This window comes from Cupriavidus campinensis (assembly GCF_905397395.1).
GTDB lineage: Bacteria > Pseudomonadota > Gammaproteobacteria > Burkholderiales > Burkholderiaceae > Cupriavidus > Cupriavidus campinensis.
Window position 1 is genome coordinate 57,672 of record NZ_CAJPVH010000017.1, and the last position, 42,269, is coordinate 99,940.

Sequence of the window (42,269 nt, forward strand, 5' to 3'; positions counted from 1 at the left end):
TTCTTCATCCACTTGCGCAGGACCAGGCTGACGCCACGGGCGTCGGACAGGATCGGGATCAGGGCCACCTTCGGGTGATTGGCGGTCAGTTCGGGGAGGTCGAGCGGCAGGCCGGCGCCCATGACGATGGCATCCGCGCCACTGTCGCACGCCTGCCGGACCAGCGCCGCGTGGGCGCCGACGGCCTTCATCACGTTGACGGCGATCATCCCTTGCCCGCCCGCCAACGTCTTCGCCGCGCGCACCTCGCGGTCAAGCGCGATGAGGTTGGCGTGTTCGATCGCGGCCTTGTCGCGTCTGGCGGTGCCGGCCATCAGGTCGGGGTGATGGTGGCGCAGGTCGATGCTGGCGATGGTGCCCATGGCGTTGTGGCGGGCCACGGTGCCGGCGAGCCGGTGCGCGGATATGCCCACGCCCATGCCGCCCTGCACGATAGGAAGCAGCTTGCGGCCGGCCAGGTTGAGCCATCGATGTGTCATGAGGAAATCCGGAGTCAGGAGGGGCAAAAAACGGCCCAGCGTCTCACGCGCATCGGGGTGGCAGTTTGCGCCAGATCAATTTGAGGGGGATCGGCGGCCTGTTCCGAGGGCCTAGTTCGATGGAACCAGAAGAATGTAACCCCGCCGGGGTTTGCTCGGGGTCAAAGGTTCCCCCTATGGGCATGACTAGCATCCTTGGTCGATCCCCACCCCATGCGCCGCAACGCGCATTTCTCGCCATGGATGCTTCCCCGCCCGCTGCACCCGATGTGCATGATGCGCATCATGTACCAACGTCCCCATCCGACTCGCCATCCCGCCAGCCCCGCCAGCCGCGCCGGCCGCAACTGGTGGCCCCGGCCGGTTCACTGGCGGCCCTGCGCATGGCCCTGCAGCACGGCGCGGATGCCATCTACCTGGGGTTGCGCGACGCCACCAACGCGCGCAACTTCGGCGGCCTGAATTTTTCGGAGGACGACATCCGCACGGGCGTGGCGGAGGCCCGCGCGCGCGGCGCGGAAGTGCTCTTCGCCATCAACACCTTTGCGCAGATGGGGCAGGTGGACCGCTGGCACCGCGCCGTGGACGCCGCCGCCGTGCTGGGTGCCGACGCAGTGATCATGGCCGACCCCGGCCTGATGGCCTACGCAGCGGAGAAGCATCCGGACCTGCGCCTGCACTTGTCCGTGCAGGGCTCGGCCACGCATGCCGATGCCATCGCGCTGATGCGCGAGCGCTTCGGCATCCGGCGCGTAGTGCTGCCGCGCGTGCTGACGCTGGCGCAGATCGCCAAGCTGGCCAGGCAGACCGATGTGGAACTTGAGGTCTTCGGCTTTGGCAGCCTGTGCGTGATGGCCGAGGGCCGCTGCCTGCTGTCCTCGTACGCAACCGCCGATTCGCCCAATAACCGTGGCGTCTGCTCGCCGGCCCACGCCGTGCGCTGGGATGAGACGGACGGCACGATGCACGCGCGGCTCTCCGGCATCCTGATCGACAGCTACGCGCCCGGCGAGCCGGCCGGCTATCCCACGCTGTGCAAGGGCCGTTTCACCGTGGAGGGCGAGCACGGCTACGTGCTGGAGGAGCCCACCAGCCTCAACGCGCTGTCGCTGCTGCCGGCACTGATCGACATCGGCATCGCCGCCATCAAGATCGAAGGGCGCCAGCGCAGCCCGCGCTATGTGGCCGATGTGGTAGGCGTGCTGCGCGCCGCTATCGACGATGCCTGGCGCGACCCCCGGCGCTTCGTGCCGCGCCAGGAATGGCAGGCCACGCTGGGGCGCCACGCCGAGGGCGACCAGGTGACCCAGGGCGCCTACGACCGTCCGTGGCGCTGAAACCGTCCGCAACCCACCCACCATGATCACTTCCTCTTCCCCCTATCCAATCGCCATCGCGCTCGGCCCGCTGCTCTACTACTGGCCCCGCGCGGACGTGCTGCGTTTCTATGCCGACGTCGCGGACGCTCCCGTGGACCGCATCTATCTTGGCGAGGCAGTCTGCACGCGCCGCCACGAACTGCGTCCTGCTGACTGGCTGGACGTGGCGCGGATGCTGCGCGATGCCGGCAAGGAGGTGGTGCTGTCCACCCCGGTGCTGGTCGAGTCCGACAGCGACATCGCGGCCATGCGCCGCGTCTGCGAGCAGGACGAATTCCTCGTGGAGGCCAATGATCTCGGCGCGGTGCGCGCGCGGCACGGGCGGCCGTTCGTCGCCGGACCGCATCTGAACGTCTATCACGCCGATACGGCGGCCTGGCTGGCTACGCTGGGCGCGCGCGGGGCCGTGGCGCCGGTCGAGATGGACCACACGGCGCTGGCGGCGCTGGCGGCGGCGCGCCCCGCCGGCATGCAGATCGAGGCGATGGTCTGGGGCCGCATGCCGCTGGCGATCTCCGCGCGTTGCTTCACAGCCCGGCACCACCGGCTGCGCAAGGACGCCTGCGAGTTCCGTTGCCTGGACTACCCGGACGGGCTGGTCGCCCGCACGGGCGAAGGGCAGCCGTTCTTCGCGCTGAACGGCATCCAGACCCAGTCCGCAAGCTGCCTGGACCTCTGCGCACACCTGCCGGAGATCCAGGCGATGGGCGTGGATCTGGTCCGCGTCAGCCCGCACGCCGCCGGCACGCTGGACGTGGTGTCGCTGCTCGACGCCGTGCGCCATGGCCGTACCGGCGCCGCGCCCAGCGGCATCGTGCCCGCCGGCGCCCCGGCGAGCAACGGCTACTGGACCGGCCAGCCCGGCATCGCCTGGATAGCCGGCGCGCCCGCATGACTGCCACGGAACCATCGATGACTTTCTCCTCCCTGATTGCCCGCATCCACCGCCGCCTGCCCGCGCCCGCGCAGGCCCTGCCGTTCGTGATGGCGCTGGAGTCCGCGCGCCGCGCCGGCTGGCTCCAGCCGCCGGCCGCGCTGGACGGCCATGCCTTCCTGCTGGGCGTGGAAGACCTCGGGCTGGACCTGCGTTTGCGCTGTGTGGGGGGCGCGTTCCGGATGGGGCCGTTCGATCCCGGATCAGCCCCGGCGCTGACACTACGCGCCCGCGCCGCCGACTACCTGCAACTGCTCGCCGGCCATGCCGATACCGACACGCTGTTCTTCCAGCGCCGGCTCTCGATTTGCGGTGACACCGCCCTTGGGCTGGAGGTCAAGTACTGGCTCGATGCCACGCCGCGGCCGGCCTGGGTGGAGCCCTTCGTGGCGCGGCTGGCGGTGCTGTTTCCGGAAGTCCGCGCCGCTTGAACGGGGCGGGCGTGCCCGTCAGGCCTCGGACGCCAGATCGCCGTAGCGCACGCCGCGCGGCTTGAAGCAGCAACGGGCGCGGAGTACGGCGCCGGGGAGTTTGGCGAGCGCGGGCATGGCCGCGAAGCCGTCGAGCGTCGCCTGAAGGTCGGCCGGGCTGCGCGCCCGCACCACCGCGAACAGGTTGAAGGGCCATGCTGCACCCCGGCGAGCGCGCCGGTAGCAGAGCGCCACGGCGGGCAGGCGGGCGAGCCGCTTGCCCAGGGCATCCACACGCTCGTCGGGCGCATTCCATACGCACATCGCGTTGTGCACGTAGCCGAGCTGACCGGGCTGGAGAATGGCGCCGAAGCGGCGGATCACACCGGCATCGCGCCAATGTGCCAGCCGGCGCCAGAGTTCGTGCTGCCCGATGCCCGTGCCGCGCGCCATGGCGCGGTAAGGCTCGGGTGTCAGTGGCAGGCCGTCTTCCAGCGCGGCCACCAGCCGCCAGTCGGCATCGGTCATCAGGGGCCGTAGCGGCACCCCGGCATCGACGTGGTACTCACATTCCAGTGGCAGCGCCAGGGGCGTCTGGCGGACGTCCTCCCCGATGCCGTCGAGTGCCGCCGCCAGGCTGCCGACATTGCGCGCACCGGCCACGAACCAGAGGTTGTAGCGGTGGCCGGTCCGGCAGTAATGATGACCAATGGACGGGTCGGCATTGAGGCGCCGCGCCACGCTCTCCAGCCGCCCTGGCGGCACGGACAGCGCCGCCAGCGTGGTGGCACCGATGGTGTTTGGCGCGAAGCGGGCGCCGATATGGCTGATGCGGCCGCTGCCGACGTCGCGCGCCAGCAGCGACAGCAAGCCATGCTCGGACAGGCCGAGCGCCCGGGCCAGGCACCGGTAGGGCCGTGGCTCCAGCGGGAAATCTTGCCGAAGGCGTTGATAGAGTGCAGTCTCGTCGATCATGGCGATATCCGGGGCGGCGGGCAGGATTGCGTGCCCGCCATGATGAGCCGGATGCCCGGCCGCCCCGTTGACGCCCATCAAGCGCGCGGATCAGCGCCCCCGCACAAGCTGCCAGGCCCGCCCCAGGTAGGTGACCGAGGCGAAGCCGCTCCAGACATGCACCAGCCGCGTGAACGGGAAGATCGCGAACAGCGAGATGCCCAGGAACAGATGCACGCGGAACAGCAGCGGGGCATCGGCGATGAAGTCGGGCGCGTCAGCGCGCAGCGTGACGATGTGCTGGGCCCAGGTCATCAGCTGCACCATCATGTGGCCGTCCATGTGGCCGGCGGACACGTAGATGGTCGAGAGCCCGGCCAGCAGCGTCGCCAGCAGCCAGAGCAGCAGCACCTTGTCGCCAGTACGCGTGACGGCGGCAACCCGGGCGTTGGTGAAGCGCCGGTGCAGCAGGATCAGCAGGCCGATCAGGCAGATCGTGCCCATGACCCCGCCGGCGCCCATCGCCACGGCCTGCTTGAGGGTGTGGGAGACGCCGAGCGCGTCCCACACCGCCACGGGCGTGAGCAGGCCCGCCAGATGGCCGAAGAACAGCCCGAGGATGCCAATGTGGAACAGGATGCTGCCCAGCCGCAGGTTGCCGCGATAGAGCAGCTGGGAGCTGTCGGCCTTCCAGCCGTACTGCTCGCGCTCGAAGCGCGCCAGGCTGCCGAACAGGAACAGCGCGGCGGCGATATACGGGTAGATGCCGAAGAGGAACTGGTGGGCGAATGACATGGTGGTCGCCTGCGTCGTCATGGAGGTCATGGAGGTCATTGGGGGGAGGGCGCGCGCCGGTCGTGGAAGCGCACCACTTGTTCAGCCGGCATGGCGGCCGCCAGCAGCGGCTCCACGCCATCCGCGCCGGGGCCGAACCGTTCCAGCGCTTCGTCCATGTCCCGCACGGGCGGATCGGTGCGGGCCTCGGGCTGCACGGGCGTGAGCGAGCGCAGCACCGTGAACACGGCGGCGTACGGGCTGTCGTGGCGCGCCAGCCGGTCGCCGATGGCCGCCAGCACGTGGATGGCCTCGCCCAGCAACTGCCCGGCGCGCGCCGCCTGCCCGTCATCGGCCAGCGCGCCGAGGAACTCCAGGAACAGCGGCACGTAGTCCGGCAGCTCGTTCGCCACCGGCTCGAAGCCGGCGCGCCGGTATTCGTCGATCAGATCGACCATGGCCTGGCCCCGGTCGCGGGACTCGCCATGAACGTGCTCGAACAGGTGCAGCGAATGCGCGGGATTGCGGTCGAAGGTGGCCACGTACTGCTCCTGCAGCGCGATTAGCGGGCTGTCGCGCAGCGGGCCGGTCAGCGGGGCCAGCACCGCGCGGGCGGCCGGCCAGGCGTCGAGCGCCTGTTCGATCTCGGGCATGGCCGCCTGCAGCGGCGCTTCGGGGTAGCCCAGCAGGGCGCTGAGCACGGGGTACAAGGTCATGATGGCTCCAATGTCAGCAGGTATCAGCAGGTTTCGGTCGGCTTCTTGCGCGACTTGGGCATGTCCGCGAACACCACGCTGCCCTCGGGCTTCCTGCCGAACAGCGAGCCCTCGGACGTGCCGCCCGAGCAGCCGTTGCCGAACGTGAAGCCGCAGCTGCCTTTCTCGTTGAAGCTGTCCTCGACCCGTTCCTTGTGTGACGATGGAATCACAAATCGATCCTCGTAATTGGCGATGGCCAGCAGGCGATACATGTCCTCGACCTGCGCCGGGGTCAGCCCCACCTGCCGCAGCACGGCGAGGTCTGCCTCGCCATCTACCACTTCCGAGCGCTTGAACGCCCGCATGGCCAGCATGCGCTGCAAGGCGGTCAGCACGGGCGCCACGTCGCCGGCGGTCAGCAGGTTGGCGAGGTACTTGAGCGGAATGCGCAGGCTCTGCACGTCCGGGATCATCCCGTTCATGCCCATGAAACCGCCTTCCGCCGCCGACTGGATCGGCGAGAGCGGCGGCACGTACCAGACCATCGGCAGCGTCCGGTACTCGGGATGCAGCGGGAAGGCGATCTTCCACTCGCAGGCCATGCGGTAGACCGGCGACTTGCGCGCGGCGTCGAGCCAGCCCTGCGGAATGCCCTGCCGCAGCGCCTCGGCCTGCACGGTGGGGTCGTTCGGGTCGAGGAAGACGTCGAGCTGCGCCTGGTACAGGTCGCGCTCGTCCTCCACGCCGGCGGCGCTGGCGATGCGGTCCGCGTCGTACAGCATCACGCCGAGGTAGCGGATGCGCCCGACGCAGGTCTCGGAGCAGACCGTCGGCTGGCCGCCCTCGATGCGCGGGAAGCAGAACGTGCACTTCTCCGCCTTGCCGCTCTGCCAGTTGAAGTAGATCTTCTTGTACGGACAACCGGAGATGCACATGCGCCAGCCACGGCATTTGTCCTGGTCGACCAGCACGATGCCGTCGTCCTCGCGCTTGTAGACCGAGCCGCTCGGGCAAGACGCCACGCAGGCCGGGTTCAGGCAGTGCTCGCACAGGCGGGGCAGGTACATCATGAAGGTGTTCTCGAAGGTCGAGTACATCTCCTTCTGCACGTTCTCGAACAGCTGGTCACGGCTGCGCGAGGCGAACTCGCCGCCGAGGTCATCCTCCCAGTTCGGCCCCCATTCGATCTTCTCCATCTTCTTGCCCGTCAGCACGGACACCGGCCGGGCGGTGGGCGGCGTCGGCATCAGCGGCGCCTTCTGGAGGTGCTCGTAGTCGTAGGTGAACGGCTCGTAGTAGTCGTCGATCTGCGGCAGGTTCGGGTTGGCGAACAGGTTCGAGAGGATGCGGGCGCGGCCGCCCTGGCGCGGCGTGAGCGAGCCGTCGGGCTGGCGCTGCCAGCCGCCGTTCCACTTGCGCTGGTTCTCCCATTCCTTGGGGTAGCCGATGCCAGGCTTGGTCTCGACGTTGTTGAACCAGGCGTACTCCACGCCGTCGCGGCTGGTCCAGACGTTCTTGCAGGTCACTGAGCAGGTATGGCAGCCGATGCACTTGTCGAGGTTCAGCACCATGGCCACCTGGGCGCGGATCTTCATCGCGGGGCTCCTTCTTCTTGCGCGGACTGGGGCAGGGGGGTATCCATCCAGTCCACCTTGTTCATCTTGCGCAGGATCACGAATTCATCGCGATTGCTGCCGACCGTGCCGTAGTAGTTGAAGCCGTAGGCCAGTTGCGCGTAGCCGCCGATCATGTGGGTCGGCTTGGTGACCGCCCGCGTGACCGAGTTGTGGATGCCGCCGCGCATGCCGCTCATCTCGGCGCCGGGCACGTTCACGATCTTTTCCTGCGCGTGATACATCAGGCACATGCCTTGCGGCACGCGCTGGGACACCACCACCCGGGCGGTCAGCGTGCCGTTCACGTTGAAAACTTCCACCCAGTCGTTGTCCCGGATGCCGTTGGCACTGGCCTCGGCCTCCGAGATCCACACGTGCGGGCCGCCGCGCGAGAGCGTGAGCATGCGCAGGTTGTCCGAGTAGGTGGAGTGGATGCCCCACTTCTGGTGCGGGGTGATCCAGTTCAGCACCAGCTCCGGGTTGCCGTTGGGCTTCCGGCCCAGCATCGGCGCCACCGTGCGGGTGTCGATGGCCGGCTTGTAGACGCAGGCGCCCTCGCCAAAGTCGAGCATCCAGCGGTGGTCCTGGTAGAACTGCTGGCGCCCGGTCAGCGTGCGCCAGGGAATCAGCTCGTGGACATTGGTGTAGCCGGCGTTGTAGCTGACTTCCTCGGACTCCAGCCCGGACCACGTCGGCGCCGAGATGATCTTGCGCGGCTGGGCCTGTACGTCCCGGAAGCGGATCTTGTCGTGCTCGCGGCCCAGCGCCAGGTGGGCGTGCGGGCGGCCGGTGATCTTGGATAGCGCTTCCCACGCCTTCACGGCCACGTGGCCGTTGGTCTCCGGCGCCAAGGTCAGGATCATCTCGGCGGCGTCGATGGCGGTCTCCAGCCGAGGCCGGCCGTAGCTGACGCCGGGCGTGGTCACGGTCTGGGTCAGGTGACCCAGTTCGGCCACCTCGTGCCTGGTATCCCAGCCGATGCCCTTGCCGCCGTTCCCGAGCTTGTCCAGCAGCGGGCCCACGGAGGTGAACTTCTTATAGAGGTCCGCGTAGTTGCGCTCCACCACGGTCATCGACGGCGCGGTCTTGCCGGGGATCAAATCGCACTCGCCGCGCTTCCAGTCGCGCGGCTCGAAGGGCTGGCCCAGCTCGCCCGGCGTGTCGTGCAGCAGCGGGGTGCAGACCAGGTCCTTGCGCGTGCCCAGGTAGGGGCCGCCAATCTCGCTGAACTTCGCGGCGATGGCCTTGTAGATCTCCCAGTCGGTCTTGCTCTCCCACAGCGGCTGCACGGCTTCGGAGAGCGGGTGGATGAACGGGTGCATGTCCGACGTGTTCAGGTCGTCTTTCTCGTACCAGGTGGCCGTGGGGAGCACGATGTCGCCGTAGAGGCAGGTCGTGCTCATGCGGAAGTCGAGCACCGTCAGCAGGTCCAGCTTGCCCTCGGCGGCCGGGCGCACGTTGACCTCGCTCGGGCGGATGGCGTCGCGCTCGTCGCTGAAGACGGCGTTCTGCGTGCCGAGCAGGTACTTGAGGAAGTATTCGTGGCCCTTGCCGGAACTCCCCAGGATGTTGGAGCGCCACACGAACATATTGCGCGGGAAGTTTGCGGGGTTGTCGGGGTCGTCGCAGGCGAATTGCAGGGCGCCGGACTTGAGCTGGTCGACGGTATAGGCCACCGGGTCCTGCCCGGCGCGCTCGGCGGCGTCCACCACATCGAGCGGATTGGCGCCCAGTTGCGGCGCGGACGGCAGCCAGCCCATGCGCTCCGACTTGGCGTTGAGGTCCAGCAGCGACAGGCCGGCGTAGCGCGCCTTGTCCGCCGTGGGCGCGAGGATCTCGTCCACGGCCAGCTTCTCGTGGCGCCACTGGCTGGTGTGGTTGTAGAAGAACGAGGTGCCGTTCATCTGGCGCGGCGGGCGCGACCAGTCCAGCCCGAAGGCCAGCGGCGCCCAGCCGAACTGGGGCCGCAGCTTCTCCTGCCCCACGTAGTGCGCCCAGCCGCCGCCGCTCTTGCCAATGCAGCCGCACATCATCAACAGGTTGATGATGCCGCGGTAGATCATGTCGTTGTGGTACCAGTGGTTCAGCGCGGCGCCCACGATGACCATGCTCTTGCCCTGCGTGCGGTGGGCGTTCTCGGCGAATTCGCGCGCCACCTGCGTCACCAGCCGGGCCGGCACCGTGGTGTGCTTCTCCTGCCAGGCCGGGGTGTAGGGCACGTCGTCATCGAACGAAGCCGCCACGTTCGGCCCGCCCAGGCCCTGGTCTACGCCATAGTTGGCCAGTTGCAGGTCGTAGACCGTGGCGACCAGCGTCGTGCTGCCATCGGCCAGCGTCAGGCGGCGCACCGGCACGCGGCGGCGCAGCAGCGCGTCGTGCTCGCCGCCGAAGTAGGGGAAGCCGACCTCCACCACAACGTCTTCATGGCCGAGCAGCGACAGGCGCGGATCGATAGCGCGGCCGTCCTGGCTGTCGCGCAGCTCCAGGTTCCAGCGGCCGGCCGTGTCGTCACCGGGCGTCCAGCGGAAGCCGATCGAGCCGTTCGGGGCAGTCACCTCCCCGCTGGCATGGTCGATCAACAGCGTCTTCCACTCCGCATGCCGGGATTGCCCGAGGTTGCCGTCCAGGTGGGAGGCGCGCAGGAAGTGGTCGGGCACCAGCGTGCCATCCTGCTCGCGCAGCCGCACCAGCATCGGCATGTCGGTGTACTGCCTCAGGTAGTCGCGGAAGTAGGCGGATTTGCCGCCCACGTGGAATTCCTTGAGCACGACGTGGCCCATGGCCATGGCCAGCGCGGCATCGGTGCCCTGCTTGGGGGCGAGCCAGATGTCGCCGAACTTGACCATCTCGCCGTAGTCGGACGAGACCGCCACGGTCTTGGTGCCCTTGTAGCGCACCTCGGTGTAGAAGTGGGCGTCTGGCGTGCGTGTCTGCGGCACGTTGGAGCCCCAGACCATCAGGTAGGTGGCGTTGTACCAGTCGGCGGACTCGGGCACGTCGGTCTGCTCGCCCCAGGTCTGCGGGCTGGCCGGCGGGAGGTCGCAGTACCAGTCGTAGAAGGACAGGCAGGCGCCGCCGAGCAGGCTCAGGTAGCGCGCGCCGGCCGCGTAGGACACCATCGACATGGCCGGGATGGGCGAAAAGCCGATCACGCGGTCCGGGCCGTACTGCTTGACCGTGAAGGCGTTGGCGGCGGCGATGATCTCGGTGGCCGTGGCCCAGTCGGCCCGGACGAAGCCGCCCAGCCCGCGGACGCTCTTGTAGCGGGCGGCGCGTTCGGGGTCCTGGCTGATCCAGGCCCAGGCGGCGATCGGGTCCATGGTCTGGCGGGCTTCGCGCCACATTTCCATCAGCCGGCCGCGGATCATCGGGTACTTCACGCGCTGGGCGGAATAGACGTACCAGCTGTACGAGGCGCCGCGCGGGCAGCCGCGCGGCTCATGGTTGGGCAGGTCCGGGCGCGTGCGCGGGTAGTCGGTCTGCTGGGTTTCCCAGGTAATCAGGCCGTTCTTGACGTAGACCTTCCACGAGCAGGAGCCCGTGCAGTTGACGCCGTGGGTGGACCGCACCACCTTGTCGTGCTGCCAGCGGGTGCGGTAGCCGTTCTCCCACTTGCGGTCTTCGTTGACCACGGCGCCGTGGCCGTCGGCATAGGTGGACGTGACGCGCGACAGGAACTTCAGTCGATCGAGGAAATGACTCATGGTTTGGCTCCAGCAGGGACACTTGCAGCTTACGGAGCGCGTGCCGCGCAAGCCATTCGCTGGTGGAGCAGGGGGAGTGACGGCAATCGGCCTAGGCGGGACCCGCCGGCATCGTCCGGAAGAACTATGCCGACGGGCGGGGTTGACGCGCGGGTGAAACCGGGGGAGGCGGAGGATCAGGCGGAAATCAGCAGGGCATGGCCGCGTTGCGGCGCGCGTAGCACCACCAGGTAATCGCGGCGCAGCTGATATAGAACAAGATGAACAGGTGGAGCGCGGCGTCCGGCGCGCCGGTCATCTCCAGCGCGGTGCCGAAGCTCTTGGGGATGAAGAAGCCGCCGTAGGCCCCGATGGCGCCGGAGAAGCCGAGCACGGCGGCGGATTCCCGGGCGGCGTCCTGCACGGCCACGCGCTGGGCGGGCGCGCCCGGGCCGGCGGCGCGCAGGCGTTCGGTCAGGAAGATCACCGGGATCATGCGGAACGTGGAGCCGTTGCCGATGCCGGTGAGCGCGAACAGCACGATGAACGCGCCAAGGAAGCCGCTGAAGCTGCCGCCCGTGCCGTTGTGCGGCAGCGCCGCCAGCACGGCCACCACGCCGCCGATCATGCCGAGGAAGCTCCACAGCGTGACCCGCGCGCCGCCGAGCTTGTCTGACAGCCAGCCGCCCACCGGGCGCGTCAGCGCGCCAACCAGCGGGCCCAGGAAGGCGTAGGCCGTGGGGTTCACGTTCGGGAACTGCGACTTGGTCAGCAGCGCCAGGCCGGCCGAGAAGCCGATGAACGAGCCGAAGGTGCCCACGTAGAGCCAGCACATCAGCCAGTTGTGGCGGCGCCGGAAGATCACCGCCTGCTCCGCAAACGAGGCGCGCGCGTCGGCAATGTCATGCATGCCGAACCACGCCGCCAGCGCCGATACGACGATGAACGGCACCCAGATGAAGCCCGCGTTCTGGAGCCAGAGCTGCTGCGTGGCGCCGTTGGCCGCGTATTCCTGCCCGGCCCCGCCCAGCGCGCCGAAGACGGCCACCGAGACCACCACCGGCGTCACGAACTGCACCACCGAGACGCCGAGGTTGCCGATGCCGGCGTTCAGGCCCGTGGCCAGCCCCTTGCGTGCCTTCGGGAAGAAGAAGCTGATGTTCGCCATCGACGAACTGAAGTTGGCGCCGCCCAGCCCGCACAGCAGGGCCAGCACCAGCAGCGTCGGGTAGCTGGTGGAGGGGTCGCGCAGCGCAAAGCCCATGCCGAGCGCCGGAATCAGCAACAGCGCGGTGGAGATGGCGGTGAAGCGCCGCCCGCCGAAGATCGGCACGAGGAACGAGTAGAAAATGCGCAGCGTGGCGCCGGACAGCGCCGGCAGGGCGGTCAGCCAGAACAGCTGGTTGCCGGTGAAGTGGAAGCCGGCGCGGTCCAGGTTTACGGCCACAACGCTCCAGAGCATCCAGACCACGAAGGCCAGCATCAGCGCGGGAATGGAGATGTAGAGGTTGCGGTAGGCGATGCGCGCGCCCTGGTATTTCCAGAACGCCGGGTCTTCAGGTTCCCAGCGGGTCAGTACGGAGGTGCTCATGGCGTTGTCTCGTTCGAAGGGGGGAAGGTGGGAAGTGGGAAAGGTCAGACCACGGGGTCAGGCTACGGCCGGCGTGGCGCCGCGATGGCTGTAGTGCATCCACACCAGGCTCACGCAGACGGTGCCGTACATCAGCATGAAGCAGCTGCTGCGCACGCCGGTCAGGTCGGCCAGCGCGCCAAACAGGATCGGCAGGATGAAGCCGCCGAGCCCGCCGGCCAGCCCCACCACGCCGGAGACGGCGCCGATGTTCTGCGGGAAGTCATTGGCGATGAACTTGAATACCGACGCCTTGCCGATGGCGAAGGCGATGCCCACCGCGAACAGCAGCACCGTGAACAGCGTGGGCGACAGCCCAAGGTGGAACGCCAGCGGGCCGTTGGCGGTCTGGATCACGAGGTCGGTCTGCGGGTAGCTGAGCAGGAAGAAGCCCACCCAGCTCACCCACATCACCCACCAGGTAGTGCGATGGGCGCCGTAGCGGTCTGAAATCCAGCCGCCAATGGCGCGCAGCACGCCGCCAGGCAGGGAGAAGCACGCGGCCAGGAAGGCGGCGACGCGGATGTCGAAGCCGTATTCGCCGATGTAGTAGCGCGTCATCCACAGCGCCAGCCCCACGTAGCCGCCGAACACCACCGAGTAGTACTGCGAGTAGCGCCAGACCCGTGGGTCGCGCAGCATGGCCAGCTGGGCGCGCCAGCCGGCGCTGCTGGCAGCCACGCGGTGCGCCGGGTTGGTCGCCGAGAACATCCAGAACAGCAGGGCCGTGGCCAGCATCGCCACCGCGTAGACCTTCGGCACGATGGTCCAGGTGCCGGCGGCGGCGATCAGCGCCGGGGCGACGAACTTGGTCAGCGCGGCCCCGGAGTTGCCGGCGCCGAAGATGCCCATTGCCAGCCCCTGCCGATGGCGCGGAAACCAGCGCGCCACGTAGGGCGTGCCCACCGAGAACGAGCCGCCGGCCAGCCCGAGCAGCAGCCCGAGCGCCAGCAGTTGCCAGAGGGTGGTGGCGTAGGCGAGCAGCCAGATCGGCACCACGGTGGCCAGCATCAGCAGGAAGAAGACGATGCGGCCGCCGTAGCGGTCGGTCCAGATGCCCAGCGGCACGCGGATCAGCGAGCCGCTCAGCACCGGCATGGCGGCCAGGAGGCCGAATTCGGTGTCGTTCAGGCCAAGCTGCTGTTTGAGCGGAATGCCGAGCACGGCGAACACCATCCAGACGGCGAAGCAGATGGTGAACGCGAACGTGCTGGAGGCCAGCACGCCGTTGGCGCGGAGGGAGATCGCCGGCGCGTTGTGCAGGACGGCGGAGGAGGGGGGAGAGTTGGAGGAGGTGGGGGAGGTGGGGGAGGCCATCGAGAGGTCCTAATGGACAACAAGGGATGGCCCCCAGCGTAGGCACGGCTGCCTGCCATGCCTATTCGCCGGCCGGGGAGCGGGCGGGGCGGGTGGCCCCTGTCGAAGGAACTAGTCCGGTTGGGCGCGGACCGTCAGGCAAGACCGGGCGGGCGGATCAATAGGCTTCCGGCGCGAGCCCGGCGGATTGCCCGTCATCGCCGCGCCGCTCGGCCCGCACGGCCAGCAGCGCGATGCCCAGCGCGGCCAGCGGCGCCAGCGCCGCGATCCACGGCAGCGCAGTCAGGCCCGGGCCATGGTCGACCACCACGCCGCCGAGCCACGCGCCAATGCCGTTGCCGAGGTTGAACGCGGCGATATTGAAGCTCGACGCCAGGTTCTGCCCCGCGCCGTGGGCGTGGCGCAGCACGCGCAGTTGCAGCGGGGAGACCGTGGTGAACGCGGCCACGCCCAGCACGCCGACGAACGCCACCACGGCCACCGGCTGGTGGAGCGCCAGCGTCATTGCCGCCAGCACCACCGTCAGCGCCGCCAGCGACCCGAGCAGCGCGCCCGTGGGACGCCGGTCCGCCATGCGTCCGCCGAGGATATTGCCGATGATCATGCCGCCGCCAAACAGCAGCAGGATCGGCGATACCGCCGCCTCGCCATAGCCCGAGACCCGGGTCAGCAGCGGCTGCACGTAAGTAATCACCGCGAAGATGCCGACCGATTGCAGCACCGTCATCAGCAGGCCGAGCAGCACCTGCGGGCGGGCGATGGTGCGCAGTTCGTCAGCGAGGCGGGCCGGCGCGGTGTCGTCGCGGCTGCGCTGCACCAGCAGGGCGATCACTGCCAGCGAAGCCAGGCCGACGACGGTCATCGCCCAGAACGTGCTGCGCCAGCCGAAATGCAGGCCGAGCCAGGCGCCGGCGGGCATGCCGAGCAGCGTGGCCAGCGTGAGGCCGGAGAACATCACCGAGATGGCCGAGGCGCGGCGGTTGGCGGGCACCAGGCCGGTGGCCACCACGGCGCCTACGCCGAAGAAGGTACCGTGGGTGAGCGAGGTCACCACGCGCGCAATCATCAGCGTGGTGTAGTCGGGCGCCAGCGCGCAGGCGGCATTGCCGATGGTGTAGATCGCCATCAGTACCAGCAGCACAGCCTTGCGCGGCATGCGGCGGGTGAGCAGGGTGAGGATCGGCGCCCCGGCGAACACGCCGAGCGCGTAGCCGGAGACGAGCATGCCGGCGGCGGCAATCGTCACGCCAAGGTCCGCCGAGACCTGGAGCAGCAGTCCCATGATGACGAATTCGGCACATCCGATGCCGAACGAGCCGGCGGTCAAGGCATACAGCGCCACGGGCATCCGCGAGGACGGGCCGGGGGCGGGGGTGGGGGTGGAAGGGGAGGAAGGGAGGGGCGCGGCCATGGTGGGGAGTGGGGACAGTGGGGACGGATTTCGGAAGGCGCCAGTGTCGGCCTTTCGCAGCTTCTGAAAAACGGGCAAGATCCAGAATCAGTTTCAAGAAATTCTTGAGAATCGGATGGGATCATGGACCGGATTGGTGACATCGGCTTGTTTCTGCGCGTGCTGGATCTCGGCTCGATCAGCGCGGCGGCGCGCAGCCTCGACCTCTCGGTGGCCGTGGCCAGCCAGCGGCTGCAACGGCTGGAGCGCGACCTTGGCGTGCGCCTCTTGCATCGCACGACCCGGCGGCTGCACGCCACCCCGGAGGGCGCGGTGCTGGCTGAGCAGGGCCGCGTGCTGGTGGAGGACCTGGAGGCGCTCTCCGGCTCGCTGCGGCAGGCGGGTGCCGGCGTGACCGGGGTGCTGCGCGTCACCACCTCGGCCTCGTTCGGGCGGCAATATCTGTCGCCGCTGCTGCCGGCGTTCCTGCGCGCCCATCCCGGCGTGCGCCTCAGCATCAGCCTGACCGACCATGTGCTCGATCTGGTCAGCAGCGGCTTCGACCTCGCCATCCGCATTGGCGCGCTGGCAGATTCCACGCTGGTGGCGCGCAAGCTGGCGGACAACCAGCGCCTGCTGTGCGCCTCGCCCGACTACCTCGCGCAGCATGGCTGGCCGCAGACGCCGCAGGACCTCGCCCATCATCAATGCCTGATCCTGGTGGGCAGCCAGGGGCGGTCCGATGTCTGGCGGCTGGGCGATGGGGCCGGCGGCGAGGTGGCCGTGCGCGTGCAGGGCCGGGTGGAGGCCAATACGGGGGAGTTGCTGGCCGATGCGGCGCTCGCCGGGTTTGGCATCGCCATGCATTCGGTCTGGCATGTCAGCGCGGACCTGCGGGCCGGCCGGCTGGTGCCGGTGCTGCCCGACTACCCTCTGGCGGACAGCGGCATCTACGCGGTGATGCCGCAGCGCCGGCTGGTGCCGCCGCGCGTGCGGGCCTTTGTGGATTTCCTCGCCGAACAGTGGGGCGAAGCCCCGCCCGGGGGAGCCGGCTGGGTCGATGGCACGCCCGCCGGGTGATGGTCACGAGACAAACTGCTTAAATTTTGAGCAGTCCGGTGGGGTAACGCACAGACGCGGCCCCGGGGGCGCGACGCCACAGGATATCCACAGAATCTGTGGATATCCTCAACGTGGCCCAGGCAACGCCCAAAGATGGTCGCCTACGGCTATGCTGTGCCACCATCCTCGGTCAACTGTCAGCTTCGTGCTTCCTATGCGCAAGATCCGGCTTGTTGCGGCAAGGGTTTTCCCGATTTTCCTCGTGCTCATGGCCGGCGCCGGCCTGTCCGGCTGCGTGGCGCAGTACCGCGTGCCCTCGGACGCGCCCTATGCCAGCGTGCGGCTGCTGACCAACACCGACGAGAACACCACCTTCAGCGTGGTGGACCCGGCCAGGTGTCCGACCCCGGCCCGGCCGCTGGTACTGGCGGGCATGGGCAAGCAACTCGCCGCGATGGGGCGCGACCGGGGGCTGGGCATGGCCGGGGGCTCCCCCGAGCCGCCTGCGCAGACGCGCGAGCGCAAGGTGGCAGTCGGCAAACGGGTGTTTGTCGCGGTGACGTCAATGGCGGCGCCGCCTGCCGACGCCGTGCGCTGCGCGGCCGGGGTGTCATTCATTCCGCAGTCGGGCGCGCAATATGAAATCCGCTATACGCGCGATGAAGCGGCGAGCCAATGCGCGGCGCGCGTGCTGCGCCTGCTGCCGCGGCCCGATGGCGGGGCCAATCTGGTGCAGGAAGCCAGCCAGCAGGGTTTCCGGGCGTTGCGAAAGGAGTTGGTTTGCGACGCGCCGGGCGTTGAGCCGGCGCGCGCAGGGCAATAAGCGCGAGTGCTTATCGGGTGAGACGGTGGGCCGGACTCAGCCTGATCGGACTCAGGCCTGTTCGAACTCAGGCCTGTTCGAACTCAGGCCTGTTCGAACTCAGGCCTGTTCGATCAGGAAGCGCTCGGGGCGCTTGCCCAGCCATGCCGGGGCACGGCCACGGCCAGACCAGGTCTTGCCGGTTTTCGGGTCCAGGTATTTCGGGGGCAGCGCCGCAGTCTTGCGTGCCGCGCCGGCACCGCTGCCAGCGGGACGACCACGACGGCGCTTCGGCGCAATATCGTCGACCGTGAGGTCGTAATCGGCCATCAATTGGCGAATCTGCGCTACCACGCCCGAGACTTCATTGGCGCGTACTTCGCTGAGTTTGGCTTCCAGTGCTTCTTTTTCAGCCAGCAGTTGCTTGTAAGTCGGCATTTTGGATCCCCGTTCAGATTGTTGTTCGCGGCATGTTACAGGACATTGCTTGCGATTTGTCGTTCAAGTCGTCCCAAAAATATTACAAAAGATAAACGGATTTTCCTAATAAAAAACGTTTGTTCCAGATGTGGGATCTGAATCGGACTACGCAAGTGTGCATTTTCGTATTTGACTGATTTCAATGCCGGCGCATTTCGGAGAATCCCTAGCAATGTCGAAATCGCGGAACGAGAATTGCCGCGCGTGACAGGCGCCGCGCAGGATTGGCGGCACTGATATTTTTGGCGACTTGGCAGAAAAAAACCCCCGGAGGGAAAGACTCCGGGGGTTGCGAATTCCACTGGTTACCCAGGGTGGTACCGCACACATCGTTGGCCGACGGGGGTCGGACATTTCTTAGATTGCCCAGCCTCCGGCATAGAAGGCGGCCAGCGCCACGGCAATGGCCACCGTGCCGATATTGAGCTTGCGCCATTCACCGGAGACGAGTCGGCCAATCACCAGCGTGCAGAAACCGAGCATGATGCCGGTGACGATATTGCAGGTCAGCACGATAAAGACCGCGCAAACCAGACCGGCCATGGCGTCGACCAGATCGTCCATATGCAGGCGGCTCACGCTCGACAGCATCAGCAGGCCCACGTACATCAGCGCGGGTGCCGTGGCGTACGACGGCACCAGCCCGGCCAGTGGCGAGAAGAACATCACGGCCAGGAACAGCACGCCGACGGTGACCGCCGCGAGCCCGGTGCGCGCGCCGGCGGCCACGCCCACGGTGGACTCGATATAGGCCGCCGCCGGGGCGCCGCCGAACATCGCCGAGAAGATCGAGCTGACCGAGTCGGCGGTCAGGGCCCGGCCGCCGTTATGGATGCGGCCGGTGGCGTCGAGCTGGTTGGCCTGCCCGGCCACGGCGCGGATGGTGCCGGTGGCGTCGAACACGGCGGTCATCACCAGCGCCAGCACGCTGGGCAGCACGGCGGCGGACAGCGCGCCCCGGATGTCCATGGCACCGATCAGCGAGGCATGGCCGGGGGCCGAGAGGCTCGGCAGGGCGAACACGCCGGTGTACTTCACGGCCGGGTCGAAGGCCAGGCCCAGCGCCGAGATGGCGATGATCACCAGCAGGATGCCGCCCGGCACGCGGCGGCGCTCCAGGCCGAAGATCGCCGCCAGCCCGAGCACCGACATCACCACCGGGAAGGCGGTGATGTGGCCCAGTTGCACGGGCAGGCCGGCGCCGGGGTTCTTGACCACCAGGCCGACCTCGTTCGAGGCAATCAGCAATAGGAAAAGTCCGATACCGATTCCCGCGCCATGGGCCACGCCGGCCGGCAGGTTGCGCAAGATCCAGGATCGCACGCCGGTGACCGAGATCGCCGTGAAGACCACGCCCATCAGGAACACGGCGCCGAGCGCCACCTCGGGCGAGAGCTTCTGCCCGAGTACCAGGCCGAAGGCCATGAAGGCGGTGAGCGAGATGGCGCAGCCAATGGCGATGGGCAGCCGGGCCCAGAGCCCCATCAGCAGCGAGCCGAACGCCGTGGTCAGGCACACGGCCACGAACACCGCGCTGGTGTCGAAGCCGGCCTTGCCGAGCATGCCCGGCACCACGAACACGGCATAGACCATCGCCATGAAAGTGGTGGTACCGGCCACCACCTCGCGGCGCTGCGTGCTGCCGCGCGCGCTGATCTGGAAGTACTCGTCGATTTTTCCCGCGCTGCCGGTGCGCGTGCCCTGCGCGTGCGCTGCGTCATCCACGTCCGTGACGGACGGATACGGCTGTTCGATCATGATGGTCTGCCTCCTTGCAGGGGCGCCGCGCCGGTCCGCGTACGGGTCCGGCGTCAGCTTGTCTCACGTGGTTCTGGGTGCGAGGGCGGAGGTCCCGGTGGCATCGGTGCGCGGGGTGCGGGCGTCTCTTTCCTCGGTGTCCGGCCCGGGGGGGCCGGTGGCCGGTCGGCTGCCTCTGGCGGGCAGGATCCGGCGAGGCTCAACGGTAGGGGAGGGCTGCGCCGCTTTCATCATCGGGGCGCGATGCGGAACATGCGGGGCGCCGAATATCCACGGGTTTGCGGTGCTTCCGGAGGCTCAGGGATTTCCCTCGGTGGGCGGCCGGACGGGGTTTCCGGCCATGCGACCGGCCCCGCAAGGTAGGTTCCGGTCACATGGCCGGGGCCTGCCGCGGGAAAGCTGGCCGGATCGCTAAAGGTCCCGGCGGCGGCGCCGATAGACCTTTGGCAACACCTGTCCATTTACCCATAAGTCACCCCGGCCACCCCAGCCAGCAGCGGAGCAAGCACGATGACCAGCGCGATGAGAGACATTGACGAGCGCACGAACCTGACCAACAACAATCAGTTCGAACTGCTGTTGTTCCGACTTGGCGACGCGGCGAACAGCGGGCAATCCGAACTGTTCGGCATCAACGTGTTCAAGGTCCGCGAAATCCTGGTGATGCCCTCCGTGACCACCGTGGTGGGCGCCGAGCCGTCCATCCTCGGCATGGCCGACATCCGTGGCCAGGTGATTCCCGTGATCGACCTGCCGCGCCTGCTGGAGTGCCAGCCGAAATCCGGCCTGAACATCATGCTGGTGACCGAGTACGCGCGCTCCACGCAGGGCTTTGCCGTGGAAGCCGTGGAAGAAATCGTGCGCCTGGACTGGAGCCAGGTGATCTCGGCCGAGACCAGCGTCAAGGGCGGGCTGGTGACCAGCATCGCCAAGCTCGATGCCGGCGGCGAGAACCCGCGCCTGGTGCAGGTGCTCGATGTGGAGCAGATCCTGCGCGATGTGCTGCCCACCCGCCAGCCGGACGTGGACCCGGCCACCGTGGGCCCGGCGCTGAACCTGCGCCCCGGCACCAAGGTGCTGGCCGCCGATGACTCGGCGCTGGCGCGCGGCCTGATCGAGAACGGCCTGAAGGCGATGGGCGTGCAGGTGGTGATGACCAAGACGGGCCAGGAGGCGTGGGAGATGCTGGGCAGCATCGCCGACCTCGCCGCCACCCAGGGCAAGACCATCCGCGACGAGATCGCGCTGGTGCTGACCGACCTGGAAATGCCCGAGATGGACGGCTTCACGCTCACGCGCAAGATCAAGGGCGACGCGCGGCTCAAGTCCCTGCCCGTGGTCATCCACTCCTCGCTCTCCGGCGAGGCCAGCGAGGAGCACGTGCGCAAGGTTGGCGCCGATGCCTATGTGTCGAAATTCCTGGCGAAGGATCTTGCGGACACCATCCGTGGCGTGATGGCGCGCCATCCGTAAACGCATCTTTTCCCCTCGCCCGCAGACGGGAGAGGGGAGCACAGCATCCCTGTCCGAAACCAGTTGCATAAAAATCGGGCAGTCCAGCTCTTTCCAATGCTGGCGCGGGTTTGCGGGTCGCGGGGTGGGAGATTATCCACTGGAACTGTGGATAGCTCCCGTTCGCATTTGGCCCCCCCGCCGACCCCGCTTCCCTGGGCTTCCCGATGTTTACTTCGGCTGCGCCACCGTACGCAGGTACGGCTTCAGCGTCTTGAAGCCCTGTGGATATTTCTTCTTCGCATCGTCGTCCGAGACCGAGGTCGGGATGATCACGTCCTCGCCCGGTTTCCAGTTGACGGGCGTGGCCACGGTGTGCTTTGCGTTGAGCTGGAGCGAGTCCAGCAGGCGCAGCACCTCGTCGAAGTTGCGGCCCGCGCTCATCGGATAGACCAGCATGGCCTTGACCTTCTTGTCCGGGCCGATCATGAACACCGAGCGGATCGTGGCGTTGTCCACGGCGGTGCGCTTGCCGCCGCTGGCCTCGGGGTGAATCATGTCGTACAGCTTGGCCACGTGCAGGTCCGCGTCGCCGATCATCGGATAGTTGACCGCGCTGCCCTGGGTCTCCTCGATGTCCTTGGCCCAGCGCTGGTGGTCGTCCACGGGGTCGATGGACAGGCCGATGATCTTGGTATTGCGCTTGTCGAACTCCGGCTTGAGCTTGGCCATGTAGCCCAGCTCGGTCGTGCAGACCGGGGTGAAGTCCTTCGGATGCGAGAACAGGATCGCCCAGCTGTCACCCATCCATTCGTGAAAGCGAATCTTGCCTTCGGTGGTATCGGCGGTGAAGTCGGGCGCTTCCTCGCCTAGTCGAATTGCCATGTCGCACTCCTTGTCTCTGTCAGGGCCAGGTGGATGATTGGGCTGCCGGCGTCGCCGGGGAACTCCAGTATAGGAATTGCGCAGTGAAAAAACTCCCCCGCTGCGTGTCGTTCGCGCGTCACATTCAGGGTGGGCGGAGGAACGGCTGGGGCTACGCCGGCCGTTCCAGGTCCGCGATCACCGCGCGCAGGAAGCGCGCCGCCTCGCCGCCCGTGACCACGCGGTGGTCGAAGGTCAGGGACAGCGGCATCACGCGATGCACGGCGGGCTGGCCGCCGGCCGCCACCACTTCGTCACGTATACGCCCGGCGCCGAGGATGGCAACCGTGGGCGGCACGATGATGGGCGCCGCGTAGCGCCCCGCGATCATGCCGAAGTTGGATAGCGTGATGGTGTTGCCGCGCATCTCCTCCGGGGCGATGGTGCGCGCGACGATGTCCGCGCGCATGCGGTCCAGCCCGGCGCGCAGGTCGGCGGCGTCGCGCTTGCCAACGTTGCGCAGCACCGGCACGAACAGGCCCTCGGGCAGGTCCGCGGCGATGCCCACGTCGATCCGCTCCAGCACATGGCGCCGGCCGCTCTGGCCCTCGTACCACGCGTTGAGCCCCGGCTCGGCATGCACGCCGGCCACCAGCGCCCGCACGAGGCGGATCGTGATGTCGTTGCCCGGCCCCGCATCCTGCTGCCAGGCGTGCAGGTCGGCATCGTCCATGACCGTGGCCGCCGCCACCTCGCTCTGCGCCCGGGCCATGTTCTGGGCCATCGCCCGGCGCACGCCGCGCACCACTTCGGCCGGGCCGAGATCGGCCAGCGTGGTGGCCACGCGCTGCACGTCCGTGGCCGTGATCAGGCCGTCATGGCCGGAGGGCGTGACCATGGCGAGGTCTACCGACAGCTTGCGCGCCAGCGCCCGCACCGCCGGCGTGGCCTTGATGCCGTGCGCGCCACCCGGCCCGAGCGGCGCCACCGGGGCTGCCGCCTCCGCCAGCACCTGCGTGCCGACCTTGACCGCGCCCACCACGGTGCCGGCATCGTCCTGGGCGCTGCCGGCGCCCTCGAAGCCCACCAGCGGTGCGCCAAGATGGACGATATCGCCCGGCTGCGCGAACAGCCTGGCCACCTGGCCGCTGAACGGCGACGGAATCTCGACGATGGCCTTGGCGGTCTCCACGGACAGCAGTGGCTCGTCCGCCGCCACGCTGTCCCCGGGCTTGACGTGCCACGCCACGATCTCCGCTTCCTGCAATCCCTCGCCCAGATCGGGCAGCTTGAAGGTCCGCATGAACGTCTCCTAGGCCGCCAGCGCGCGCCGCGCGGCATCGACAATCCGCGCCACGGAGGGCAGGTAGCTGTGCTCCAGCCGGGCCAGCGGCACCACGGTGTCGTAGCCGGTCACGCGCTGCACCGGCGCGCTGAGCGAATAGAGACCGGCATCGGCCAGATTGGCCGCAATCTCCGCGCCGAGCCCCGCCGTGCGCGGCGCCTCGTGCACGATCACGCAGCGGCCGCTCCGCGCCACGGATTCGAGGATGGTGTCCATGTCGAGCGGCTTCAGCGTCGCCACGTCGATCACGGCGGCACTGATGCCTTCGTCGGCCAGTTGGTCGGCGGCGGCCAGCGTCTCCTGCAGCATCGCGCCCCAGCTCACCAGCGTAAGGTCGGCGCCGTCGCGCAGCGTGAAGCAGGCGTCGAGCGGCAGCGCCTCGCCATCGTCGGGCACTTCCTGCCGGAACAGCCGGTAGAGCCGCGTCGGCTCCAAAAAGATCACCGGGTCCGGGTCGCGGATGGCCGCCAGCAACAGCCCGTAGGCGCGCGCGGGTGAAGACGGCATGACCACGCGGATGCCGGGCATGTGCGCGAACATCGCCTCCGGGCTCTCGGAGTGATGCTCGGGCGCGTGGATGCCGGCCCCGCTGGGCGCGCGCACCACCATCGGACAGCCCAGCCGGCCGCGCGTGCGGTGGCGCATGTGGCCGGCGTGGTTGAGGATGTTGTCGATGGCCGGGTAGATGAAGCCCGCGAACTGGATCTCGGCCACTGGCTTGAGCCCCATCGCCGCCATGCCGATGGCCGCGCCGACGATGCCGCCTTCGGCCAGCGGGGTGTCGATCACGCGCGCCTCGCCAAAGCGGGCTTGCAGGCCCACCGTGGCACGGAACACGCCGCCGTTGACGCCGATGTCCTCGCCTAGCAGCACCACGTCCGGGTCGTGCGCCAGCGCGTGGGCCAGCGCCAGGTTCACCGCTTCCACCAGATGCAGTTCAGCCATGGTGGGCTCCTGGCTGGTTGGCTTGACCCACCTCGTATTGGCGCGCCATGTCGCGCTGGGCTTCCAGCGCGGCGGGCAGGGTGGCGTAGAGGCAGTCGAACATCGCGCCGGTGTCTGGCGGCGGCAGGGCCAGGTAGGCGTCCACGGCGGCGGCCACGGCCTGCTGGCATTCGCGGATCAGCGCCTCCTCCCGGCCCGCGTCCCAGGCGCCCTGCGCGGCGAGATAGTCGCGCAGCCGCGCGATGGGCTCCTGCGCCCAGGCGGCCTTGACCGCCGCGTCGTCGCGGTAGCGCGAGGCATCGTCGGCCGTGGTGTGATCGCCCAGCCGGTAGGTCACTGCCTCGATCAGCGTGGGGCCGCCGCCGGCCCGGGCGCGCGCGATCGCCTCGCCCACGCGGTGCCGCACTGCGATCACGTCGTTGCCATCGACCTGCTCGCCGGGAATGCCGGCGGCAATGGCCTTCTGGGCAAGCGTCTGCGCGGCGGTCTGCTTGCTGCGCGGCATCGAGATTGCCCACTGGTTGTTGTTGACGACGATGACCAGCGGCACGTGCCAGGCGCCGGCCATGTTCATGCCTTCGTAGAAATCGCCCTTGGAGGTGCCGCCGTCCCCGACGATGGTCACCGCCACGCGGGGCTGCCCACGCAGCTGGAACGCATAGGCCACGCCGGCGCCGTGGCCCACCTGGGTGCCGATCGGCACGCAGTTGCCAAAGTCATGCGGCGCCGCCGCAAAGCCGCTGCCGCGCTCGTCGCCGCCCCAGTACAGCAGGCTCTCGGTCATGGTGACGCCCCGCACAAACTGCGCGGCGTGGTCGCGGTAGGACGGCACCAGCACGTCGTCCGGCAGCATGGCGGAGGCCACCCCGACCCCAATGGCCTCCTGCCCAAGCGCGGACGCAAAGGTGCCGATCTGCCCCGTGCGCTGCATGGCGATGGCCTTGAGATCGAACTGGCGGGTCAGCACCATGGCGCGATACAGCGGCAGCAGCGCGGCCGGGTCGCGGGCGAAGGGGGGAAGGTCTGGGCTGGCGGTGCCCTGGGCGGAAAGGTAGCGGGTGAAGCCGATCTCGAAGCGCGCAACAGTGTCCATGTGGATGTCCCCGTGTTGGAACCCTGTCAGGTTCGCGGTGCCCTGTGCGGCGCAGCATCTTGTGGACGCTGCTGCCTTCGAGTGTAGGGCACGGATGCGGGGAGCGGGCGTGCGCTGCCGCACGGGGCGGCCGGGGGGAGAAAACCGGGGGCCTTACACTGGCTTCCAGACCGGCGAGGCCGCTACGGTCACTTTCCTCGGCAGGATGGACTGCGCGGCGAAGGCGTCGGCAATGCGCTGCTGTTCCTCGAGCGAGGCGGCGTCCACGGCCTGCACCTGGTAGGTACGGCGCAGGTTGGCGGCCTCCACGGTGGCCGGGTCGAGCCCGATCAGCGGCGCATGCCACGCCGCCGCCGGACCCGGGTTGCGCTTGATCCAGTCGCCTGCGCGGCGCAGCGCGTCATACACCACGGCCAGCACGTCCGGCCGGCGCTTGGCGTACGGCGTGGCGGCCAGATAGAAGCGCCGGTAGCTGGCCAGCTTCGTCCCATCACGCAGGATGCGCGCATTGGCCTGGCGCTGCACCGCTGCGAGGAACGGGTCCCAGATCACCCAGGCCGCCACGCTGCCGCGCTCGAAGGCCGCGCGGGCATCGGCGGGTGTCAGGTAGGCCGGCTCGATATCGCGCACGGACAGCCCCGCTTCGGCGAGCGCCTCCACCAGCAGGTAGTGCGCCCCCGCGCCCTTGGCAAACGCCACGCGCTGGCCCTTGAGCTGGGCGACGGTGCGGATCGGCGAGTCCTGCCGCACCACGATGGCCTGCGCCGTGGGCGAGGGCGTCTCGATGGCGTAGTAGGTCAGCTGCGCGCCGGCGGCCAGCGCGAAGGGCGGCACCGCGTCCGCCACATCGGCAGTGAGGTCGAGGTTGTTGACGTTGAGCGATTCCAGCAGCGGCAGCCCCGAGGTGAACTCGTGCCACTGCACGCTCACCTTCAGCGGGGCGAGGGCTTTCTCCAGTGTCTCGCGCGACTTGAGCCAGATCATCAGCGTGGAGGACTTCTGGTAGCCGATGCGCAGCGTTTCGGGGCCCTCGGCGACATTGGCCGCGTGCGACAGGGGCGACAGCAGCGGGAGCGCGGCGCTCCCCAGGCCGGCCAGGACCAGGCGGCGGCGGGTGGGGCCGCGGGTGGCGTCAGATTCGTGCGACATGGCGGATTTCCTTCGTTCGGGTGGGTGTCTAGCCCGCCAGCCTAGCCGCCAACGCCCGCGCGGCGAACGAAGTTTCCCGCCTTTGCTTATGCGGATCGGCGCCATATGCGGCGACCGCATAACCGCGCGCGATTTGATTCGTTGTTCCGATATCGCCCGCTCTTTACAGTGCATCGCTTGTACACGGTTCCCCCGGTCCCCCCAGACGCCCAGAAGCGCATTGCCATGACGACTGCCACCCTCCAGGATTTCGAGATCCGCCCGTTCGACGCCGCGCTTGGTGCGGAAGTGATCGGGCTCGATCTGAACCAGCCGCTGTCCGCGGCGGACTTCCAGCGCCTCCATCGCGCCCATCTGGACCACCACGTGGTGGTCTTCCGCGACCAGCGCATCACGCCCGCGCAGCAAATCGACTTCAGCCGCCGCTTTGGCCCGCTGCAGATCCACGTGCTGCACCAGTTCCAGCTGCCCGGCCATCCCGAGATCCTGATCGTCTCGAACGTGGTGGAAGACGGCAAGCCGATCGGGCTGGGCGATGCCGGCCACTTCTGGCACTCCGACCTCTCTTATAAGGAGAAGCCCAGCCTCGGCTCGCTGCTGCACGCGCGGGAGCTGCCCGAGGAGGGCGGCGACACGCTGTTCGCCAATATGCACACCGCCTGGGACGCGCTGCCCGCCGACCTGCAACGCCGGGTGGAGGGCCTGCAGGCCGAGCACACCTACCTGGCGCGCTACGCCGAGCTGCAGGCGCGCAGCCCTTGGCGGCCCAACCTGTCGCCCGAGCAGATCGCCCAGGTGAAGCCGGTGCTCCAGCCCGTGGTGCGCACGCATCCGGAGACGGGCCGCAAGGCGCTGTTCGTCAGCGAGCACTTCACCACGCGCATCGCCGGCCTGCCGGAGGACGAAAGCCGCGCGCTGCTGGACGAGCTGTTCGCCCATAGCGTGAAGCCCGCGCACGTCTACCGCCACCCGTGGCAGCCGAACGACCTCGTGTTCTGGGACAACCGCTCGCTGCTGCATCTGGCCGCCGGTACGCCCGACCACCTGCGCCGCGTGATGTACCGCACCACCATCGAAGGCGATACGCCGTTCTGAGCACGAAACCGAGCCAACCACATCCATCCGGAGCCCCTGCATGTCCCTGTCATTCCTTTCGACCACCCTGAAACGCCGCGCCGCCGCCGCCATGCTGACCGTGCTGATTGGGCAGTGCGCCAGCCTCGCCCTGACCGGCGTGGCGCACGCCGAGGGCCGCCTGCGCATTGCCGAGCAGTTCGGCGTGGTCTACCTGCTGCTGAACGTGGCGCGTGACCAGCAACTGATCGAGAAGCACGGCAAGCAGCAGGGCGTGGACGTCAAGGTGGAATGGACCCAGCTCTCGGGCGGCGCCGCTGTCAACGACGCGCTGCTCTCGGGCGCCATCGACATCGCCGGCGCCGGCGTGGGCCCGCTGCTGACGCTGTGGGACCGCACGCATGGCCGGCAGAACGTGCGCGGCGTGGCCTCGCTCGGCAACTTCCCGTACTACCTCGTCAGCAACAATCCCAAGGTGAAGTCGATTGCCGATTTCTCCGACAAGGACCGCATCGCGCTGCCGGCTGTCACGGTGTCAGTGCAGTCGCGCGTGCTGCAACTGGCGGCCGCCAGGCAGTGGGGCGACAAGGAGTTCAACCGGCTCGACAAATGGACCGTGGCCGTGCCCCACCCGGACGCGGCGGCGGCCATCATCGCCGGCGGCACCGAGATCACCGGCCACTTCGGCAACCCGCCGTTCCAGGAGCAGGAGCTGGCCGGCAACCCCAACGCGCGCATCGTGCTCAGCTCGTACGACGTGCTGGGCGGGCCGAGTTCCGCCACCGTGCTCTACGCCACCGAGAAGTTCCGCAACGAGAACCCCAAGACCTACCGCGCCTTTGTCGATGCGCTGGCCGAGGCTGCGCAGTTCGCCACCGCCAACCCGGAGGCCGCCGCCGACCTCTATATCCGCGTGAACAAGGCCAGGATCGACCGCGCGCTGCTGGTCAGGATCCTGCGCAACCCGCAGGTGCAGTTCAAGATCACGCCGCAGAACACCTTCGCGCTGGCCGAGTTCATGCACCGCGTGGGGGCGATCAAGAACCAGCCGAAGTCCTGGCAGGACTACTTCTTCCAGGACCCGGCCACGGCCCAGGGGAGCTGAAATGTCTGAACCGCTGCACGCTGGCGCGCATCTGCGCGTGATTCCGGGCCGGCCCTCGCTGTCCTCGCCGCTGTTGCAGGTGGACGGCGTCTCGCTCGAATACCGCACCGACGCGCGCGTGGTGCGCGCCACGCACCGCGTGAGCTTCAACGTGCACGGCGGCGACCGCTTCGTGCTGCTGGGCCCGTCCGGCTGCGGCAAGTCCACGCTGCTCAAGGCCGTGGCCGGCTTCGTGCCGCCGGCCGAGGGCGAGATCCGCCTGGAAGGGCGGCGCGTGGCGGCGCCGGGGCCGGACCGCATCGTCGTGTTCCAGGAATTCGACCAGCTGCCGCCGTGGCAGACGGTGAAGCAGAACGTGATGTTCCCGCTGCGGCGCTCGCGCGGCATGGGCGCCGCCGAGGCTGCCGAGGTGGCGCTGCACTTCCTGAACAAGGTGGGGCTGGCGCAGTTTGCCGATGCCTATCCGCACACGCTCTCCGGCGGCATGAAACAGCGCGTGGCGATTGCCCGCGCGCTGGCGATGCGGCCCAAGGTGCTGCTGATGGACGAGCCCTTCGCCGCGCTGGACGCGCTGACCCGGCGCCGCATGCAGGAGGAACTGCTCGAACTGTGGCACGACGCCGCCTTCACGCTGCTGTTCGTGACCCATTCGATCGAGGAAGCGCTGGTGGTCGGCAACCGCATCCTGCTGCTGTCCCCGCACCCGGGGCGCGTACGTGCTGAACTCAACAGCCACCAGTTCAGCCTGGCCAGCCAGGGCAGCGCCGATTTCCAGGCCGCCGCGCAGCGCATCCACCAGATGCTGTTCGATCAGCCAGCGGAGACCGCCAGCGCGCGGGGCAGGGCGCACGCGTAGGGTCCCAGCGAACCAGGCCCAGCGAACCAGGCCCAGCGAACCAGGCCCAGCGAACTTTTTCGACCGATCATGACCACCCTCGACACCCCCATCCGCCCTGAATACGAACTGGCGCTCGAGCCGTTCACCGCCGTGCCGCTGTCGCGGCCGCTGCCCTTTCATCGCCGCCTCTGGCAGCAGGGCTGGGTGCGCAAGGCGGTGATCCTGCTGGCGCTGGCGGTGCTCTGGGAAATCCTCGCCCGCATCCAGGACAACGACCTGCTGCTGCCTACCTTCCTGGCCACGGCACGGGCGTTTGCCGAAGGCATCGCCAATGGCGAGTTGCCGGGCAAGGCGGCGGTGTCGCTGTCGGTGCTGGTGCAGGGCTACGCGGCGGGCATTGCGCTGGCCTTCATGCTGACCACGCTGGCCGTTTCCACCCGGCTCGGGCGGGACCTGCTGGACACGCTGACCGCCATGTTCAACCCGCTGCCGGCCATCGCGCTGCTGCCGCTGGCGCTGCTCTGGTTCGGCCTGGGCAGCAAGAGCCTGATCTTCGTGCTGATCCACTCGGTGCTGTGGCCGCTGGCGCTGAACACCTACGCGGGCTTTCGCGGCGTGCCCGAGACGCTGCGCATGGCCGGGCGTAACTACGGGCTGCGCGGCCTGCGCTACGTGGTGCTGATCCTGCTGCCGGCGGCGCTGCCGGCCGTGCTGTCCGGGCTCAAGATCGGCTGGGCCTTTGCCTGGCGCACGCTGATTGCGGCGGAACTGGTGTTCGGCGCGTCGTCGGGCAAGGGCGGGCTGGGCTGGTACATCTTCCAGAACCGCAACGAGCTGTACACGGACCGCGTGTTCGCGGGCCTCGCCACGGTGATCCTGATCGGGCTGGCGGTGGAGGGGCTGGTCTTCACCACGCTGGAACGCGTGACGGTGCGGCGCTGGGGCATGCAGCACTGAGGAAGGGGCGGGTTGCCCGGTGGGCAGGGGCGGAGTAAGGTACGTGGTCTCGTCCGGAGCCCCCATGACCGCCATCCACAATGCCGCCGCCCAGGGCTTTTCCGCCCAGGCCGATACCTACGCCCGTGGGCGTCCCGAATATCCCGCCGAACTGACGCACTGGCTGCGCGACACCCTGGGGCTCGCCCCGGGCAGGTCGGTGGTCGACCTCGGCGCCGGCACCGGCAAGTTCACCCGCCTGTTGGCCGCCACCGGCGCCAGCGTGGTGGCCGTGGAGCCGGTGGCCGAGATGCGCGCCCAGCTGGCCGCCAAGCTGCCAGACGCCACCGTGCTGGCCGGCACCGCCGAAGCCATCCCGCTGCCCGACGCCAGCGTGGACGCTGTGGTCTGCGCGCAGGCTTTCCACTGGTTCGCCAACCCCGCCGCCATGGCCGAGATCCGCCGCGTGCTGCGTCCCGGCGGCAAGCTCGGGCTGGTGTGGAACGTGCGCGATGAATCGGTCGACTGGGTGGCCCGGCTCACGGCCATCATGACCCCGTTCGAAGCCGATGCACCGCGCTACTACCGGGGCGACTGGAAGCGGGTCTTTCCCGCCGAGGGCTTCGGGCCGCTGCGCCTGACGGAATTCCCCTACACCCACACCGGCGCGCCCGAGCAGGTCATCGTGGACCGCGTGATGTCGGTCAGCTTCATCGCCTCGCTGCCCCCGGCGCAGCAGGACGCGGTGCGCGCCCAGCTGCACGAGGTCATCGCCACCGCCCCGGCGCTGCGTGGCCAGGCGGTGGTGGCGTTCCCCTACACCACGGCCGCCTATTGCTGCGAACGGGGCTGAGAGGCCCGGCTCGGGCGGATTGACAAGCCACGGGCCGTTCTATACGGTGGACGCCCATTCCAACCGGCCGCCCGCCGTCCCGCCATGCCACGTAAAGCCGCCCAACTCTCCGAAGCCGACAAGCATGGTGCCGCAGGCGGCGCCGTGGCCGTGGACCGGGCGCTGTTCGTGCTCTCGGTGTTCCGGGAAGGGGACACCGCGCTGGGCCTGGCCGAACTGGCGCACCGCAGCGGTCTATATAAGAGCACGCTGCTGCGGCTGCTGGCCTCGCTGGAGCATGCCCGGCTGGTGCAGCGGCAGGCCGATGGCCGCTATGGGCTCGGCCCGGAAGTCGCCCGGCTCAACGCGGTCTACGCGGCGTCTTTCTCGCTGGAGCAGGTGGTGATGCCCGCGCTGCGCGAGCTGGTGCGCGACACGCGGGAGTCCGCCGCCTTCCACGTGGAGCAGGGCGAGCACCGCCTGTGCCTCTATCGCGTGGATTCCCCCCAGCCCGTGCGCGACCACATCCGCGCCGGCGATCTCCTGCCGCGCAACCGTGGCGCCGGTGGCCGCGTGCTGCGGGCGTTCTCGGGCGCACGGGGCGAGATCTACCAGCGCATCCGCGAGGAAGGGGTGATTGCGATGGTGGGCGACCGCAGCCCGGACATCGCCGGGGTCTCCGCGCCGGTGTTTGGCCCGGCCGGCGAACTGAAGGGCGCGCTGACGCTGACCTGCCCGACCCCGCGCTTCTCCGAAGCCTTCCGCGACCAGGTGCTCGCCGCTGCGCGCCAGCTTACGGCGGCGCTCGGCGGCACCTTCCCGGAAGTCCAGCCGGCGCCTGCCACCCCGGTGGTTCCCGCAGGGCAGAACGACCTATCTGACGAAGACTGATCCGCACGGATTTCCGTAGTAATTTCAAAACGTTGCGTGCGCGCTAACCCGGCTTAACGGGGGTGCCGCCGCAAGCCATGCACGGGCTATGATGCGCCTCTCCGGTCGCAATTCCCGTTATCAGCGGGCATCCTGCGGCCAGGATCAGGGTAAACCGCAATAACGGCAGCCGCCCCCGGTAGCTTTAGAGGATGTTGAATCCGTGCACCTGGCCCAGCAGACCATTCTGGTCGTCATGATGGTGGTGTTCTCCAGCACGCTGGTGATGGCGGCGGGGCTGGTGCTTGCGCTGCGCGCCAACGAGGCCGGGCGGCTCTGGGCGAGCGGCCATGTCATCGCCTCCGGCGCCGGGCTGGTCGTGGCGGCCAGCGTGGGCGCCGGGTCGCTCCATCTCGGCGCGCTTGGCGCGGGGGCCTATATTGTCGGCCGGCTGGCCATCTATCGCGGCGTGCGGGTCTATTACGGCCTGCCCGATCGCGCCAACCTGCTGCGCGCCACCGGCGCCGTGGTGATGGTCCTGATGGTGCTGATGAGCGGGCTGGCGGACGGCCCGATGCTGATCCACGCCATCGGCTACGGCGTGCTGGCCATGACCTCGTTCACCACCCTCATCACCCTGCTGCGCAGCGCGCGCGGCCGTACCAGCATCGGCGGGCCGCTGGTGCTGGCCTCCCATCTGGTGCTGCTGGGCTCCCAGGTGGCGGCGCTGGGGCAGGCGGGCTCGTTCCATAGCCAGGCGATGGTGCCGTTCTTCGCCCAGACCGCCTCGTCGGTCTGGCCGCTCGCGCCGCTGGTGGCGGTGCTGCTGGGCCTGTTCGGCTTCAGCCTGATGGCGATGGAGCAGATCATCGCCCGCAACGAGAGCGGGGCGCGGGTCGATGCACTGACCGGCCTGCTGAACCGTGGCGCGCTGGACATGACCGCCATGGGACTGGTGGCGCGCTGGCAGCGCGAGCGCGAGGCGCTGTCCTGCCTCGTCATCGACGTGGACCACTTCAAGCAGGTCAACGACACCCACGGCCACCACGCCGGCGACAACGTGCTGCGCGAGATTGCCGCCGCGCTGGACAACTCGCGCCGCGCCTCGGACATCGCCGCACGCTACGGTGGCGAGGAGTTCTGCATCCTCTGCCCGCACACGGACGAACACCAGGCCACGGCGCTGGCCAACCGCATCCTGCGCAAGGTGCGCGCGATCGAGTTGCCGGGGCGGGGCGGGCACGCCAGCGTCAGCATCGGCGTGGCGCAGCTGCATGGCGGCGCCACGAGCCGCGAGTCGCTGTGGCGCAACCTGTTTTCCGAAGCCGACCGCGCGCTCTACATGGCCAAGCAGCGGGGCCGCGACCAGTTCGTGCTGGGGTCGAGCATGGTGATCGACGAGAAACCGGAAGCGCGGGACGACGCGCAGGACGAAGCGCAGGACGGCGCGCCAGCCCCGATGGACTGCGCCACCGCCGCCTAGGCCGGCCTACCCCAGCGCCCCCCCGAAGCGATACCGCTTGCCCGGGTGCCACAGCACCACCAGCGAAGCCACCGCGTCACGCGAGAACGTGCGCCGGCGCAGCACCAGCGCCGGTTCTGCCTCGCCAATGGCCAGCATCTCCGCCACCTCGGCCGTGGGTAGCTGCGCCTCGATCTGGTACTCGGCGCGCTGTAGCGGCGCCACCCGCATCAGGTGCTCGTTGGGCGTGACCGCGCCAAAGTCGATTTCCATATAGCCGGGCGCCAGCGCCGGATTGACCCAGCGGTCTTCCACCTGGATCGGCGCGTCGTTCTCGTAGTGCAGGATCACCGAATGGAACAGCATGCTGCGCTCGGCCACGCCGAACTGCGTGGCCAGCATCCGCGTGGCGCGCTGGCGCTCCAGCCGGAACAGCGCACTGCGGTGGCGGTGGCCGCGCGCGCGGATCTCCTCGGCAATGCTGCGGATCTCTACCACGGTGGCCTGGTAGCGCTGCGGCGCCACGAAGGTGCCGGCGCCCTTGCGCCGCACCAGCACCTGCTCCGCCTCCAGCTCGTTGAGCGCGCGGTTCACGGTCATGCGCGAGACGCCGAACTGGGCGGCGAGCCGCAGTTCGGGCGGGATGGCGTCCCCCTCGCCCCAGGTGCCGGCCTCGATTTCCCCCTGCACATAGTCCTTGATGCGCTGGAAGGCGGGCGTCGGCGTGGCCGACGAGGGGGTCGATGACATGCAGGCTCCTGGCTCTCTGTAATGGTGCGCGCGGTCCGCTTCGGTGAAATGCGGCGCCGGCCACCCCTGGCGATGCCCGCGCATTGTGCCGCATCGCACCAACGGTGTGCCACAGCGGGGCGCAACGCGGGGATTGCGCCGCTTATGCGGAAACCGCTTTTCGATCTGCAAAAAGTTGTCTATACAGTATCAGACAGGATCGATAAGATCAGTCTATACAAGCTGCTGCCGAAGACAAGCCGGAAGCGCTGTCACGGCGACGGTATCGAGATCGCAAAGCACGGGGAGCCCGCAGTGAATCGTCATCTTTTCAGGCTGGCAGCGGCATGGCTGCTGCCGGTAGCGCTGTCATGGGCCACGGCCGCCAGCGCACAGCCAGACACCCATTCGACCTATCCCGCCAAGCCGGTGCGGATCATCGTGCCATTCGCCGCCGGCGGCGTGGCGGACGCGCTGCCGCGCCTCATCGGCCAGAAGCTGGGCGAGCAATGGGGCAAATCCATCGTGGTGGACAACAAGCCCGGCGCTGCCGGCAATATCGGCATGGAGGCCGTGGCCCGCGCCGCGCCGGACGGCTACACGCTGGGGCTGGCCCCAGCCGGCAACCTGACCGTGAATCCCATCCTGTTCCCGAAACTCGGCTATGAGACGCGCGACTTCGTGCCGGTGACCATGCTCGCGGCGTCGCCAAACGTGCTGGTGGTGAATCCGGCCGTCCAGGCCCGCTCGCTGAAGGAGCTGGTCAGCTACGCCAGGGCCCATCCGGGCGAACTCAATTTCTCCTCGCCGGGCAACGGCAGCGGCGCGCATCTGGCGGGCGAGCTGCTGAACCTGGAGGCCGGCATCAAGACGGTTCACGTGCCCTACAACGGCATGGCGCCCGCGCTCAACGACGTGCTGGGCGGGCAGGTGCAGATGATGTTCGGGGGCATTTCCACGGTGTTGCAGCACATCCGCACCGGCAAGCTGGTGCCGCTGGCCGTGGCCAGCCCGCGCCGCCTGCCACAGCTGCCGAACGTGCCAACCGTGGCGGAATCGGGCTATCCGGGCTTCGACGTGACCTCCTGGTACGGGCTGGTGGCGCCCAAGGGCACGCCGGACGCCATCGTCCAGAAATGGCAGGCCGGCGTGGCCACCGTGCTGCGCCAGCCCGACGTGCGCGAAAAACTCGACGCGCTGGGCCTGGAGCCGGTGGGCAACAGCGCGCAGGCGTTCGGCGGCACCATCGCCGCCGAGACGCTCAAGTGGCGCGCCATCGTGCACCGCGCCAACATTCCCCCGATGCAGTAAGGAGACCACCGTGAAAGAGCTGTACCTGACCTACCTGAACGGGCCGGACGTGGCCGCACTGGCGCTGACCGATGCCGAGATCCTGGCGGCGGTGGAAGGCGCGCTGGCCGCGCAGGGCCGCCGCGAGACCGTGATCGAGCCGCGCGTGCACCTGGTGCCGGAGTCGTCGGACAAGGGCCATTTCAACGTGCTGCGCGGCTTTATCAAGCCGCTGCACGTGGCCGGGGTGAAGGTGGTTTCGGACTATGTCGATAACTACAAGCAGGGCCTGCCCTCGGAAATGGCGCTGCTGAACCTGTTCGACCCGGACAACGGCGTGCCGCTGGCCGTGATCGACGCCACGGCCATCACCGACATGCGCACCGGCGCCGTGACGGCGCTCGGCGCCCGGCATCTGGCGCGCAAGGGCAGCAAGATCCTCGGCCATGTGGGCGCGCGCGGGACTTCGTACTGGAACGTGCGGTTGCTCGATTCGATCTTCGATTTCGACGAAATCCGCGTGCATTCGCGCCGGCCCGAGAGCCGCGACGCCTTTGCCACGCGGCTGACGCGCGACCTCGGCAAGCCGGTGATCGTGACCGACGACTGGGAGTCCTGCGTGCGCGGGGCGGACATCATCGTGGAAGCCTCCCGCCTGCCGGCGCCCACGCCGATGCTGCTGACCGAATGGATCAAGCCCGGCGCGCTGGTGATTCCGTACGGCACGATGAGCGCGGTGGAACTGTCCCTGACCGACATCATGAGCAAGATGGTGGTGGACGACTGGGGCCAGTGCCGCAAGGGGCTGCCGTTCGGCGCGCTGCGCCAGCACGTGGACAGCGGGCGGCTGAACGAGGAAAACCTCCACGCCGAGCTGGGCCAGATCGTGGCCGGGCTGAAGCCGGGCCGCGAGCGTGACGACGAGACCATCCTGTTCTGGCACCGCGGGCTGTCCACCACGGACATCGCCCTCGGCCACGCCATGCTGACCAAGGCGCGGGCGCTGGGGCTCGGCCAGACGCTGCGGTTTGCCTGAGATGGCGCACGGCGTTGCCTCGACGCGCATGTACAACGCCACGCCGGCAGTGGCCGAGGCATGGCAGCGGCTGTTCGCGCAGGTCTTTGCGGATCTCGACTGGCCGGTGCGCGTGATTCCGCACGCCTGGCCGGCCTCCCTGAAGGCGCTGTGGCAGCGGCGCGACCTCGTGTGCGGCTTCATGTGCGGGCTGCCGTTCGCCGAGCACGTGGCGCCCGTGGTGCCGCTGGCGGCGCCGGTGCCGGCGGTGCCGGAGTACGACGGGCTGCCGCGCTATCGGAGCGAACTGCTGGTGCGGCGCGAATGCGGCTGGCGCAGCCTGCCCGATACCTTCGGGCAGCGCTTTGGCTGGATGGTGCCGCATTCTCAGTCGGGCTATCAGGCGGCGCGGCTGCTGCTGGCCCAGCATGCGGGGGAGGCGGGCCGGGCGCTGTACGCGGCCTCGGTCGGCCCGCTGGACACGCCGCCGCGTGTGCTGGAGGCGCTGCAGGGTCGGCAGATCGACGTGACCGCCCTCGACAGCTATTTCCTCGAACTCGTACGAAAGCATGAGCCGGCGTGGCTGGCCGGGGTGGACACCATCGCCGTCACGCCGTGGACGCCGATCCCGCTACTGGTGGCCGCCGAGACCCTGCCGGCGCCGGACCGGGAGCGGCTCGTGGACAAGCTGTGCAGCCTGCACGAGGACGCCCGCTACGTGGCCCTGCTTGAGGCGGTGGTGGTGCAGCGCTTCGTCGTGCCAGACGTGCCGGCGTACGACAGCCTGCCGCTGGCGGCGGCAGGGGAGACGCACTATCCGGAGATCCGCTGAGGCGGCTTCCTGGCGTTATTGCGCGCCCGGCACATCCCGCTGCGGCACGCCGTCGTACGTCCAGATGAACTGGCGGGGGATGGGGCCCTTGTTGCGGCCGCCTTGCTGGGTTTGTTCCCAGGCGTGGGAGAGGATGCCGACCGAGCGCGACAGGCAGAACAGGCCGCGCGCGAGCGGGGCCGGGAAGCCCAGTTCGGCGTAGATCACTGCCGTGGCGCCGTCGATATTCATCGGAATCGGCTTCTCCCGGCCCGCGCCGAGCGCCTGCTCCACCGCGCGGGCGATGCCCGCGTAGCGGCCGGAGACCACGCCGGCAGCCGCCGCCTGATCCACCAGCGCCAGCAGGCGCGGCGCACGCGGGTCGAGCGGATGGAAGCGGTGCCCGAATCCGGACACAAACTTGCCGCGCAGCTCCCGGTAGGCTTGCAGCGCCGCCGCTACGGCTTCTTCACGCGTGGCGCCGGCATCCTCGCGCTGCGCCACGTCCTGATACAACTCCACCGCCTGCTCGCCGGCGCCGCCGTGCACGTCGCCCAGCACGTTCACGGCCGACGCCATCGCGTTGTTCAGCCCCACGCCGCAGGTGGCGGCCATGCGCGCAATCGCGATGCTCGGCGCCTGCGGGCCATGGTCCACCGCCGCCATCAGCGCGGCGTCGAGCAATTCGCCCTGGCCCGGCCCCGGCAGCTCGCCGCGCAGCATCAGCCAGATCATCTGGGCGAACGAGACATTGCCGATCAGCTGTTCGATCGGGTAGCCGCGATAGCGGATCTCGCCCGGCTTCATGTCGATGATTTCGGTATGCCACCAGTCCTGCGAGGCCTGCTGGCCGGCGTCGGTCGTCTTGTCGCTCATAGCGCGCGCTCCTGTTTCAGGGTGTCGATGTCGGCGTCGGCGTAGCCGAGTTCGACGAGGATGTCGCGGGTGTGCTGGCCCAGTTCGGGCGGCGGGGTGTCCACGGCGGGCGCCTGCCCGTTGACCTTGAAGCCGGTGCGCACCAGCCGGATGTCGCGGCCCACGCCGGGCACATCGGGGAAATGGCCGACCATGCCGCGGTCACGCACCTGCGGATGGGCGAGGGTGTCCGGCACGTTAAGCACCGGCCCGGCCGGCACGCCGGCCTCGTTCAGCCGTTGCCACCAGACCGTGGCGGGCTCGCGGGCGAGTTCCGCTTCCAGCGCCTCCGTCAGCGCGCGGCGGTTGGTCAGCCGCGCCTGGCGCTGCGCGAAGCGCGCATCGGTGGCCAGCTCGGGGCGGCCCAGCACGCGGCACACGGCTTCGAACTGCTCCTGCTTGTTCGCGGCGATGTTGAGCAGGCCGTCGCCGGTGCGGAACGTGCCGGACGGGCTGGCCGTCATGTTCTCGTTGCCCATCGGCGAGGGCGCCTTGCCGGCGATCAGGTGGTTGGAGACCACCCAGCCCATCGTGGCGAGCGTGGCTTCCAGCATCGACACATCGAGGAAATAGCCCTCGGTGCGCGTGGTGTCCGCCAGCGACGCCGCGATGGCGAAGGCCGCCGTGATGCCGCCGATGGTGTCGGAGACCGGATAGCCCACGCGGTACGGCGCGGTTTCGGGGTCGCCGGTGATGCTCATCACGCCCGACATGCCCTGGATGATCTGGTCGTAGGCGGGCAGGTCCGAGAGCGGGCCGTCCTGGCCGAAGCCCGAGATCGCGCAGTAGATCAGGCGCGGATTCACAGCCTTCAGGTCTTCATGGCCAAGGCCGAGCCGCTTCATCACGCCGGGCCGGAAGTTCTCGACCAGCACATCGGCGCTGGCCACGAGCTTGCGGAACACCTCCTTGCCGCGCGCGTGCTTGAGGTTGAGCGTGATCGAGCGCTTGCCCGGGTTCTGGGCGAGGAATGACACGCCCATCAGCCGCTGGTTCAGGTCGGCATCGGCGCCAAGCTGGCGCGCGAGGTCGCCGGTGCCCGGCGTCTCCACCTTGATCACCTCCGCGCCCATGTGCGCCAGCTGATGGCAGCAGAACGGGCCGGCCAGCACGTTGGTGAGGTCGAGCACGCGGATGTTGCGGAGCGGCTTGACGGGTTGCGGTTGCGGTTGCGGCTGCGGCTGCGGCTGCGGCTGCGGTTGGGATTGCGGTTGCATGACGGGTCCTGCCTTGAAAAGATTACTCAGCCTTGGCGCCGGACTCACGCACGATGGTGCCCCAGCGCGTGTTCTCGGCCTTGATGACGCTGGCCAGGTCGGCGGGGCTGCCGCCGCGCGGCTCGCTGCCTTCCTCGCGCAGCCTGGCCACGGTGTCCGGGTCCTTCAGGGCCTTGTTCACCTCGGCGTTGAGGCGCTGCACCACCTCGGCGGGCGTGCCGGCGGGCGCCACGAGGGCCTTCCAGTCCTCGGCCTGGAAGCCGGCGTAGCCCTGTTCGGCCACGGTGGGCACGTTGGGCAGCAGCGGCAGGCGCTTGGCGGAGGTCACGGCCAGCGCGCGCAGCTTGCCGGCCTTGAGCATCGGCAGGGCGATGGGCGGCGTGGCGAAGTAGAAGTCGGTCTGGCCGCCCATCAGGTCGGTCAGCGCCGGGGAGGCGCCCTTATACGGCACGTGCAGCGCCTTGATGCCGGCGCGGCGCTGGAACATTTCGCCGGTCAGGTGGCCCACCGTGCCGGTGCCGGCGGACGCCATCGACAGCTGCTTGGCCTTGCCCGCCGCCACCAGATCGGCCAGCGTCTTGAACGGCGCATCCTGCCGCACGATCACCACCACCGGCTGGGCGGATACCAGCACCACGGGCGTGAAGTCGCGCACGGCGTCGTACGGCATCTTGGGATAGAGCGACGGATTGATGGCGAGGTTGGCGGTCTGGCCCATGCCCACCGTGTAGCCGTCCGCGCGGGCCTTGGCCACCGTGTCCAGCCCGATATTGCCGCCGGCGCCGGCGCGGTTCTCGACCACCACGGTCCAGTGGGCGGCTGCCCCGACCTTGTTGAAGACGAGGCGCGACAGCACGTCCGTGCCGCCAGCCGGCGGAAACGGCACCACCAGCCGCACGGGCTGGCTGGGCCAGGCATCGGCGGCCTGTGCGGCGGGGGCGCTGGTCAGCAGCGGCGCCGCCAGCAGGGCGGCCACCAGCGCGCAGGCCGGCAATGTAGGGCGGGAAGGAAGGCGGGAAGGAAGGCGGGAACGGATCGGGGCGGAACGGAACATGCGGGTGTCTCCTGCGGTTTTCGTATGTCCTGATGGTCTCTAAGAAATGTTCTGTAAGATAGAACAATGATCTTAAAGAAGGAACACGCGAAGGATAGGAGGACGCGGCGGGCGGTGTCAAGCCGGCATTGACGAGGGGGTGGGCATGGCCATTGCGTCTGCCCGGGTCGCCCGGCTCCACTACAATAGCGGCCCAGAATTCAAAGGTAGGCAGAACAATGTCCCACGCTTGCGGTCTCGACTTCGGCACCTCCAACTCCACGGTTGGCTGGCTGCGCCCCCACCAGCCGGTGCTGTTGCCGCTGGAAGATGGCAAGACCACGCTGCCGTCGGTGATCTTCTTCCACGCAGAGGACCCGCTGGTCAGCTACGGGCGCGCCGCGCTGGGCGACTACCTGGCCGGCTACGAGGGCCGGCTGATGCGCTCGCTCAAGAGCCTGCTCGGCACGTCGATGATGGACGACAGCACCGAGGTCATGGGCCAGGCCATGCCCTTCCGCCAGCTGCTGGCCCATTTCATCGGCGAACTGAAACGCCGCGCCGAACAGGCCGCCGGCACCACGTTCACCAAGGCGGTGCTGGGCCGGCCGGTGTTCTTTATCGACGAAGACCCCAAGGCCGACCAGTTGGCCGAGGACACGCTGGGCGAGATTGCCCGCGCGGCGGGCTTCCAGGACATCGCGTTCCAGTACGAGCCGATTGCTGCCGCGTTCGACTACGAAGCGGGCATCTCGGGCGAGGAACTGGTGATGGTGGCCGACATCGGCGGCGGTACCTCCGACTTTTCGCTGGTGCGGCTGTCGCCGGACCGCGCCAGGAAGCTCGACCGCAAGGCCGACATCCTGGCCAACGGCGGTGTCCATATCGGCGGGACCGACTTCGACCGCGCACTGAGCCTGGCCAGCGCCATGCCGCTGCTGGGGCTGGGCAGCCAGCTGCGCAACGGCAAGGAAATGCCGTCGAGCCAGTATTTCGATCTGGCGAGCTGGCACACCATCAACCTGCTCTACACGCGCAAGGCGTGGTCGCTGGTGATGGACAACTACCGCGACGCCGCCGAGACCGAGAAGCTGGACCGCCTGATCCGCCTGATCAAGGACCGCGCCGGCCACTGGCTCGCCATCCAGGTGGAGGCGGCCAAGATCGCGCTGTCCGAGGAAGAAAAGACCTGGGTAGACCTGCACCGCATCGCCCCGGACACCCAGTTGCTGATTACGCGCGATGATTTCGATGGTGCCATCGCCAAGCTGGTGACCAAGACCGAGAGCACGGTACGCCACATGCTGGATACGGCCGGCGTCACGGCGGAGCAGGTCGATACGATCCTGTTCACTGGCGGCTCCAGCAGCGTGCCACTGCTGCGCCAGCGCCTGGCGGAACTGCTGCCGGGCGCCAAGCGCGTGGAAGGGGATCTGTTCGGCGGGATTGGCTCGGGCCTTGCGCGCGATGCGGCGCGCAAGTTTGGGTGAGCCGGTTTGCCGGTTTGCCGGTTAGGACGAGTACTACGCCAGCGCCGAGGCAGGCAAGCCGAATTCCTCGCCCAGCGCCCGGCGGGCGGCTTGCAGCGCGCGGCGGGCTGCCGCGGCGTCCTGGCCCAGGCGCAGCAGGCCCGGCAGGTGATGGGGGGCCTTGAGCAGGCCGATGATGATGGCGCCGATATCGGTGCTGCCATCGGCGCCCATGCCGGCCACGGCCAGCGGTGGCACGGGGCGGTCGGCCGGGTCCACCACCACGCGCAGCGCGGTGAAGGGCAGGCCGTGCGCCTGGGCGGCACGGGCGGCGATGTGCGATTCCATGTCCACCGCCAGCGCGCCGTGCAGGCCATGCAGCGCGGCCTTGTCCGCCACGGTGGTCACGGCGGTGTCGGCGCCGGCCAGCAGGCCGGGCACCGCCTGCGGCAGCGCGCG

General features: G+C 68.9%; 38 protein-coding genes (1 of these 38 only partly in view). 17 read left to right on the forward strand and 21 right to left on the reverse strand.

From position 1 onward, the window contains the following. A protein-coding gene (locus tag KHO18_RS12445) for an NAD(P)H-dependent flavin oxidoreductase (RefSeq protein WP_144196880.1) crosses the window boundary here: on the reverse strand, positions 1-479 show its 5' portion. The gene continues 676 nt to the left of window position 1, outside the view; the window shows 479 of its 1,155 coding nt (coding positions 1-479); the start codon lies at positions 477-479; the stop codon falls past the left edge of the window. 383 nt (positions 480-862) lie between these two features. On the opposite strand from KHO18_RS12445, the gene ubiU reads away from it, so the two are divergent. The 3 genes from ubiU to ubiT are packed head-to-tail and all read left to right on the forward strand — an operon-like array spanning position 863 to position 3,223. Beyond that, complete coding sequence (ubiU, locus tag KHO18_RS12450) at positions 863-1,816, forward strand: ubiquinone anaerobic biosynthesis protein UbiU (RefSeq protein WP_144196881.1); 954 nt, start codon at positions 863-865, stop codon at positions 1,814-1,816. A gap of 22 nt (positions 1,817-1,838) precedes the next feature. Further along, positions 1,839-2,753: a U32 family peptidase gene (locus KHO18_RS12455; protein ID WP_144196882.1), complete on the forward strand. Its 915-nt coding sequence runs from the start codon at positions 1,839-1,841 to the stop codon at positions 2,751-2,753. Positions 2,754-2,770: 17 nt separating this feature from the next. Further along, the gene (ubiT, locus tag KHO18_RS12460) at positions 2,771-3,223 is read left to right on the forward strand and encodes a ubiquinone anaerobic biosynthesis accessory factor UbiT (RefSeq protein ID WP_144196883.1); all 453 of its coding nucleotides are present in this window, start codon (positions 2,771-2,773) and stop codon (positions 3,221-3,223) included. Positions 3,224-3,241: 18 nt separating this feature from the next. Here the strand turns inward: ubiT and ahbB are convergent, their stop codons facing one another. The 8 genes from ahbB to KHO18_RS12500 form a co-directional block, all read right to left on the reverse strand. Continuing rightward, on the reverse strand, positions 3,242-4,177 hold the full coding sequence (gene ahbB / locus KHO18_RS12465; RefSeq protein WP_211943290.1) for a siroheme decarboxylase subunit beta: 936 nt from the start codon (positions 4,175-4,177) through the stop codon (positions 3,242-3,244). A gap of 90 nt (positions 4,178-4,267) precedes the next feature. Then, a complete protein-coding gene (gene narI / locus KHO18_RS12470) occupies positions 4,268-4,951 on the reverse strand; it encodes a respiratory nitrate reductase subunit gamma (RefSeq protein ID WP_144196885.1) in 684 nt (227 codons plus the stop codon). A 35-nt stretch (positions 4,952-4,986) separates the two neighbouring features. Then, positions 4,987-5,646 carry a nitrate reductase molybdenum cofactor assembly chaperone gene (gene narJ / locus KHO18_RS12475; protein WP_144196886.1) on the reverse strand — a complete coding sequence of 220 codons (660 nt, stop codon included), beginning with the start codon at positions 5,644-5,646 and terminating at the stop codon, positions 4,987-4,989. A 23-nt stretch (positions 5,647-5,669) separates the two neighbouring features. Further along, positions 5,670-7,223: a nitrate reductase subunit beta gene (narH, locus tag KHO18_RS12480; protein ID WP_211943291.1), complete on the reverse strand. Its 1,554-nt coding sequence runs from the start codon at positions 7,221-7,223 to the stop codon at positions 5,670-5,672. Then, positions 7,220-10,948 carry a nitrate reductase subunit alpha gene (locus tag KHO18_RS12485; RefSeq protein WP_211943292.1) on the reverse strand — a complete coding sequence of 1,243 codons (3,729 nt, stop codon included), beginning with the start codon at positions 10,946-10,948 and terminating at the stop codon, positions 7,220-7,222. Before KHO18_RS12485 ends, narH begins: the two co-directional genes overlap by 4 nt. Positions 10,949-11,135: 187 nt before the next feature. Beyond that, entirely contained in the window at positions 11,136-12,518 is a 1,383-nt protein-coding gene (locus tag KHO18_RS12490; protein WP_144196889.1) for a NarK family nitrate/nitrite MFS transporter, read from the reverse strand. 57 nt (positions 12,519-12,575) lie between these two features. Then, positions 12,576-13,874, reverse strand: coding sequence for an MFS transporter (locus KHO18_RS12495; protein ID WP_144196890.1), 1,299 nt, complete (start codon positions 13,872-13,874; stop codon positions 12,576-12,578). A gap of 157 nt (positions 13,875-14,031) precedes the next feature. Beyond that, positions 14,032-15,222 (reverse strand): MFS transporter, encoded by a 1,191-nt coding sequence (locus tag KHO18_RS12500; protein ID WP_244844752.1) that lies wholly within the window; start codon positions 15,220-15,222, stop codon positions 14,032-14,034. A 186-nt stretch (positions 15,223-15,408) separates the two neighbouring features. Between KHO18_RS12500 and KHO18_RS12505 the strand changes: the two genes are divergently transcribed. Both KHO18_RS12505 and KHO18_RS12510 read left to right on the forward strand, forming a co-directional pair. After that, positions 15,409-16,344: a LysR family transcriptional regulator gene (locus tag KHO18_RS12505; RefSeq protein ID WP_144196892.1), complete on the forward strand. Its 936-nt coding sequence runs from the start codon at positions 15,409-15,411 to the stop codon at positions 16,342-16,344. A 196-nt stretch (positions 16,345-16,540) separates the two neighbouring features. Next, entirely contained in the window at positions 16,541-17,149 is a 609-nt protein-coding gene (locus tag KHO18_RS12510; RefSeq protein ID WP_244844748.1) for a hypothetical protein, read from the forward strand. 99 nt (positions 17,150-17,248) lie between these two features. Here KHO18_RS12510 and KHO18_RS12515 read toward each other — a convergent pair whose 3' ends face one another. Together KHO18_RS12515 and KHO18_RS12520 are read right to left on the reverse strand one after the other, a co-directional pair. After that, positions 17,249-17,566, reverse strand: coding sequence for an H-NS histone family protein (locus KHO18_RS12515; protein ID WP_144196893.1), 318 nt, complete (start codon positions 17,564-17,566; stop codon positions 17,249-17,251). 399 nt (positions 17,567-17,965) lie between these two features. Continuing rightward, the gene (locus tag KHO18_RS12520; protein WP_144196894.1) at positions 17,966-19,366 is read right to left on the reverse strand and encodes an NCS2 family permease; all 1,401 of its coding nucleotides are present in this window, start codon (positions 19,364-19,366) and stop codon (positions 17,966-17,968) included. A 510-nt stretch (positions 19,367-19,876) separates the two neighbouring features. Here KHO18_RS12520 and KHO18_RS12525 point away from each other — a divergent pair. Then, on the forward strand, positions 19,877-20,839 hold the full coding sequence (locus KHO18_RS12525) for a chemotaxis protein (RefSeq protein ID WP_144196895.1): 963 nt from the start codon (positions 19,877-19,879) through the stop codon (positions 20,837-20,839). 210 nt (positions 20,840-21,049) lie between these two features. On the opposite strand, the gene KHO18_RS12530 is transcribed toward KHO18_RS12525, so the two are convergent. From KHO18_RS12530 to KHO18_RS12550, 5 genes are all read right to left on the reverse strand, one after another. Then, positions 21,050-21,703 (reverse strand): peroxiredoxin, encoded by a 654-nt coding sequence (locus KHO18_RS12530; RefSeq protein ID WP_144196896.1) that lies wholly within the window; start codon positions 21,701-21,703, stop codon positions 21,050-21,052. Between the two features lie 151 nt (positions 21,704-21,854). Further along, on the reverse strand, positions 21,855-22,985 hold the full coding sequence (locus tag KHO18_RS12535) for a dihydrolipoamide acetyltransferase family protein (protein ID WP_144196897.1): 1,131 nt from the start codon (positions 22,983-22,985) through the stop codon (positions 21,855-21,857). Positions 22,986-22,994: 9 nt separating this feature from the next. Beyond that, positions 22,995-23,972 (reverse strand): alpha-ketoacid dehydrogenase subunit beta, encoded by a 978-nt coding sequence (locus tag KHO18_RS12540; protein WP_144196898.1) that lies wholly within the window; start codon positions 23,970-23,972, stop codon positions 22,995-22,997. Then, positions 23,965-25,065: a pyruvate dehydrogenase (acetyl-transferring) E1 component subunit alpha gene (pdhA, locus tag KHO18_RS12545; protein WP_144196899.1), complete on the reverse strand. Its 1,101-nt coding sequence runs from the start codon at positions 25,063-25,065 to the stop codon at positions 23,965-23,967. Before pdhA ends, KHO18_RS12540 begins: the two co-directional genes overlap by 8 nt. A 153-nt stretch (positions 25,066-25,218) precedes the next feature. After that, complete coding sequence (locus KHO18_RS12550; RefSeq protein WP_144196900.1) at positions 25,219-26,214, reverse strand: aliphatic sulfonate ABC transporter substrate-binding protein; 996 nt, start codon at positions 26,212-26,214, stop codon at positions 25,219-25,221. Between the two features lie 225 nt (positions 26,215-26,439). Here KHO18_RS12550 and KHO18_RS12555 point away from each other — a divergent pair, with 225 nt between their 5' ends. The 7 genes from KHO18_RS12555 to KHO18_RS12585 all read left to right on the forward strand — a co-directional run bounded on the left by KHO18_RS12555 (position 26,440) and on the right by KHO18_RS12585 (position 33,352). After that, complete coding sequence (locus tag KHO18_RS12555) at positions 26,440-27,309, forward strand: TauD/TfdA dioxygenase family protein (RefSeq protein WP_144196901.1); 870 nt, start codon at positions 26,440-26,442, stop codon at positions 27,307-27,309. A 40-nt stretch (positions 27,310-27,349) separates the two neighbouring features. Continuing rightward, a complete protein-coding gene (locus tag KHO18_RS12560; RefSeq protein WP_186296801.1) occupies positions 27,350-28,393 on the forward strand; it encodes an ABC transporter substrate-binding protein in 1,044 nt (347 codons plus the stop codon). Position 28,394: 1 nt separating this feature from the next. Then, entirely contained in the window at positions 28,395-29,249 is an 855-nt protein-coding gene (locus tag KHO18_RS12565; RefSeq protein WP_144196902.1) for an ABC transporter ATP-binding protein, read from the forward strand. A gap of 69 nt (positions 29,250-29,318) precedes the next feature. Beyond that, entirely contained in the window at positions 29,319-30,188 is an 870-nt protein-coding gene (locus tag KHO18_RS12570; protein WP_211943294.1) for an ABC transporter permease, read from the forward strand. A gap of 64 nt (positions 30,189-30,252) precedes the next feature. Further along, a complete protein-coding gene (locus tag KHO18_RS12575) occupies positions 30,253-31,020 on the forward strand; it encodes a class I SAM-dependent methyltransferase (RefSeq protein WP_144196904.1) in 768 nt (255 codons plus the stop codon). Positions 31,021-31,104: 84 nt separating this feature from the next. Beyond that, positions 31,105-31,890: an IclR family transcriptional regulator gene (locus tag KHO18_RS12580; RefSeq protein ID WP_144196905.1), complete on the forward strand. Its 786-nt coding sequence runs from the start codon at positions 31,105-31,107 to the stop codon at positions 31,888-31,890. 202 nt (positions 31,891-32,092) lie between these two features. After that, on the forward strand, positions 32,093-33,352 hold the full coding sequence (locus KHO18_RS12585; protein WP_144196906.1) for a GGDEF domain-containing protein: 1,260 nt from the start codon (positions 32,093-32,095) through the stop codon (positions 33,350-33,352). A 6-nt stretch (positions 33,353-33,358) separates the two neighbouring features. On the opposite strand, the gene hutC is transcribed toward KHO18_RS12585, so the two are convergent. After that, positions 33,359-34,081, reverse strand: a complete 723-nt coding sequence (gene hutC / locus KHO18_RS12590) for a histidine utilization repressor (protein WP_144196907.1) — start codon at positions 34,079-34,081, stop codon at positions 33,359-33,361. 294 nt (positions 34,082-34,375) lie between these two features. Between hutC and KHO18_RS12595 the strand changes: the two genes are divergently transcribed. From KHO18_RS12595 to KHO18_RS12605, 3 genes are read left to right on the forward strand one after another with little or no spacing between them, the layout of a single operon-like run. Then, positions 34,376-35,371, forward strand: a complete 996-nt coding sequence (locus KHO18_RS12595; protein ID WP_244844750.1) for a Bug family tripartite tricarboxylate transporter substrate binding protein — start codon at positions 34,376-34,378, stop codon at positions 35,369-35,371. A 10-nt stretch (positions 35,372-35,381) separates the two neighbouring features. Further along, complete coding sequence (locus KHO18_RS12600; RefSeq protein WP_144196908.1) at positions 35,382-36,386, forward strand: ornithine cyclodeaminase family protein; 1,005 nt, start codon at positions 35,382-35,384, stop codon at positions 36,384-36,386. A gap of 1 nt (position 36,387) precedes the next feature. After that, positions 36,388-37,197 (forward strand): phosphate/phosphite/phosphonate ABC transporter substrate-binding protein, encoded by an 810-nt coding sequence (locus KHO18_RS12605; RefSeq protein WP_211943295.1) that lies wholly within the window; start codon positions 36,388-36,390, stop codon positions 37,195-37,197. 15 nt (positions 37,198-37,212) lie between these two features. Here the strand turns inward: KHO18_RS12605 and KHO18_RS12610 are convergent, their stop codons facing one another. Genes KHO18_RS12610 through KHO18_RS12620 form a run of 3 tightly spaced genes read right to left on the reverse strand, consistent with a single transcriptional unit; the run spans position 37,213 to position 40,362 of the window. Further along, on the reverse strand, positions 37,213-38,052 hold the full coding sequence (locus KHO18_RS12610; protein WP_211943296.1) for a citryl-CoA lyase: 840 nt from the start codon (positions 38,050-38,052) through the stop codon (positions 37,213-37,215). Then, the gene (locus tag KHO18_RS12615) at positions 38,049-39,308 is read right to left on the reverse strand and encodes a CaiB/BaiF CoA transferase family protein (RefSeq protein ID WP_211943297.1); all 1,260 of its coding nucleotides are present in this window, start codon (positions 39,306-39,308) and stop codon (positions 38,049-38,051) included. The genes KHO18_RS12610 and KHO18_RS12615 overlap by 4 nt, the downstream gene beginning before the upstream one ends. 22 nt (positions 39,309-39,330) lie before the next feature. Then, positions 39,331-40,362, reverse strand: a complete 1,032-nt coding sequence (locus KHO18_RS12620; RefSeq protein ID WP_144196912.1) for a Bug family tripartite tricarboxylate transporter substrate binding protein — start codon at positions 40,360-40,362, stop codon at positions 39,331-39,333. Positions 40,363-40,580: 218 nt separating this feature from the next. On the opposite strand from KHO18_RS12620, the gene KHO18_RS12625 reads away from it, so the two are divergent. Further along, on the forward strand, positions 40,581-41,831 hold the full coding sequence (locus KHO18_RS12625) for an Hsp70 family protein (protein WP_144196913.1): 1,251 nt from the start codon (positions 40,581-40,583) through the stop codon (positions 41,829-41,831). A 33-nt stretch (positions 41,832-41,864) separates the two neighbouring features. On the opposite strand, the gene KHO18_RS12630 is transcribed toward KHO18_RS12625, so the two are convergent. Next, the coding region (locus KHO18_RS12630) for a phosphorylase family protein (protein WP_457912087.1) at positions 41,865-42,269 on the reverse strand (405 nt) is incomplete at its 5' end.

Coding starts and splice junctions, on each gene's coding strand:
- ubiU (WP_144196881.1), top strand. CDS start 863: ATGGCCCTGCAGCACGGCGCGGATGCCATCTACCTGGGGTTGCGCGAC.
- KHO18_RS12455 (WP_144196882.1), top strand. CDS start 1,839: ATGATCACTTCCTCTTCCCCCTATCCAATCGCCATCGCGCTCGGCCCG.
- ubiT (WP_144196883.1), top strand. CDS start 2,771: ATGACTTTCTCCTCCCTGATTGCCCGCATCCACCGCCGCCTGCCCGCG.
- ahbB (WP_211943290.1), bottom strand. CDS start 4,177: ATGATCGACGAGACTGCACTCTATCAACGCCTTCGGCAAGATTTCCCG.
- narI (WP_144196885.1), bottom strand. CDS start 4,951: ATGTCATTCGCCCACCAGTTCCTCTTCGGCATCTACCCGTATATCGCC.
- narJ (WP_144196886.1), bottom strand. CDS start 5,646: ATGACCTTGTACCCCGTGCTCAGCGCCCTGCTGGGCTACCCCGAAGCG.
- narH (WP_211943291.1), bottom strand. CDS start 7,223: ATGAAGATCCGCGCCCAGGTGGCCATGGTGCTGAACCTCGACAAGTGC.
- KHO18_RS12485 (WP_211943292.1), bottom strand. CDS start 10,948: ATGAGTCATTTCCTCGATCGACTGAAGTTCCTGTCGCGCGTCACGTCC.
- KHO18_RS12490 (WP_144196889.1), bottom strand. CDS start 12,518: ATGAGCACCTCCGTACTGACCCGCTGGGAACCTGAAGACCCGGCGTTC.
- KHO18_RS12495 (WP_144196890.1), bottom strand. CDS start 13,874: ATGGCCTCCCCCACCTCCCCCACCTCCTCCAACTCTCCCCCCTCCTCC.
- KHO18_RS12500 (WP_244844752.1), bottom strand. CDS start 15,222: ATGCCCGTGGCGCTGTATGCCTTGACCGCCGGCTCGTTCGGCATCGGA.
- KHO18_RS12505 (WP_144196892.1), top strand. CDS start 15,409: ATGGACCGGATTGGTGACATCGGCTTGTTTCTGCGCGTGCTGGATCTC.
- KHO18_RS12510 (WP_244844748.1), top strand. CDS start 16,541: ATGCGCAAGATCCGGCTTGTTGCGGCAAGGGTTTTCCCGATTTTCCTC.
- KHO18_RS12515 (WP_144196893.1), bottom strand. CDS start 17,566: ATGCCGACTTACAAGCAACTGCTGGCTGAAAAAGAAGCACTGGAAGCC.
- KHO18_RS12520 (WP_144196894.1), bottom strand. CDS start 19,366: ATGATCGAACAGCCGTATCCGTCCGTCACGGACGTGGATGACGCAGCG.
- KHO18_RS12525 (WP_144196895.1), top strand. CDS start 19,877: ATGACCAGCGCGATGAGAGACATTGACGAGCGCACGAACCTGACCAAC.
- KHO18_RS12530 (WP_144196896.1), bottom strand. CDS start 21,703: ATGGCAATTCGACTAGGCGAGGAAGCGCCCGACTTCACCGCCGATACC.
- KHO18_RS12535 (WP_144196897.1), bottom strand. CDS start 22,985: ATGCGGACCTTCAAGCTGCCCGATCTGGGCGAGGGATTGCAGGAAGCG.
- KHO18_RS12540 (WP_144196898.1), bottom strand. CDS start 23,972: ATGGCTGAACTGCATCTGGTGGAAGCGGTGAACCTGGCGCTGGCCCAC.
- pdhA (WP_144196899.1), bottom strand. CDS start 25,065: ATGGACACTGTTGCGCGCTTCGAGATCGGCTTCACCCGCTACCTTTCC.
- KHO18_RS12550 (WP_144196900.1), bottom strand. CDS start 26,214: ATGTCGCACGAATCTGACGCCACCCGCGGCCCCACCCGCCGCCGCCTG.
- KHO18_RS12555 (WP_144196901.1), top strand. CDS start 26,440: ATGACGACTGCCACCCTCCAGGATTTCGAGATCCGCCCGTTCGACGCC.
- KHO18_RS12560 (WP_186296801.1), top strand. CDS start 27,350: ATGTCCCTGTCATTCCTTTCGACCACCCTGAAACGCCGCGCCGCCGCC.
- KHO18_RS12565 (WP_144196902.1), top strand. CDS start 28,395: ATGTCTGAACCGCTGCACGCTGGCGCGCATCTGCGCGTGATTCCGGGC.
- KHO18_RS12570 (WP_211943294.1), top strand. CDS start 29,319: ATGACCACCCTCGACACCCCCATCCGCCCTGAATACGAACTGGCGCTC.
- KHO18_RS12575 (WP_144196904.1), top strand. CDS start 30,253: ATGACCGCCATCCACAATGCCGCCGCCCAGGGCTTTTCCGCCCAGGCC.
- KHO18_RS12580 (WP_144196905.1), top strand. CDS start 31,105: ATGCCACGTAAAGCCGCCCAACTCTCCGAAGCCGACAAGCATGGTGCC.
- hutC (WP_144196907.1), bottom strand. CDS start 34,081: ATGTCATCGACCCCCTCGTCGGCCACGCCGACGCCCGCCTTCCAGCGC.
- KHO18_RS12605 (WP_211943295.1), top strand. CDS start 36,388: ATGGCGCACGGCGTTGCCTCGACGCGCATGTACAACGCCACGCCGGCA.
- KHO18_RS12610 (WP_211943296.1), bottom strand. CDS start 38,052: ATGAGCGACAAGACGACCGACGCCGGCCAGCAGGCCTCGCAGGACTGG.
- KHO18_RS12615 (WP_211943297.1), bottom strand. CDS start 39,308: ATGCAACCGCAATCCCAACCGCAGCCGCAGCCGCAGCCGCAGCCGCAA.
- KHO18_RS12620 (WP_144196912.1), bottom strand. CDS start 40,362: ATGTTCCGTTCCGCCCCGATCCGTTCCCGCCTTCCTTCCCGCCTTCCT.
- KHO18_RS12625 (WP_144196913.1), top strand. CDS start 40,581: ATGTCCCACGCTTGCGGTCTCGACTTCGGCACCTCCAACTCCACGGTT.